Below are 57,671 nucleotides of genomic sequence, written 5' to 3'. Positions count from 1 at the left end.
CCCCAATAGCCCAAGCCCCATTCCCATCTCCACGGCTGTGGTCTGCGGCGTGCTTGCCCTCGCCACAGCCTATCCATTGCTCCGCCTGCTCCTCGGAGGTTTTTTCGTCCCGGGAGAAGGGCTTACGCTTGGGCCACTCATGGAGGTAGCCAAAAACCCTTCCACCTGGATGGTGCTCAAAAACACCTTCGTCGTATCGCTGGCCGCTACTGCAATTTCTATCGTCATCGGCACATCGGGAGCACTCCTTGTGGTCAAAAGCGACATCCCTTTTAAAGGCGCCATCACAGCGGCGACGCTCCTTTTCCTCCTTCTCCCGCCCTACGTGCAGGCCCTCGGGTGGTTGCAGCTTTGGGGTCCGGTGGGGTGGTTCAACCGCTTGGCGAGCCTAATAGCCGGCAAAAGGGTAGTGGTTTGGAACGCCTACGGCTTAGACGGCACGATCGCCCTCCTCGGGATTCTGCACTATCCGGTCGTATATCTTTCTACGATGGCGGCGCTGCGAAATATACCGCCAGAGGTCGAGGAGGTCGCTGCGACCTTCGGCTTTAAGCGGTGGAGGATACTTTCGCGGATCACCATCCCTCTGGCGGCGCCCGGTATAGCAGCAGGCGGAGTGTTGGCTTTTGTGGGCTCGCTTGGAAACTTCGGCGTGCCGGCGCTCGTGGCTCTGCCCAGCGGTTTAATTGTCCTTTCAACGTATATATTCCAGCAGGTTGTGGGGTTTACGGAGGTATCCTTCGCCAAGGTGACAATTTTGGCTTCCTTAGGGGCAATCGTCGCAGTGGGGGGGTTATATTTCCAACATCGCTTGATAAGAAAAGCCCATTACCGCACGCCCTCTTCCGCAAAGGAGCCGTATCGATTTGCCATAGGGAGGACGAGGTTCATCTTGTCCGCAACGGTACTTATATTTTTGGGATGCGCAGCCCTCGGCCCGATCGCGGCGCTGATCCTCACGTCGCTTTTGCCGGCCTATGGGGTGAAACTTTCGTTATCGACGGCAACGCTCAAGAACTACGCCTTCGTCCTCTTCGGCTTGAACGAGACATGGAGGGCCACATTCAACAGCCTCGTCCTCGCAGCGGGGGCTGCGGCCGCAACGATCGCCTTGGGGTTTGTCGTGGCTCGGGGCGTGGCACGCAGAAAGGGGATTTTCCTCTGGATTGACAGGGTCGGTTCGATCCCTTATGCCATCCCCGGCACGGTATTCGCCCTGGCGATGATACTCTCTTGGGTGGATCCTTGGCTTCCCTTGCACATCTACGGCACGAGATGGGTTATGCTTCTTGCCTATGTAGCGCGATTCTTTACCATTGCCACGAGGACCCTCGCTGCCGGATTCCTTCAACTCGACCCATCTTACGAGGAGGCGGCGCAAGTTGTGGGCCTTAAGCCTATAAGGAAATTCGTCAGGATAACGCTTCCGCTTCTGCGCTCGCACTGGCAGGCTGCAGTCCTTCTCGTGTTCGTAACCGCGTTGACGGAGCTCACCGTCTCCGGATTGTTGTGGACTTCTGGGAACGAAACGATAGGTGTCACCGTATATAACCTGGAGGCTGCAGGGTATACTACCTACAGCACAGCCTTCAGCGTGCTTGTCACGTTGCTCTTCGGATTTGCATTGTTCCTCTTACGCAGATACGGCACGTCACTTTTCGGGAGGTAAACATGTCCAAACTCGTCATAGAAGGGTTATGCAAGCGCTTCGGAGACGCTATAGCCCTCGAGGAAGTAACGCTTTCCGTGCAGGCAGGAGAGTTCTTCTGTTTTCTGGGTCCGAGCGGCTCAGGGAAAACGACATTCTTGCGTATAATGGCCGGCCTGGAGAGGGCTGACGCCGGCGTCATCGCCCTGGACGGGCGAGTCATAACGAGGGGAACTAAGCACGTGCCGCCAGAGGAGCGCCGAGTGGGATTGGTCTTTCAAACTGGCGCAGTGTGGCCGCACATGACGGTGGAGGAAAACGTCACGCTCCCGCTGGAGCTGCAACAGATGAGCCAAGACGACAGAAAAAGGAAAGCCCGCGAAGCATTGGAGGCAGTGGAGCTCAGAGGCCTGGAAGATAGGAAGCCGAGCCAGCTGTCGGGTGGGCAACTCCAGCGCGTCGCCTTGGCAAGGGCGCTCGTCACAAACCCTGCCGTCATGCTGTTCGACGAACCGCTATCGAGCCTCGATGCGCGCCTCAGAGAAGAGCTGCGCGCAAAACTCAAGCGCTGGCATAGAGATCTCGGTCTCACATCTATATACGTCACCCACGACCAGGCTGAGGCCATGGCGATTGCCTCACGCGTGGCGATACTCAGCGAAGGAACGCTGAAACAGGCGGGGTCACCGGAGGAGGTATATTTAAAGCCGGCGGATACCTTTGTGGCGCGTTTTCTCGGGCAGGCTAACTTCGTAAGCGGCATAGTGGCATCGGGCTCTCGCAACCACGCCACCGTCAAATCCTTCTTCGGCAGCCTGACAGCGCGATGCGAGGGGAGGATCTCTTGCGGTTCCAGCGTCACCGCTGTAGTGAGGCCAGAGGACGTAAAGATTCGCGCTTCTGACGCAAGCGGGGGTTGGAGGATTGCAGATGTGGAGTTCGGCGGCACAATCACGCACTATATTTTGAAGCACGAGCCGACAGGCGAAACGTGGTGCGCCACTGAACTCGGCAGGCCGACATGCTCGTCGGGCTGCGCAGTATCTGTCGATGCGAAAGACGCCTGGATCCTCCCTTCGACTGCGGATGAGGCCATAGAAGAGCGCCTATGGAGCGAGGGCGCAAGCGTCGGTTAAAACTTGAAAACCGCCCTCGCCTCAAAAACCTCAAGCCGAGCGCAAGGCTCGCCCCAACATCTGGGCCTCTTGAACCAAAGACGGCCGCTTCGCCGCCTCGCCCAGCTCATTGAGTCCCGAGGCTACCAGCGTCTTTACCTCGTCAAAACCGACTACGCGGAGCGATTCCTTCATCTGGGCTATATGAGCACTGTATTCTTGCGCATCCTCGTATCCCTGCGAGACCACCAAAGCCGCCCTTTTACCCTTGGGAAGGCTGCTTTTAAAATCGGGCGCTGATCCCAAAAACGCGAAGAGGCGATCCAGCACGACCTTAAACTGTGAGGCCACACCATACATGTAGATAGGGGTGCCGAAAACTACGATATCGGCCTCTTCGATCTCTCGATATAACTCCTGCATGTCGTCTTCCACAACGCAGCGGCCTTTCTCCTTGCAGGCGTAACATCCCTGGCATCCCCTGATCTTCATTTCGTTGGGACGAAGCACCTTCGCTGCGCCATCTACAACGGCGTTCAACACCTCGCGGACCAAGACCTCAGAGTTGCCGTTCCTCCGCGGACTGCAGACGATGCCGATTGCTTTCATATCGCACTGCCTCCTTCAAAATAATCTCTTAAGTGCATAGACTTTATCCAGTGAGGACGAACCGATTTCGCGCTATCGCCGCCCGACCAAAAGCTTCATGCTGCGACAGAGCGTATTTTCGTCGCCGAAAGCCCCCGCCTTCGTTATAACCGGCATGCCGTGGTACGCCCCGCCGAGGAGCGTCGTAAGCGGTATGCCGGGTTCGATCTCGCGCAAAAGCGCCGCCCCCTTGGCGCCCAACCTCCCGAAGACGTGCACGGCTATATCCCCTCCGGTGACGAAAAGCCCGCTCGCGCGCGATTTGCTCAAAACGGAAGAAGCAAGGTCTGCCAGAAACGCCGCTATGCGTTCGCTCACCTCTTCCATCGATATCGCAAGGCTTGCGGCCGCCTCGCGAGAGGCTTCCCACTGCCGCTCTTCCAAGGAGGAGGCTATCGCTACAGATTTGCCCCCTTCAAGCTTTTTCACCGCCTGCGCACACGCTCGCTCGAGTTCCCTTTCTCTCTGAAGGAGCGCCTGCGCTGTGTCCACCGCTACAACCGTAACTAGCCCTTCAGAAGCCGCTTTCCGGAGTTGGCTTCTGCTTGTGGCACTCGCGCTGCCGACGACGGCCAAAGCTGGCCCACCACACCCGCACCGACCGATCGACGAGTGCGCAGCCAGCGCTTCGGCCAATCCCGCAGACCCTACCCACAGCACACGCTCGACATCTACCGCCGATGCGACTCCGTTTATAATGGCAGTGAAGTCGTCGTCTTCTTCCACGTCGAAAGAAAGGCAAAGCCCCCCTCCGGCTGCCGCAAGCACCGCAGGTATTGACCCTTCTCTTACCACCTTTAAGGAGAGGTGGCGCGAAGAGAAACCCCCTGAAGCGAGGAGCTCGCTAAGATCGGACGTGGTTACAGGTTTTCTCGGATCCTTGGCGAGTTCCGTCTGATCCACCGGGACGCCGTGAAGGTAGTGGATGCCGTCTCTGGTTGTGCGGCCGTTTTTTGGGTAAGCCGGAGCGAAGACTATACAAGAGGGATTTAAAAGCTCCTGCAGAGCGGATAGCTCTGATGCGATATTTCCCCGCAAGGTGGAATCCACCTTTTTGTAAAATATGGCCTCGCCCCAGAGGGGAAGAAGTTCAAAGACGGCTTTTTTCACCAACTTGCGCGCTTCATCCGGACTTACGTTGCGCGACTCCGTGTCTACGACCACCACATCATATTCGGCCTCTTCGCGCAACGCCGAAGGATCGAGCAGCGTGGCCGCCGTAAACCCGAGCTTCACGAATTGGATGCCCGTGTCGTTCGCGCCGGTGAGGTCATCCGCTATGACCACAAACCTGCTATCCAAGATTTCTCCTCCTTCACAGGCTCCCTTTTGCAAGGCCTTTTCAAAAATCTATTTTAGCGCCCGTGGGCCAACGCCGTATAGTTTTGTCTCAAAACTGATCATAATCAAAGGCGTACTTCCAAAGGACGAATATGAATAAAATAGCATATTTCGGTTCTGTACGAGAACGAAAATGTGCTAAAATCGTTCTATCATAGAACGGATCGAGGGGATTACAATGATTATAGAAGAACTGCTACAAAAGCTGCAAGTGATTCAAAGCCGCCTCATCCTGAGCCTGCCTCAAACATTGCGCCCGCATTTTGATAAGATAGACCTATCGTCCAGAGGTTTGCTCGTCTTAGGTCCGAGAGGCGTAGGTAAGACCACGCTCGCTTTATCTAAGGCGAGCGGGTCATTATATATCCCTGCCGATCATCCCCTGGTGGTGCCGGTCCCATTGTGGGATTTGGGCGAGGCAGCCTTCGCGGCGGGGTATGATGGCATTATAGTAGATGAGGTTCACTGTATCCGCGAGTGGCCTCGGCATCTGAAGGCCATTTACGACGCCTTCCCTGGCAAGAAAATCTGGGCCACTGATAGCAGTAGCGCAGCACTGGAAGCCAGCGTTTCAGACCTCTCTCGCAGGTTTATCCAGGTGCGGATTCCGCTCCTATCTTTCCGTGAATTCATCGCCTTAAGGTTTGGGCGCACCTTTCTCACTTTAAACCCCTTCAATCCCGATCTCTCTATTCTCCGCGAAGTTGTAAATTCAATAAACCTTCTCGCCGCCTTTGAGGAGTACCTAAACCAAGGTTTGAGGCCCTTTTTCTTAGAGGGACATTACGCTGAAAGGTTGAGAGGCCTCCTTGAGAAGATGCTTTTCGCTGACGTCCCTTATTGGACGCCTCAGGTAACGGAAAATCACCTGCGGCTCATGCAGGCAGTTGTCGGATATCTTGCCACCTCACCCATTCCTGTACTCAATATAGAATCGCTGACGCGCGAATGGGGAGTAGGCAAAGCAAAACTCTACGACCTAATCGAGGTCATGGCACGCATCTGTCTGATTCGAGTAGTGAAGAGGAAGGGCATGGAGACGAAGACACATCTTAAGGGAGCCAAGCTCTTTCTCTACGACCCATCTACCTATCATGCTTTAAACGGAAACGTGGCCAACGTAAGGGAGGCCTTTGCAGCCTGCGCCCTGGAGGAGGCTGGAAGGAAAATATTTGCCTCCGACGACGAGCGGGCCTACGATTTTTGGGTTGATGGCGTTACCATAGAAGTCGGAGGTAGGGGCAAAAGCCGCAAAAAAGCCGACATAGTCGTAAGAGATGGCCTGGATGTCCCTCTGCCTGGAGTAATTCCTTTATGGCTTTTGGGCATGGCCTACTGAACTCACGGTTCTACTATGGTCGCAACGCCGTCGGGCACGACGGTGATCTTAGCCTTCCTGTCCCCCAAAAGCCCTTCCGCCATCGCTAACGCCTCTTCGAGCGAAGGCGCCCACATCATGTTGAGCGCTTCCACCATATCCTTAGGGGCGCTCGTCACCATTATGACAGGATGATGCATGAGAACGCGCGCAAAGATCTGAATCTGCCACTGGTCCGGCTGCGTCTCGTCTCTTCCTCTAAGAAGGATCTCCTCCATGAGGTCGCCGGGGGTGTGCACTCTTTCGAAGGCACGATAAAAGGCCTCGCCACCGTGGCCGTCCCTGCACTCAGCAGCTATGATGATTACGCCGCCCTCTCTGCACGTGGCCTCGGCAGCCGTCATGCCCTTAACTGCCTGGTATATGTTCTGATCCAAAGGATAGCCGCCGTTGCTCGTTATGACGATATCAGCGAAAGATGCCTTCACGCACGACCGATCTCTTACGAAGGCACAGCCCGCCAAGTGCGCCTCGTTCCAGTGGCCGGCGAAGGCATCGCATATCTTCTTCTGCGAATCCAAGGCTACGTTCAAAATGAAGGCCAGGCGTGACGCCTCGGCTGCGTAAAGCATGTCCTCGTGAATCGGGTTCCCCTCGAGGATGCCTGTGCGAGCCTTCGGGTGGGCTATGAATTCGGCACAGTGGTTTGCAAGCACCGACTCATATCCGGCTATGCCTGGCAGGACGCTCTTTCTGCCACCCGAAAAGCCGGCAAAGAAGTGCGGCTCGATGAACCCCTCGGCCACCAAGAGCTCGGCTTCTACGGCAAGCCTGTTTATGGAAAAATCGCCGCCCGACGGAAGGCGCCCCATATAAACCAACGATGCTCCATTGTGGCTATCGTGGACAACTATGTGCTCGCTATCGGCAATTTGGGAGCCGAACTTCGTTCGCATCTCCTCAGTCGTGGGAGCCCTGTGACCCCCTGTGGCTATGAGTATCGTTATTTCCGCACCGGGGCTGCCGCGCCTTATCTCCTCCAAGAGCAGAGGCAGGGTTACGTGGCTCGGAAGAGACCTTGTATGGTCGCTCGTTATCACGACGATGCGGCGCTTGCCTCTAACGAGCTCCCTTAAGAGCGGTGAACCGATCGGGTTTTCAAGGGCATCGAGCACGATTTCCTTCTCGTCGCCGACCGTTCTCTCCGCCGCCGGAGCCAGAACGCCGACCACCCTCTCATCGGGCAGATCGCAAACCAAGTGCGAATCCCCATAGGGAATGCGTATCTCCATAAAATATCCCTCCGCATATTGGCATTAAACGCTTTCCTGCCACGACTTTATTTTAACCCAACCATAATCCGGAAATGCACAATTCTTCAGGACAACCGGAGATGCTGCCAAAAACGATCAAAAATTAGATATATTTCTAACTTAGCTATAAATTAAATAGCGGTCTTGATACAAGAAACGAGTTGGCACAACTTTGATTTTGGCTTAGAATTTTTATAAAAAGTCGACCCAGCACGAGGATGTACCAAAGGTTTTTCAATTTTACATACAAACAAGCTTTCATGAGGGGTGGTAACTAAGATGACTGAATCAAGGACTCGTAGCGGTCTTTCTTTGACGTTTCAGGTGCTGTTGGCCGCGGGGTTGGTGACGGTAGGCATAATAGTCGCCGCGTTTTTGGGAAGTTACATCTCCGCCAAGGACCAATTGGTGGCAGGCGAGGTAGAGCAGGCGGACGGATATGCCGAAAGCTTAAAAAGCGCCCTCGCGGCCCAACTCTCGCTCTTAGAGCGCGCGAACGAGGCGAGCCTTTCTGTCGCCTCGAGCCAGATAGAAAACGGCAGGCTCATGCCGTCTTCTACCAACATGGTTGAAGTGGGCAACTTTAACCTGCCAGTAATATATTTATATCTTTCCGGTGGAGGGCTCACCCAGCTCACCGGCGACAACAGCCTCGTAGACACATGGTCAAAACAGTTTGGAGGGCAGTTCACTGTGTTCCAACTGCACCAAGAAGGGGAAACACGCCACCTGGTGAGGGTTTCAACCACGATAACCGATGCCTCTGGAAACCGCATAGTCGGTACGGCGCTCGAAAAAGAAAGCCCGGCATACAAGGCCCTCCTCGAAGGAGAAGGACATTATGGAGGCATTGTAGACATAGGAGGTATGCCTCACTTCGGGGCCTATAAACTCATCAAGACCGACGAAGCATCAATCGTAGTCTCTTCTAACGTATCCTTAGCTCCTCTCATAGACTACGTCAAGAACACCGAGTTCGGAGAGGAAAGCTCCTCCTTCGTCTTCGACGAAGACGGCACCGTCATAGGACACCCCACGCTCGAATCCGGAAGCTCTCTTTCCTCTGTCATGCCCGCCTTCTGGGAGGCCTTCCAGAAGGAGAAGGCGAACCTGACCGGAGGCAGTATAGTGAACCTCTTTTACGGCTCCGGAAAAGGTCGTGCCATGGCCGCCGTATTCCCCGTGAAGGGGTTAAACTCCTACGTGGCATTGTCCCTCCCAGAGAGTCAGATCGTGGCACCGCTCCTTTCCATGAGGACCAAGATGATGCTATGGGGCCTTCCCTCCCTTGTCATAGGCCTCGCCCTCGTCGCCTTCTTCGTATCGAGGCTGCTTAAGCCGCTGAAGGGTCTGGTTGAAATTGCAAGCCGCATCGCAGCCGGAGACTTAACCGTGAGCGTAAAAGGCGACATGGAAAGCCGCAACGAGATAAAGGCGGTCTTGGGGGCTTTTGAAAAGATCGCAGATTCCTTCAAAGGCCTGGTGAGCAAGTGTAAGGAGCTGGACGACGCACTGGAGGAGCGCTCTCAGGCCATGGAGCAGATAAGCTCTCAGGTAGGGGAGGCCATGGAGGCGAGCCTGCGTGCTGCAAAGGAGATAGTCTCCATGGTAGCCTCCATATCCTCAGCCGCCGAGGAGACGAACGCAGGCGTAGAGGAGGTGTCCTCCGGAGCTCAGAACACCGCCCAGATAACCACGTCTTTGAGCGAAAACGCCAGCGCCGTCACGCAAAGCGTCATAGACGGAGGCAAGGCAGTGGAAGAGACCGTAAACATCATAAACAGGGTAGGGGAGGCAGGGCGCCGCATACGAGAGGCCGTCAAAGCTTTGGAGTCCTCCGTATCGGGGATAAGCGAGTTCGTCACGACCATAGCTGGCATAGCTGACCAGACGAACCTGCTCGCCTTGAACGCCGCTATAGAGGCAGCCAGGGCAGGGGAGGCAGGCAGGGGCTTCGCCGTCGTCGCCGATGAGGTGAGGAAACTCGCAGAGCAGTCGAATCAGGCAGCCTCCAGGGTGAGCCAGGTCATAAGCGAGATATCCGAACGCACGCGCGCAGCCGCTGTCGACACGGAAGAGACAGTGAGGGAGATAGAAAACGCCGTAGCGGCATCTCAGGCCACGAACGCCCAGATACAGAACATCATGGAACAGGTGAAGAAGATAAGCGACGGCATCCAATCCATAGCTGCGGTTGCCGAAGAACAATCGGCAGGGAGCGAAGAGATGGCAGCCTCCATGGACAACATCGTCCGCATGGTAGGTCAGGGACAGGAAGCTGCAGAAGCTGTGGAAAGGTCGGCCAAGGAGGTCGCCTCCCAGTTGGAGGAGTTAGAACGTATACGAGAGGCACAGCTGCGAGTTCTGCGGGAGCTCGACAAGGCCTTGGCCTCCTATAGGATAGTCGCACAGGAGCAAAGAGGGTTGGTGCCGAAGGATTGACTTGACGATAAATCTCGAAGACAAAACGACAGAGTGCACGCCTCACTTAAAAGGCGTGTACTCTGTTTGCCTGCAACGTTGAAATTAAGCCTTTGGCAAAATTATAAATCTTAGGCGGAGTTTACATGCTGGCGCCGCCATCAATGGTTATTATGCTGCCCGTCATAAAGGCCGCCTCGTCGCACGCGGCAAAGAGTATTGCATGCGCTATCTCTTCTTCCTTGCCCAACCGCCCCATCGGTTGTCTCTTGACAAATTCGGCCAAGGCGGCTTCGGGGTCAGGAGACGCTTTTATCCTCTCGGCGAGTCCCTCGGTGAAAGTAGTGCCAGGGCAAACGCAATTTACCCTGATATTGTCTTTTATATAGTCTGCAGCCATAGCCTTTGTGAGGGAAACGAGAGCGCCCTTAGAAGCCGAATAGGCAGCCCTGTCGGGTATGCCCTTTATTGCGGCTACAGAGGCAACGTTGACGATCACGCCGCCTCCTCTTTTCTTCATCTCTTGAACGGCATATTTCGAAACCAAAAACGTCCCTTTTACGTTGACTCTCAGAGTTCTATCCAAGTCTTCCTCCGATGTGTTGTCAACCCTGCCTCCTATGACGATGCCAGCGTTATTGACCAAGATGTCCAACTTGCCGAAAGCTGTGATCGTCTTTCCCACAACCTCTCTCGCCGTCTCAGCAATCGATATATCGCCCGGGACATAACAAGCCTCAGCACCTGTATCCTTTATCAACTCCATAACTTCGTTCCCTTTTTGCAAGGAAACATTATTTATCGCTACTCTGGCCCCGCTTTTAGCGAACAACAGGGCGGTTGCGCGCCCTATCCCCGACCCCGCTCCAGTTATCAATACAGATTTACCGGCAAAAGGCATTCGACATCCCTCCTGACGCGTCGTTTTAATGTCCGTAACGCCTTAATTATCTCCGTCAAACAGACTATTTGCCGCCGAACAACAAGTTAGGCACAAACAGGAAAACATCGGGCAATAAAACAAGGAGCGCTATCACAACCAAAGCAGCCAAGAAAAATGGAAGGGACCCCTTTACAAAATCCTGAATGCTGCAGTCCAAAATCGTACACACCGCATACATCGCCGCACCTACAGGTGGAGTAATGTTACCTATTGTAATCGTTATCACGAAAAACAGGCCAAAATGCACAGGGTCTAAACCTACATGCGTTGCTATTGGAAGAAAAATGCAAGTTAACATTAGGATAAGCACCGTTGCATCTACAAACATGCCAGCAATTATCAGAAAGACCATGATAATAAAGAGAAGTATGGTTGAATTATCGCTAATGCTGAGGAGATAATTTGCTATTAGCTCCGGTATTCTTTCCCATACAATGCCATAGCTAAATATACCAGATATAGCAATCAAAAACATAACTGCGCCTATATCTATTATGCTGTCTCTCAAGACGATCTTAAAACTTTCCCACGACAGCTCCTTATAGGCTACCAAACCCACGAACAGGGCATAAAATACGGCAAAAGACCCGACCTCTGACGGGGTGAACAAGCCGAAGCGCAGGCCCACGAGCAAAATCACGGGGAATATCAAGGCCAACAGGTTCTTCCACACAGACGTGGCAACCTCTCTCAGGGGAGCACGCGATGACCTTTCTGGCAGGTATCCCTTTTTCCTCGCATAGATCGACACCGCTACCATATAGCACATCATCATCAAAAGTCCGGGCACTATTCCGCCTGCAAACAACCTACCTATAGAAACTTGGCCGATGCTTCCGTATAGTATCAGACCAATGCTCGGAGGGATTGTAGGGACAATTAGCGATGTCCATGTTATCGCTGCGGCAGCGAACCCCTTCTGATACCCCCTACGGATCATATCTGGCCCCAACATACGCGCCTCCATGGCCGCATCGGCTATGCACGACCCCGAAACGCCGCCCATTAACACTGAAAGAACTACCGATACCTGCACCAAACCCGCGCGCATGTGGCCGGTGAGGACTTCCGCCAAATCCAACAACCTTCTCGTTATGCCCGCCCCGTTCATGAGATTTCCTGCGAGCACGAACATTGGTATCGCCAGCAAAGGAAAATTTTGCGTCTGCGTTATTGCAAGCTGTATAGGTATAGTGATGGGCAACTCCGGATGCTGCAAGAAGAATAGAACGCCTCCGATACCTATTGCGAACGCCACTGGCATCCCCATTAACAGAAAGACCAGAAAGGCGCATACGACTAATAGCATATGCGAATTCCCCCTCGACAGCGAAGCTTCCTAAAGGGCCATTTTAAAGCACAACTTACAACTCTCGCCTGCCCTTGAGAATTGTAGTGATCAACAAACAAAGTGATCCTACAGGCACACTGAGGGTAACCCAAGTGTAGCTAAACCCCGGGATGCCCTGAAACGTCCTTGCACGAGTGGTATAGGAAAGCACAAAGCCGAAGACGATAAGGAAGATGAGAAAGGCCGATATGACAAAGTAGTTTATCAATTTTATGCGCTTGCGAAGTTTATCGGGGAAAAGGTTTACGAGGACATCCACAGACATCAACTTGTCATTCCTCCAGGCGACATCGGCACTCAAAAAGCACGACCACGCAAAAAGAAATGTGCTCATGTCCACCGCCCAGTTGATGGGGTTTCTAAGTAATCTCGCAATTCCCGCCGAGAATACGAGCACTACCATCGCCACGAGGGTGACCTTAGCCACCAAGGCTTCTATTGTGCAGATATACTCATAAACCCTCCTCATGCTGCTACGGCCTCCTCCGTGAAGATGCAAGGCTGGACAATTTCGTGATAAGGCAAAACATCGGATAAGTCCTCGACATATCTACATTGCCCCACCTTTTTAAACCCCGTCCCTCTCAAAGAGGGACGGGGTTTAAAAAATCTCTACCAGTCTTTGGTTTTGCCGAGCTGCTTATAAATCTCGTCTCTTACTTCGGTGAGCTTCAAAACCTCATAGGCCTTTTCTCCGGCTTTCTTGAACGCCTGCAGATCGACGTCTTCAACTATGGTCATGCCATTTTCGATAAGCGTTTGTTTCGCCTTAGCCTCCAATTCGCCCATTATTCTCTTCGAAGTCTCTATGCCGGCCCTTTCGCACTCCTCTACAAGGATTTGCTGATATTCGGCAGGTAGGCTGTTAAAGAACTTCGTGCTTATCACTTCGAAATTGACGAGTAAAATGTGCCTCGTTTCACTCACGTATTTGAGCACTTCGTAAAACCTGCCGGCGGGTATGTTGTTATATACGAGCTCGGTGCCGTCTATGACCCTTTGTTGCAAAGCAGGGTACATATCTCCGAAAGCCAAAGCCACAGGCGTTGCGCCGAGAGCGCGGACGGACTCCTGCCAGATCGGAGCAGGAGGAGTTCTCACTCGGAGGCCCTTCAAGTCGTCCGGCGTCTTAATGGGTTTGTTGGTAACAAAATGCCTGAATCCCTGCACCCAACTGAAAGACACCACTTTTAAACCGTATTCATTGGCGAGCTTCTCCTCCCAGTCCTTAATGATGGGAAGGTCTTTGAGTTTGATCACTTCTTCGAGGCTATCGACGAAATATGGAGCATTTATTACGGCTATACCTGGAATGTAATTGCCTAACCTCGCTGAATCTGTGTTTTGACCGATATTTGCTCCCTGGCGGATCTGTTCTATTATGTCTTCTTCGACACCAAGCTGCGCACTGTGGTAAACTTCGATCTTGAAATCACCATTCGTCCTTTCTTCGACCCTTTTGGCCCATTCAAGGAACCCAGGATGATAAGGCTCTGCAGGAGCTAAGACATGATTGAATTTCAAAACATACTTCGGAGCAGCCATAGATGACGGCACAGCTGCAAATAGGAGTGCGACGCACAATATGCCTATAAACACCAACCACTTACCCTTCCTCATAAGCCTTTTCACCTCCATTTAAGTTTAAAAATAGCAAAGGCAACTTCACCAACTTGCTCAAGCATCTAAAAAATGAATTTTTACATGGCGCTCTGCGGTTTTATTCCACTATATGAAATATGATTCTAATCACAAGCTTTAATCATATTGTAATCAACATTTTTAACCATGTCAACTCACCGGTTTCTGGCCTCAAGCACGTTGAAAGTAATGTTGTTCGAGGAGGCGCGTTCAGGATGTAACGATGCTCGCTAAAAGATCTACATCGGAGGTCGGGTCTCCTTTGACCTCTATGACTAGGAAGTCTGGCTTGTAGGGAAGGATGGCCTCGAGGCACTTCTTTACGTCCACTTTGCCCTCGCGCAGGTGACGGTGGTCGTCAGAAAACCTCATCCCTTCAGTGGAGTTATTGCTCAGGTGCGCCGCCGTAACCTTCCCCGTATCTAAGACGGAGGAAAGGGCGGCGTAGAAATCGAAGCCGTGGGCACAGCTTGAAATCCACAGGTGCCCGATGTCGAGGCAGAACGATATGTCGTCGACGCTATCAGATAAAAACCTCATATCGCGAGGGGATTGGCACAGATAGAGGTATCGAGGGTTCAGGTTCTCGAAGGCCATAGCAATTCCCCGCCTTTTTGCCATATCGATGGCAAGGCGCGCCTTTTCGGCCAAATGCGCCATATACAACTTATACTCCGACGACAGCGGGTATTCCGCGCTCGTAGTGACACTTGCCTCATCCAGGATATGGCATGTGGTCTCCCCAGATATCTCTTTTAAGAAGGCGTCGCGATTTTTTGGATCTGAGGGAAGGAGCGAATCTGTAGCGTAGCCGGGATGCAAAACCGCCACCGAAGCCTTGCACACAGCAGCGGCGTCCAAGCTTCTATTTATGATTTCGAGGCTCGTCTCGAGGGCTTGCGGGTCGAAACTTGCCATGTTGGGCATGAGTCTCTCAAGGGGACATGGTATATGGAGGGAGGAGGCGGGAATTCTTTTTCGCGCTATCGCCTCCACCTCTTCCTCCCCAAGGTCTACGCCCAATTCCAGGTATATCCCTGGGTGCTGCTCGAAGAAATCGAAGATTTCGTCTAAGCTCTCGAAGGCCATGCTGCTTACGGCTATTTTCACGGCTTTACCTCGATCTCTTCCAAGTCGTTCGGGATTGCGACGAGGCCGCTGTAGCACTTCTCCGCCTCTTTCAGCGCCAAACTCTCCCTCGTCAAGAGTCCTCTCCCCAGGTGCACAAGGAATAGCTTCTTGATGCCTGCGGCTTCGGCTACGCGAGCAGCCCCTTCTGCGGCGCTGTGGCCTCGGTGTCTTTCTCCTAAGGCGACGCAGTCGTTGCACTCGTGGATGAGGAGGTCAGCGGCCCTGGCATGGTCCACGACGACCTCACAAGGTTCTGTATCGCACGAGTAGACGGCCATCGCCCCAGTGGCGCCTTCTTTTATGGCCACACCCACGTTGGGCTGGTCATGGTCCACGGGGAATGTCACAACCTCAAGCGACCCACCCAGGGAGAGCGAAAATTCTGCCAGCGGCACTGGGACGATTTCCAAGGGAAAGATGTCGCGCTTATCGGGAAGGCCGAAGACCTGCATCATCCTGTAAATCATTCCCACATAAGGTTCCGTGACGTAAAGCCTCAGAGGCTCGCGCCTCCCCAGCAGCCACGATGCGTGCACGAAGGACGGCAGGCCATAGATGTGGTCCACGTGGCCGTGGGTGATGAGTAACGCCTTCACCTCAAGCGGGTCCCATCCCGCCTTCAGGAACTTTGAGACGGCGCTTCCCGGGCAATCAACCATAAAAACCTCGCGACCTGCGCTGAAAGCGAGAGCAGTATTGTCCCTCTCTTTGGACGGGAGCGCTCCTGCAGTGCCCAAAAAGAGCACCTTCATCTGCCCTTCCTCCTCAGAATTGGGGAGAGCAGGGCGACCGCCGTAAGCACGAAAAGCGCAAGCGATATGGGTCTTGCGAAAAACTGCGTCCAATCTCCCTGAAATAAGACCATGGATCTCCTGAACTGCGGCTCCGCTATGGGACCCAAGATGAGCCCTAAAAGCAGCGGCGCCTTGGGGAAGCCGCCCTTTTCCATGACGTATCCTCCTACGCCGAAGACCAGGGCTAACAGCACATCTGATATCCTCTCTTGGAGGGCAAAGCAACCCAAGGTGCTGAAGACCACCACCAGTGGCATCAGAAGTTGAGGCGGAATGGCAAGGGCTTTCACGAAGAACCTTATCCCGATGAGCTGGAATACCACCATGGCTATGTTAGCCAGAAGCAATGAAATGAATATCACGTGGACTACCTGGATGTGATCCCTGAAGAGCAAGGGACCGGGTTGAACGCCCATGACGATGAGGGCGCTCAGTATCACGGCAGTGGAGGAATCACCGGGTATACCAAGGGCGAGCGTGGGAATGAGGGCTCCCCCCGTGACGGCGTTGTTTGCGCTCTCCGGGGCCATCACGCCCGTCAATACACCGCTTCCCAGCTCTGGCCTCCTTCGCTTAGCTCGAAAATAAGCGAGGAAGACAGCGATGCTCGCACCGGTCCCAGGAAAGGCGCCTATGCCCGTGCCGATCAAGGCCGACTCAAAAATCGTCCTCAGGTTGGAAGCGATCTCCCTGGGGGAAAGGAGGATCTCCCTGAATTTGACCCCCTTTAACCCGAAGAGATGAATCCGTTTGAAGACGTCCAAGGATTCCACATCGGAAAAGACTTGAGCAAAGGCATAAAGCCCGATGAGGGCGGGGACGAGGGAAATACCGTCCATAAGGTAGATGCTCCCGAAGGTGAAACGAGGAACCCCAGTCATGCTGTCCAAACCCACGAGGGAAAGCGCAAACCCTAAAACCGCCACCGCAAGGCCCTTGAGCAGCTCCTTTCCCGAAACTGCAGCTATTATCGTGAGGCCGAATACAGCCAAGGCAAAGTATTCCGGTGGGCCGAAGAGCAGGGCGAACCGCGCTACCTGAGGGGATAAGAGTACGAGGAAGGAGAGGGAGATCATCCCTCCTAAGAACGAAGCCACCGTGGCCCCTCCCAAGGCCTTTCCAGCAAGGCCCTTTTTGGCCATCGCAAAGCCGTCGTAGACGGTGGCGATAGCGTTAGGATTCCCCGGGATGCCGATCAGAATGGCCGGTATGGAAGCCCCTATGACAGCCCCCAAATAGACGCCCAAAAGCAGCGGCATAGCTTTCTCCACAGGAAGATAATAGGCGAAGGGCATAGCAAGCGCCAGGCCCATAGTAGCGGAGAGGCCGGGCAGCGCCCCCAAGATTATACCGAAGGCCGTGCCTCCACAGAGTAACATGAGGGATATAGGTTCAAAGAGCATCTCGAGAGCGGCTAAGGGTCCTTCCATGCCCATACCTCCTCGATCGGAGCGTCGATCCAACGGAGATAGGATAACACAAAAATACGATGAAATCCCTACCGCAAGGCCCTGGCGGCGTTAAAGATAGTTATCAAGGCCACGCCCACATCGGCGAAGACCGCTTCCCACATCGTGGCCACCCCGAGAACACCAAGGAGCAGGAAAAAAGCTTTCATTCCCAAGGCGAAAGTTACGTTCTCGCGCACTATTCGACCAGTGCGCGCGGCGATCTCTACCGCCACGGCAAGCTTTGAGGGTTTGTCCTCCATGAGCACCACATCGGCGAGTTCGATGGCTGCTTCACTCCCCAATCCACCCATTGCCACGCCCACATCGGCCCTGGCAATGACAGGTGCATCGTTAATCCCATCGCCCACGAAAGCAAGTTTTTGCCTTCGACCCAAAGAAGACGCTAACTCTTCCACCTTGGCCACCTTGTCCTCCGGCAGCAGTTCGGCGAAGTAGGCGTCTAAACCCAGATTTTGTGCCACACGTCGAGCCTCAGGCTCGCCGTCCCCCGTGAGCATGACGACCTTCTTTACGCCGAGCTCCCTCAAGCGCGCTACGGCTTCCTCGGCATCAGGCTTAATTTCGTCAGATATGACGATATGGCCGGCCAAAGAACCATTCACAACCACATATACCGCGGTCCCGCCCAAGTCGCAGATATCATGAGGGACCCCTTCTTTGTGAAGAAGACGATCGTTTCCTGCCAACACTCTTTTCTCATCCACCAATGCGCTTACGCCATAACCGGCAATCTCCCGGTAATTACTCACGGCGTCTAACTGGACCTCCTTACCGTAGGTCTCTCGTATAGAGCGGGCGATAGGATGAGAGGAGAATGCCTCAGCATGGGCAGCGAAGAAAAGCAGCTCTTCCTCGGAGAAACCGTCGCGCGCCGCAAGCTGCGTTACGCGGAAGACGCCTTTGGTGAGCGTGCCGGTCTTGTCGAAGACCACCGTGTGTAGATCGGCCAGGGCATCTAAAAACCGCGCCCCTTTGACCAGGATTCCCCGGCGGGAAGCTTTGCCTATGCCGCCGAAATAGCCCAATGGGATGGAAATCACCAAGGCACAGGGACAGGAGATGACCAAAAGCACCAAGGCGCGGTAAACCCACCCGGAAAACGCTTCTCCCGTGATCAACGGAGGTATTACAGCCAAAGCCAATGCGCCGAAGACCACTAGGGGCGTGTAGTAGCGCGAAAATGCCGTGAAAAACTGTTCTATGGGTGCCTTTCGGGCCGCCGCACCCTCCACCAGCTTTAAGATCCTGGCCGCTGAAGACTCACCGTATGGCTTGGCCACCTTAACCGTTAACATTCCATCGGTATTGAGCATACCAGCCAAAACGTTTTCGCCGGCCTCGATCCTACGTGGCACGGGCTCTCCTGTTAGGGCCGAGGTGTCCACGAAAGAAGACCCCTCCAACACTTCCCCGTCCAGCGGCACCCTCTCTCCGGGTTTCACGACGATGATTTGTCCTGCCTTCACCTCCTCCGGGCTGACGCGCCTAATCGCTTCCCCTGTCTTTAGATTGGCATGATCGGTCCGCATATCTAAAAGGGCAGCTATGGAGCGTCTCGAACGGCCTTCTGCCCGCTCCTGCAGGTATTCCCCTAAGGCGTAAAAGATCATCACCGCCGCGGCCTCGGGCAATTGGCCGATGGCGATAGCCCCCATGGAGGCTGCGCTTAAAAGAAAATTCTCGTCGAAGACCCGCCCGTGAAAGAGGTTGAGCAGGGCGGTATGGATGACGGATATGCCGACCAAAAGGTAGGCGCAAAAGAAAATGGCGTATTCAACCCACGCAAACGGCGTGCGGCTTACCCGTTCGCCCCAGATGAGACCCGCCAAGAAGAGCGCACCTGCTGCTGCGATTTGCCGGAGGTTTCCCCTTTTTTCGTCTTCTTCTACGTGCAACGGCCCCTCACTCTCCTGATCGAGGGGCCGAGGATCCGGTTCAACCCGAGCGATGCACCCGCAGGCTCCTTCTTTCGGTCCTCGAGGCGGTTTTTGCGCCTCTTCTCTTACGTGGTTTGAACTCATCTTTCAACCATCCCCATCGCGCAATTTGCGCACAGTTTAACCTTGCCGAACCCGACACAATCCAACCCAACTAAAAAGCAATACGTCTATCTCTGCTCCGCGAAGTGAGCCTGAGCCTCTCGGATCAGGCTCAGGACATGCTCGTCGTCCAAAGAGTAATAGACCATCTTCCCATCGCGGCGATACCTCACCAGGCGCAGCATCTTGAGGAGTCTCAGATGATGAGATATGGCGGGCAGACTCATACCCAAGACCGAAGCCAGGTCACAGACGCAAAGCTCCCGGTGAGCCAATAAATATAAGATCTTCGTCCTGGTTTCGTCCCCGAGCGCTTTAAAGATTTCCGACAACCCCGCCACTTCCAAAATCTTCTCCCTGAGGTAGCCGAGATTGCAGGAAGGGCAAAACTCCTCGCACAAGTCTTCTTTTCCCTCTCGCGTTTGCCGAGGCAAAAGCATCACCACCAACTATTAAGCAACTTTTTAAGTATAGCTTAACAAAATCTCCCCCTTTTGTCAAGCTAAGGCTTCGATGACAATTGCCATTTTTAGGCGCAGGCCAAATTAGAGCGACAAGCCCTTAAAAACACGGTCAGCGCAGGAGGCATAGAATGCTACTTGAGTGGTTCGCTTCTATTGTGATGATGCGCCACTCGCTACACGAGTGGCGCATCATCACAAATGGGCAAAAGGAGCGAGAGGCGGCCGTAAAATGGCTCCTCCCGCATTCTGGCTTTTACTTCGCCAAACCTAATTCCTTCATAAGGTTGCCCATTACCTCGTCGTCTTTCTCTAAAAATTCAACCGCCTCGGCGCTTGGTATCCAGATGATACCGTAACCCACCTGGTCCATGAAATTCACAAAGCGCTCGCTTTCGACAGCTCTCTTCAACGCCGGTTCCAAAACACCGACGACGTCATCGGGAAGCCCTTTAGGGCCAGCTATGCCGCGCCAACAGCCGAGGCTCCAATCGACGCCGAGTTCTTTCAGCGTCGGTATCTCGGGGAAGGCTTTGATGCGCTCATCCGCCATGACTGCGAGCCCCCTGATTTTGCCGGCCGAATAAAGGCTCATGCCCTCGGGCAAGCTGCACGGCGCAAAGTCCACGCCACCGCCCACCAACTCGCGCAATCCTTCAGCAGCTCCGGTGGAGGGGACCCAGGTTACGGCATTAGGTGGCAGGCCCATCGCAGCTAACCATCCCGCCATGGATAGATGCCATATGCCACCCGTGCCCGTGCCGGAGGCGCGCAGTTTGCCCGGATTTGCCTTTATCTCATTCACGAGGTCTTCCATCTTGTTCCACTTCGAATCGGCTGCGACCCATATTGCTGCAGGATCGTAGTTCACCATCCCTATAGGCCTAAAGTCCTTGTATGTCACTTCGGCCATGCCCATCCAATGCATCATGTTGAGTTCGATAGTGATGATGGTGAGCGTATATCCGTCGGGCTGAGCCTTAGCGCCTGCCATGTGACCTATAGCTCCACTGCCTCCAGTTCGGTTTACCACGTTAAACGGAACGCCCAAATCTTCCTGCAGGATGGCACCTATCGTCCTGGCAACCTGATCCGTTCCACCGCCCGCACCCCAGGGGCAAATGATCTGGACAGGCCTTTCGGGATAAGCCGCATGGGCTCCTCCTGAGATCACCAGAAGTGCAAATATAGCGACTAGCCCAACCGACATCATACTCCACCTATTTTTACATTTCACTCTCTTTCCCCCCCTATCAAATTTGTGTGCTCATTTACATTGTTATCCTAAGGCATTGAACTACAAGTGTCAATTGTTCAATTTGCTCCAAAATTTATCAGGTTCATTTTGAGACACAGGGCAAGTTGGTTGGAATGGTAACAAACGTCGTATCCGCCAAGCTCAAGTGCAGCTCTCAAGCTTGGGAGCCAGTTCATACTGTCGACGCGACGACCGACACGGGCACCTTTGCGCCGCTTATAGGCCAGCATTTCAGTCATCCGCCCGAGAGAAGGGCATTGAGAGGTCGGCCGAGACCAAACATCATTGTAGATGGTTCTTTTCTCTCTGGCTGTAACTATTTTGAAGCCCTTCAGCAATGTCCTTAGATTCACCCATAATTTCCAGCTATAAACACAGGGGAAACCACCAAAAACCAGTTAAATATCCATAAATTGCATCAAAAAGCTTGCAAACACTCCCATAGTAATAATCAATCACCATTTACACAATTTTTGCAGAGATATATACAATATAAATGATCTAAAGAAATTATCACATGCCCAGATATGCTTTTCTCACTACATCGCTATCGAGCAATTCTTCTCCTTTGCCTTCGATAACCACGCGCCCATTTTGGATGACATAAGCTCTATCTGAAAGCTCGAGCGCGTTATAAACATTCTGCTCCACGAGAAGTATTGTAAGGCTTCGTTCTTCCCTAAGTTGATCAATAACGTCAAACACCTGCATAACCAACTTAGGCATTAGCCCTAAAGACGGTTCATCGAGCATTAGAAGCTTTGGATTGGCCATTAAGCCTCGTGCTATAGCCAACATCTGCTGTTCTCCTCCAGACAGGGTGCCGGCTCTTTGCCCTTTGCGTTCCCGCAATCGCGGGAAAAGCTCATAGGCTTGCTCCAACCTTCTTTGGATCTCTTCAGGTGACGTCTCAAGATGAGCTCCCAAGAGCAAATTGTCGTGGACTGAGAGCTTGCCAAATATGTGCCGGCCCTCTGGAACTAAAGAAATGCCACGCGCCACCCTCTCATAAGAAGGAAGTTTTTCTATCTGTTCATCCAGGAAACGAATCTCCCCATGATCGAGCCGGAGAATGCCGGCGATGGCTCGGATAATGGTCGTTTTACCGGCGCCATTTGACCCTACGATCGTGACGATTTCTCCCTTATCAACCCTAAAACTGACGTCATGAATGGCAGGAATGTGATCATAGCTGACTCTGATGTTTTTTACGTCTAACATATCGTTTCTCCCCTAAATAGGCCTCTATAACCTTTGGATCGTGAGCTATATCTTTAGGGGCACCTTCTGCTATCAAACGCCCCGCGTCCAAAACCACGATCCTGTCAGCTACAGGCATGATGGCTTCCATAACATGTTCGATGATGAGCAAGGTTATCCCCTGGGCGCGAATGTTTCGTATCAAATCGACTGCCTGTTGTATTTCTGTAGGAGTTAGGCCGGCCATCGTTTCGTCGAGCATCAACAATTTGGGCTGAGTGCCCAAAGCCCTTGCTATCTCTAACCGTTTGCGATCGGGTATGGTCAATTCGCTGCCCATACGATCTCTTTTATCCCAGAGGCCTGTAAGTTTGAGCACAGACAGGGCCTCCGAACGGGCATCCTTGGGTCGACGAAATCGACAATACGTGCCAGCCATCACGTTTTCTAAAACAGTCATTTCATATAGGGGCTGAGTGATTTGGAAGGTCCGCACGATACCCCGTTGGCATATTTCATAAGGTTTTAATCCAGTTATATCTTCACCATTAAAAATTACGGAACCAGATGTGGGACGTAAAAACCCGCTGACACAGCTAAAAAGCGTGGTCTTGCCCGCCCCATTTGGACCTATTAACCCGACTATTTCGCCAGGGTGAATGTCAAAACTCACATCGTGGTTTGCCAGAAGCCCGCCGAACTTCATAGTCAAACCTTGAACGCGTAAGAGCGGTTGTGCTTCCAAGTTAACCTCCCTCTCCCTCCAAATGCGGCCTCAAGCTCGGTTCTGAGCCGTTGCGTGATCTGCGCTTAAGCAAACCCATGATCCCTGTAGGTTGTGCAATAGCTATCAACATTATGATAGCCCCATAAATTATGAGATCTATCCCTTGACCAGTGCCACCAACAAGCGCCCTGGCATATTGAGATAAGGGCATTAGGATGACGGCGCCTAAGACGGGGCCCCAGATTGTCCCCGCTCCGCCTACGGCAGCTATCATGACAATCTCCACGCTTAAAATATGTTGTGTAACGCTTTCTGGATCTATATATAAAACATACTGCGCGTAAAAAGTTCCAGCAATGGCTGTAAAAAACGCGCTGATTATAGCGGCTATTACTCTATATCTAACCGTATTAATTCCTAAGGCTTGTGCTACTTCTTCGCTATCTCTGATCGTCTTAAAATAGCATCCTACCCTGGAACCTTCTATGTAATAGCAGATAAGAATAGCCACCCCCATTAACCCAAAAATAATAAAATGATACGGAATTTTGTCCCTAAACTGTAAATACCACCAAGAATCTCCGATCAAAGGAAGGGGTATCCCCACCGCCCCTTCGACAAATTTCCAGTTAGTAACCAGGATTTGAAGGGTTCGGGCAAAGGCAAGCGATGCAATTGTGAAATACGGACCGCGCAATTTGGAGCAGGGATAGGCCACTCCAGCTGAAATAATCGCAGCCAAAAGACCACCGCATATCATGCCCAACCAAGGACTTATATTGGCGCGCGTCAACAACACTGTCGAAGTATATGCACCTATTCCAAAAAAGGCGCTTTGACCGAAAGAATATAAACCCGTATAGCCTCCCATCATGTTCCAAGCAACTCCAAGTAGTCCATATAAGCCTACCATGATTAATACATGCCTATAAAAAGTGCCCTTATACAGATATGGCACAATTGATACTATAACAACATATAAAACCACTTTAGCGATAGATTTATCAATTATTTTTGCCAATTTATAGTATCCTCCGTAGTAATCACAGTTTACCAACCAAACAAACCAGTGCCTGGACGTAATACAATTACTATCATATATACAATAAACACAATGGCGTATTTTACAGCTGGACCTATAAAAAAGCCGCCCAAAGCCTCAATAATACCTATAAGTATTCCAGCAACAAAAGAGCCTTCTATGCTTCCAAAACCGCCCAATGCTACAGTAGCAAAGGCAATCATGGCAAAAAATGAGCCGACATAGGGAAAAATATAATAGAATGTCGCCAAGAGCACTCCAGCTGCACCAACACATGCTACGCCCAAGCCAAAGGTAATCGTATAAACATGCTGAATGTTTATTCCCACTATTTGAGCGCCCTCTGGATCGATGGCGGTGGCCTGAATAGCCCGTCCTGTCTTGGTGAAGTGCGTTATATAATACATAATTGCAAAGATAACGATAGAACCTACCGAGGCGATGATCTCGGGAATACCAACATGGATTCCCAGTAGTTTAACGTTGCCCATGGCGAAGCTTAAATTTCGCTCGACCAGCCGATAGTTTGGACTCCATAATAAGAGGGCAAGGTTAGCTACAAAAACACTCAGTCCAAAAGTCACTAATATTTGACTTATCCGGTTTCCTTTAAGAACGCGCCTGATTATGACCTTATAGACCACAACGCCGATCAAAAACATGACCGGTACCGCTATAACTATCGACACCAATGGATCTAAACCCAACAAGACCGAACACCAATATGCGGCGAACATGCCCAACATCAAAAACTCACCATGAGCAAAATTGACGATGTTCATAACGCCAAAGATCAGCGATAAACCCGACGCTATGAGTGAATAAACAAACCCCATTAACAAACCCGCCACCAGAGCGTGAGTAAAACCTAACAGCAACCACCTTCACCCCCAAATCAGCGATGCTATTGCACCGCTTGGGTGGCAGTTGCCTTCTTAAGTTAAGGCAACTGCCACCTCTAAGTTTTGCACTCCTCAATTACTAAAAACTATCACGTTCACCTTAACGACCTTCCCAGCTAGGAAATGGAAAAACTGACTTACGAGTAGCGAATTCGCTCGGGAATACCGTATAGAACTTCTGGTCTTGGATTTGACAGATAATATATTGGGCATGAACGTTTTGGTGAGTCTCTGGGTCAAACTTAATCCCTTCCCAGGGAGACAAGCAATACTTGCCAGGTATGTCTGTCTCGAGGAGAGCCTTTCGAACGGCCTCAGGTTCAGTGGTGCCAGCTCGGTTAAACGCGTCAGCTAAGGCGAGAGGGGCATGGAAGGAACGCACTGCATCGGCCAGCATTTCTTGACCGAACTTCTCTTTAAATATCTTCATGACATCCGCTATTACCGGTTTGTTGACCGCCTGATCTGCGCAAAAGCCTTGGCGCAGGAACAAATAATTACCGTCAGCTCCCACAGATTGCAAATAAGCCGGTTCACCCGGAGCTGCAGTGTTATGCCACACTTTTGGAGCGAAACCCATCGTCTTAAATGTTTTAGTAAATAAGATTTGGTCTGAAATATAAGCAGCCATCATAACAACATCAGGCTTGGCAGACATCAGTCTGGTCACTTCACTCGTCAAGCTCGTGGCGCCAGTAGTATAAGCGATGTTTTCTACCACTTCAAAGCCGTATTTCTTAGCCGCTTCTTCCTCGGCCCTGGACGCAAAAGTGCCGAATTCGGTATTTTCGTAGACTAAAGCAACGCGCCTTAGGCTAACGCCGAAATCCTTCTCCAGCTGCATAAGATGCTCAAACTGTTGAGCGGCGTACAAACCATCATGTGGGTCAGTGCGGAAAAACCATTTAAACTTTCTCTCGGTCAGCATAGGAGAAGATGAATCTCCATTGACGTAAGGGATCCCATACCGCTCTGCTACCTGGCTCGCGGTCTTCGTAACCGAGCTTTGATAACAGCCGACCAGAGCTACGACTTTTTGAGAAGTGATAAGCCTCTCCGCTTCGCTCATCCCCGTCTTTGGATCGCCCGCGCTGTCGGCGAAAACCACCTCAATCTTAGCACCGCCGAGGGAAGGAATGCCTTCTGTATCTGCAAACAAGAAATCGAATCCATATTTGTTGTTGATGATATCAACCGCCATCAATGTTCCGTCTCTGCACATCTTCGCTGTGCCAGCCATAGGACCGGTGAACGGATAGATAGCTCCTATTTTAATCGTATCCGCTGCCACGGCAGCCCCGCTCAAAACCACAAACAGCGAAAACACACATATTGCCACTACCGTTTTCCTCACTTCATCCGCCCCCTTTTGATATACTACTAAGTCATGTATAATCAGTCCGTATCAACCCACAACAATATAGGTTTAGTTGAATTCCTTAGATATTTTGAATCAAATTATAGCATCTTGGCACGCTAAAACATCTCAAACTCTCACTTTTTATTAAGAATGGTATGCATTAATATTTTTGCTGGATACCATTAAAATCTAAGTGCCTCAGATAAACAATTTTAAGCAAGTAAACGACCATCTCAAATTGCAAGGCTTAAGGTTCTATGAAAGAACAATCAAGAAGCCGACAAATACTGATAAGAGTTCCGAAAACAGAAATGTAACCAAAAACAGGTATTGAATCATTGTTGTCCACCAGGAACTGATTCTTATGTCAAGGAGCTATTATTGCGATTTACAAATGCTTTTAATTATAGACTCTGTAACACTCCATCTCACAACTTCATATTGCTATTTGAGTCTTCTTCGTAATGTCATTGAAATATGTTACCGACAACAAAATATTCGATGATTACTCAACATTCACCATGAAATCGCACAGGAAATATCACAGTTAGCCGAACAAATCATTGTTATTATAATAATACTTAAACTTGAGTCCCTTAGGAAGGTGTCTTGATTGTATACACTTTCATAAAGGCAAAATGGGCCAGGGACCGGTAAGGATTTTAGCTAACTTGTCATTGTTTCAATTCGCGGTTCACGGTTATATCGAGCACTTCGAGTTTAATCTCAACACTCTACGCCGATATAATAGGCGGCGATACAGCTCCTCGGTGACACGATATACTGTCATTTGACCGTGCGCAAATGACCTTCAATTATTAGACTGTACATTGTGCATGAGCGCCGGTATAGAGCTGATAGTTTGATCTCGGCTGAAAATGTGGGCGGCACAGAGGCCCATATGACCACCTGTGCCGCCCACATTTTCGATCTAACTAAACCCTAAAGGCTTATTCGTCCAGCAATACGGCTCCTTTTACGCCGGACGTCGCAAAATGACGATAGCGCCTCAAGAAATGGCTTTTTACTTCTTGTACATAAGGCTTTAGAGAAGCGCGCCTTGCCTTTAATTCCTCCTCGCTTACCAAAAGATCAAGTTTTCTCGCTGGGATGTCTATGGATATTATGTCACCGTCGCGGACTAGCGCTATGGGTCCTCCAGCGGCTGCTTCGGGAGAAACGTGCCCTATCGAGGCGCCCCTTGAAGCACCGCTAAAACGCCCATCTGTTATGAGGGCCACTTCTTTGTCCAAGCCCATGCCTGCAAGGGATGCCGTGGGGCCTAACATCTCTCTCATGCCGGGGCCTCCCTTTGGCCCTTCGTATCGAATGACTACAACATCTTTCGGCTTAATTTGCCCACCCAGTATGGCAGCGGAGGCATCTTCCTCACAGTTAAATACACGGGCTGGGCCTTGATGGCGCAACATTTCAGGTGCCACGGCCGATTGTTTTACTACGGCACCGTCCGGAGCGAGGCTTCCCTTTAAGACTGCTATGCCTCCTTCTTTATGGTATGGATTATTTAACGGTCGTACCACGTCGTCGTTTAAAACCTTGACGCCTTTTAAATTTTCGGCCATGGAGCGTCCTGTGACAGTAATGCAGTCCCCGTTGATTAGGTTGGCCTCGGTTAAGCGTGCCATGACAGCTTGCACTCCGCCAGCGGCGTAGAGATCTTGGACGTGATGAGGGCCGCCAGGGCTCATATTGCAGAGGTGGGGGCATTTGCGGCTTATCTCATCCAAAAGCTCTAATGGGAGGTTGATTCCCGCCATATGGGCTATGGCGGGTAGATGAAGCGTCGTGTTAGTTGAGCCTCCGAGGGCCATGTCCACTGCGATGGCGTTTTTGAAAGTTTCAAGGGTAAGGATGTCTCGAGGCTTTATATTTTTTTCTATCAGCGTCATTATAGCCCTTCCGGTGTCTTTGGCGAGTCGTTCTCTCGCCGAAAGCACCGCTGGGATTGTGCCGTTGCCGGGGAGGGCAAGGCCCAGGGCTTCCATCATGCAATTCATGGTGTTCGCCGTGAACATGCCGGCGCAGGAACCGCAGGTCGGGCAAGCCGTTTCCTCTATGCGATCGAGTTCATCGCGCGAAATCTTGCCTGCGGCGCAGCTTCCCACAGCCTCATATAGGGAAGAGAAGTCTATCTCCTTTCCCTCGTATACGCCTGCGAGCATCGGCCCACCGCTGATCACAATAGAAGGGATGTTCAGGCTCGCCGCCGCCATAGCCATGCCGGGGACGATTTTGTCGCAGTTGGTCACCAAGACCAAGGCATCCAAGGCATGGGCCTCGACCATCACCTCGATGGAATCCATGATGAGCTCTCTGCTCGGCAGTGAAAACTTCATCCCCAAGTGGTTCATGGCTATGCCGTCGCATACGCCTATGACGGGAAATTCCAGAGGCAACCCGCCAGCGGCATATATGCCTGCCTTGGCGGCATCAGCTATGCGCTGTAGATGAATGTGCCCTGGTATGATGGCATTATAAGCGTTTACCACTCCCACCCATGGGCGCTCGAACTCCCATCGGGAGTATCCGGCGGCCAGCATCAATGACCTGTGCGGAGCCCTCTCTATTCCCGCTTTTGCCCTATCGCTTCTCAAAATATACACCTCCTGTAATTGACGCAATGATTTCTTTGCAACGAAGCTGCAGCAATCCTACCACTGGGCACTTATGCCCGCAAGCAGCAGCTTTAATGTGATTGTAACAGGATTTTCATATGCTTGTTATGGATTCCGCCTACAATTTAATGATAACCTAATGCCGTAATGGCAGATGAAGCAACCTTAGGGGGTTCAATGCGCGTAGTATAATAAGAAGCGTTAAAGAGACATCGAAGGAGGGGTGAAGATGAAGGCAATGAAGGTGCTCTTGGCATCATTGCTGCTGGCGATATTTGCTGCTATTGCCCTGCCGGTGACGATTTTTGCGCAAGGCGACGAATACCCAAGCGAACCGCTCAAGATCATTGTCCCCTTTTCGGCCGGCGGCGGCACCGATGTGCTGGCGCGCAAATTTGCCCAGGTGCTCCAAAAGCATTACCCGGCACCCATAGCGATAGACAACGTCCCCGGGGGCGGAAGCGCCGTGGGCCTGACCAAGCTCTACAACTCGAAGCCGAATGGCTATACGGTGGGCATAGCTGGAACCCATCTCCTTACCGCCTGCCTCCAAGGCTTCGCGCAGTTTCCGTGGGATTCCCTCACCCATGTGGCGATTTTAAACACGGAGCCATACGTCATCGCCGTGAGAGGGGACAGCAGGTGGAAAACGATCCAGGACCTGATCGAAGACATCAAGGCCCATCCTCGCACTATAACCATGGGCAACGCCGGAGCAGGCGCCTTGACCGATATAGTGGCCCAGGCAATTAACAGGAAACTGAGCGTGGAGTTCGTGGTGGTTCCCTTCGACGGCGGAGCTAATGAACGGGCTGCCCTGTTAGGAGGGCACGTAGATGCCGGCATATTCTCGGGCTCAGAAGTGGCCCCTCATGCGAGACCGGAAGGGGAGGTGCGAGTGCTCGCTGCCGTGGGAGAGGACAGGTGTCCACTCTTTCCGGATGTGCCATCCCTGGGTGAATTGGGCTACCATGGCATACCGGCCGGCTCAGTCAGAGGGCTAGCCTTCCCGCCAAAGACGCCCAAGGAGATCGTGACGGCCTTTGAAGGATTGGTCATCCAAGCGGTCGATGATATCGAGTGGAAAAATTACATGAGAGATAACGGCTACGTGAACACCTTCTATGTTTGTAAGGAAATGATGGATTATTACAATAAGCTTTACGAGGATCTGAAAGAGACAATGCAAGAGATGGGACTCGTAAAACAGTGAAAAGGCTCTTCGCCTTGGCCATAGACGCGGCGCTGATATCCTTCGGCGCCGCTTATTTTGCCGCATCGCTTAGGATCCCACGAAGGCTCATAGTGGGAGACCCGGGCTCTGCCGCGGTGCCGGCCTGCTTGGGGTTATTTTTGCTATCGATCGGTGTCATCCTGGCCGCGCGGGACTGGAATTCCGCAGGCGAAGGCTTTAAAGGCTTTACGCTTCAAGCCTTCGCCATGGCGGCCATAACGACTTTATATATCATTTTCCTTCCCAAGAGCTACACCATGCTGACAGCGCTCTATATATTCTGTTGTGCCATTTTTTTATCCAAAGAGAGCGGGAAGTTGCCCCTCTGGCTCGTCGCTGCCTTCTCCGTCGCCCTCTCGCTGGCTTCGTATGGGGCTTTTCGAGGGCTCTTAGGCGTGGACCTTCCGGATCCGCTCATAGAGCTGATCTTCTAATGCTGCTAAAATCCTGCAAAAGAGAGAAGCAGTTTTACGGCGAGGCCTGCCACGAGGCCTATAAATGGGTCCGTAGCTGCCGTCACCACCGCCGCCACACCTCCCACGACGGGATTAGCGCCTACGGCGGCCTGGATGTTGGCCGGGAACGCCACCAGCGCCCCCAGTACGAACAAAAAGCCGGCGATGGATTCGCTCGGCACCTTCTTGCCCAAAACCGGTAACAGCCCGGAGGCCAGGATGGCGGCCATAACGGCCATCATCAAAATGGCAGCAGTCATCGGGTGAGGAGCCGCCCCGGTGCCGCTTATGATCGCCTCCACAGGACCTCCTCCGAAGAACGCAGAGGCTGCGTCGGCCAACCCCGAATACAGCGTTACGTGGTCCACATTGACGGAAGCGTTCGCGATCTTCCCCGTGATCCCCGAATACGCTATATTGCCGCCTATCTGCATGCACATCATGGCGAGGGTGCCGCGTATCACCCTTGATGAAAGGACGAGCGGCACCCTCTTTATCCGCTCGTACTCTTTGTGCACCTCCATGGCATGCCCGCCGAAGAGGGCGGGGATCGTGCCGATGACCACGCTCCCTACGATCGTATAGACGAGGTCTTTCGTATAGGCGTAGATAAACAAGGCCACGATTAGCGACGACCAGCCTACGACGGCACGGGAGCGCACCATCTTGATGGCCACGCTCGCCAGTATCACACCCACACCCGCCATCATGCCGTTTTCCACCGCTGGCCCCACAAAAGCTATCGCAGGCTCGAGCAAGCCCAACCCTCCGACGATCGCCATCGCCAAGCCGGTGTAGAAGACGATGCTGCATCGCTCCCTGCGGTTTTGCCCTATTGTGCCGGCCAATACTATGGACTCCGCCTGAAACGATATAGGAGCCACGGAGCTAAAAAATAGGGCCCCCAAAGCCCCTATGGCGAAGCCGATGGCGGTGGGCAGAGCTGCAAAACCAAAGGATAAGGCCAAAAGCCCCTGGGGCAACCCGTTAACCACCACAGCAAGAGCAGCTAATAAGTCCTCCCACGAAAACATACAGAGCCCTCCTCGAGAGATTGACATATTTGTGATGACAGCTACAAATAATACTGTAGGGATTGGGCTTTTGCAAACAAAAGCAAACGTCATAGAGGAGGATGAGAACTTATATGCGCTATCGATATGAAGGGCAGACGCATTATAGGCTTTCCGTCGGCGGGCTGACGAGGGATCTCCCTGTCGTTCAATTGGACGAGGGGTTATGGATCGCCTCGTTCGTGATGTTGGGGGACGCGCAACTGGTAAACGTCTGCGCGGGCGCGCTGGCTGTACAGCTTGCGGGGAAGGACTTCGAGATCATGGTTGGGCCGGAGGCAAAGGTGGTACCTCTGCTCCAAATGCTCGCCACGCTCTTGGGGCACCCGCGCTACGTGGTCTGCAGAAAGAGCGTGAAGGGGTATATGCAAAATCCCTTGAGCGTGGAGGTGAAATCTATAACCACTAAGGGGAGCCAACTCTTGGTGATAGACGGGCCTGACGTAGAGCTCCTGCGAAACCGCAAGGTGGCCATCGTGGACGACGTGGTCTCAACCGGCGGGAGCATCCGCGGCGTGGAGGAGATACTCTCTCATACAGGGGCCATCATAACCACGAGAGCGGCGGTCTTGAAAGAGGGAGACGCCTACGGAGGAGACCTCATCTACCTGGCCGACCTCCCCATATTTACGGCGTAACTGTAACGGACATCTCCGCGGCCGTCAGGGCTGAGGCGACCGCCTGAGCCACCTCCAAGCTGTGGAAGCACGGTATCCCGGTTTCCACAGCAGCCCTCCTCATGGCGTAACCGTCTCTAACGGTGCTCAACCTGCTCCCTGGGACGTTTATGATCATGTCGTAGGAGCGCTTTACAATGGCTTTTACCAAGGCCTCGCCCTTAGGGACCGCCTCGACGGGCAAGCCCCATTTAGAAAGCGCCGCGGCTGTGCCGGATGTCGCAAATAGCTTCCATCCCATGGCGCAAAAAGCCGAGGCTATGGGCGACAAAAAGGGCTTTTGATCGTCTCGCACGCTAAAGAGGATGCGTCCGCACTTGGGGATGCGCCACCCGGCGCCCGAAAGCGCTTCGCAAAGTGCTGACGAAAACGTCCGCCCCACACCCAACGATTCCCCAGTAGACTGCATCTGCGGTCCGAGACGTGAGTCTACGCCGGGCAGCTTGTCAGTGGAAAAGACGGGCACCTTTACGCCCACAGGCCCTTGATGCTCTACAAGCCCCAACCCGAAGCCGGCGCTCCCAAGCCTTTCCCCTAAGGCCACGCCCACGGCCAGATCTACCATGGGGATGCCTGAGAGCTTGCTCGCTATGGGAACGGTGCGGCTGGCCCGCGGGTTTGCCTCTATTACGTAGAGCTTGTCGTCGTGGAGGACGAACTGCACGTTGAGGAGCCCTCGCGCATCCAACGCCTCCGATAGGGCCTTTACGATCTCCACGACCTCCTCCCTCTCTTTTGGCGTCAGCGAGATGTCAGGGAAGAGGGCTATAGAGTCGCCGGAGTGCACCCCAGCAGGGTCAAGATGCTCGAATATCCCAGGGATGAGCACGTCTTCACCGTCACATACGGCGTCAACCTCGAACTCCCTTCCCTGGAGAAAGCGATCCACCAACACCGATTGCAGGGGCGCGTGGGTGAAAGCACGCGCCGTAACTTCCTCCAACTCCTTTTCGTCGTATACTACCTGCATGTCGATCCCCCCTATGACGAAACTGGGGCGCACTATGAGGGGAAAGCCTATCCTTTTTGCCAGCGCGCGAGCTTCTTTGGGGTTTCGCACCGCATTACCTTCAGGATAGGATATCGAAAGCTCCTCGAGGAGTTCACAGAACTGGCTACGGTCTTCGGCGGCCTCTATCGCCGGAATGCCTGTGCCTAAGAGGCATGCGCCTTCTTTTGCGAGACGAATCCCGAGCTTCAGCGAGGTTTGCCCGCCGAAGGAGCAGAAGACCCCTACAGCTTTCTCGCGCTCGAGAGCGGCCGTCACATCCTCGACATGGAGTGGCTCGAAGTAGAGGGCATCCGAGATATCGTAATCGGTACTCACCGTCTCGGGGTTGTTGTTTATCATGACGGCCCGAAGGCCCCGGCGCCTCAAGCTCTCTATGGCCTTTACGCAGCAGTAGTCGAACTCCACGCCTTGGGCGATCCTGATGGGGCCAGAACCCAGCACGGCCACGGCAGGGGTATCCCGCAAAACGGAAGGGTCGCTGCAGGCGCCGTAGACGCCATAGAAGTAGCCGGAGCTGGCCGGCACCTCACCGGCGCAGCCGTCCACCTCCCTGTGGGCGATCTCAAGACTAAGGGAGCGGCGGGATGCCCTAACAACCTCTTCGGATGTGCCGCAAAGGCCGGCTATATCCTCATCCGAAAAGCCGTAAAACTTGGCTCTCTTCAGAGCATCCGGTGAAGGTCCCTCTTTAAGCTGATCCTCGACGGACACGATTTCTTTGAGCTCGCCTACAAAATACGGGTGGATCGCCGTAGCGTGCGAAAGCTCTTCGCACGCAGCGCCGCGGCGCAAAAGCTCCAACATCGCACCCATGCGCCTGTGAGTGGGAAGCGAACACTCTTTCCAGAGCTCTTCGGACGCTGCCTCTTTAAAATAACGGTCTGTCAAAGGTGAAGGGGCATCCAGGGAACGGAAGGCCTTGAGCAGCGCCTGAGGAAATGTAAGCCCTATCGCCATGACCTCGCCCGTGGACTTCATCCGCGTCCCAAGCCGAACATCGGCCCCAGGGAACTTCTCAAAGGACCAGCGGGGGAGCTTGACGACCACGTAGTCGAGGGACGGCTCCGACATAGCGCTTCCTACGCCGGTGGTAGGGTTCGGGATTTCCGTCAAGCGCTTCCCGAGGGCGATCTTGGCTGCCATCCTCGCTATCGGATATCCCGTGGCTTTGCTCGCCAGGGCGCTCGACCTGCTGGCTCGTGGGTTCACCTCTATCACGTAATAAGCCTCCCCGTCCGGTGAGTGCGCAAACTGCACATTGCAAGCTCCCCGCACGTCCAGCGCCTCGACTATCGCGAAAGCGGCGGAGCGAAGGCGCTGCCATTGACGGTCAGATAGCGTCAAGATGGGCGAAACCACGACGCTGTCTCCCGTGTGTATGCCCATGGGGTCCACGTTTTCCATGCCGCAGACGCAGATGGCATTTCCTGCGCCATCCCTCATGGCTTCCAGCTCAAACTCCCTCCATCCAACGAGGTACTCCTCCACCAAGACCTTGTGAACGGGCGATGCGTCTAATCCCTCTTCCACTCGTTTTTTCAGCTCTGTCTCGTTTTGCGCGACGCCGCCGCCAGTCCCGCCCAGCGTGAAATCGGGGCGGATGATGAGGGGGTAGGAGCAGCTGCGAGCGAATTCCAGCGCCTCTTCCACGCATGTCACGGGGGCGCTGGAAGGTACGGGTTGGCCGATCTTCCGCATGAGGTTTCGAAAGGGCTCCCTTCCTTCGGCCGCCTTTATGGCCTCCACTGGGGTACCCAGGACCTCAACGCCCGCATCGCGCCATATCCCTTTTTCTTCGCACTCGACGCACAGGTTCAGGGCCGCCTGCCCTCCTAACGTCGCTATCACCCCTTCTGGACGGTGTTCCTTCACTATCGAAGAAATGGTCTCGGCGTTCATCGGCTTTATGTAAACCACATCAGCCATGGTGACGTCGGTCTGTATAGTAGCGGGATTGCTGTTCAAAAGTATCACGCGGCACCCCTCCTCGCGGAGGGCCTTGCAGGCCTGACTCCCCGAATAATCGAACTCCGCGGCCTGGCCTATCTTTATGGGGCCCGAACCGAGGACTAATACGCTTTTAACGGACATTGTACGCCGCTCCTTTCAAAGAATCGACAAAGCGATCGAACAGAAAATTTACATCCCTGGGACCGGGACAAGCCTCCGGGTGAAACTGAACGCCCCAGGCGGGAAATTCCCTGTGAGAGACCCCTTCCACGCTCCCATCGCTCAGGTGGCGATAAGTCACAACCAGACCTGTGTTATGAAGGCTTTCCTCCACGATGGCGTAACCGTGGTTTTGGCTCGTCACGAACCCCCTGCCGGATGAGATCTCGCACACCGGATGGTTCGCCCCCCTGTGCCCGTAGGGAAGCTTCTCGGTCCGCGCGCCGCACGCCAGGGCCAAGAGCTGATTCCCCAGGCATATGCCCATGATTGGGACGCTCCCCAAGAGATCCTTTACGACCGAGATTTCGGTGCGCAGCTTAGAGGGGTCGCCGGGACCGTTGCTCAAGATCACGCCAGCCGGGTCGAAGGCCAAGACGCTTTTTGGGTCACAGTTATGGGGCAGGCGCACCACGCGGCATCCTCGCTTGACGAGCTCCCTAATGATGCCCATCTTCGCGCCGTAATCCATTACGGCGACCGTGGGGCCATCTCCCTCCCATACAGCCGCCTCCTTCGCAGAGACCTCAGAAACCAGCGGAGGGAGCTCTGAAGTCCGAGGAGCCTCGCCATCACGCGATATTCGCCCCATGGCAGTACCGCGCTCTCTCAGGTGTCGGACGAGAGAGCGCGTATCGACTTCCGTTATCAGGGGCGTATTGTGCTCCTCAAGCCACCGAGATAGGCTTAAGCCTTCCGGTGCCTCCCGAAGCGTCCCCACCACCACAGCCCGCGGCTGCGGGCGCTCGCTCTCAAGTGGGTGATCCACGCCGTAAATCCCCACGGGGGGAAAGGCGAACACCAGGATCTGGCCGACATAAGAAGGGTCCGTAATGGACTGAGGGTAACCGCTCATGGCTGTGGTAAAAACCGCTTCACCCTCTACATCTTTTCCGTATAATTGTCCAAGCCCCCTCCATTGGGCACCGTCGCTCAAGGAAAGGCATACCTCTTCCAATACAAATCGCCTCCTTTAAGACAGAGAAATTGGCATAAAAAAAGACCCCGGGCTCCCGCTCGTTCGTCGTGGGAGCACCAGGGTCTTATGGCAAACTTTGATTTCGTAAGCCCATTAAAAATCACCTATGGTTTAGCTTTCGCTCCATTATACGCGCTCATCCGCGCTTGTCAACTGCGCGGTTTTCCTCGTTGTGTTTATCAGTTGGGGGCTCACTCAGCAGCTGTGCTGTCTCGACCAGAACACAAGCCAGCTGCTTTTGTTATAGCACCACACCCGTAGTTTGTACCCCCTCAGCAGTCCAGCTCTGCCCATGCTCTTGAACCCCCTGTCGATGACGGTGTCGACGTCTCTCTATAGCTCCTTCGCAACGTTTTAATCTAAAAGTTGCCATCGCTAAGTATTGATTGGTTTTGCTTTGGATAGGCAAATCTCTTCTTCGTTAAGATATGGCTCCCGCTCCCATTTATTTCTCTGGTCAACCACCGCGGCACCTTTCTTTGTTTTCTCTGTCGACCAAAGCCAATCTCCTCTCCCTTTGCCACAGAGCTAAAAAGAACAAACCTCGGCTAACTTTTCTGCCTGCCCTCCAATACACTTCCTTCAACATAGGTCTTTCCTCAAAACTCGAACACACCCATCCTACACTGATAGTCACTATTTTTTAAAGGCTTTCCAACTACTGAATGGGCAAAATCAGTCAAAAATTTAGATCACGGTGCAAAAGTTAGGTTAGAGTCATGGATCTTTAAAATACAGCGATGATTTTTCGTCATCTCTTTTAATTTAAAACAAAAGCCATCTATAGGTCTTTAAGTTCTTAAAATATGGCGTAATCTGAATCCTTAGGATTACAGACGAACATATGGCCAGGCGCATGGGTTATCGCAAAGGGAGGTTTGCTTGCCATCAAAGCTGCTTGTGGAGTGACGCCACAAGCCCAAAATACCGGCATTTCCCCCTGGTTTATTGGTACGGAATCGCCAAAATCCGGTTTGCTGATGTCCTTTATACCGATAATAGTAGGATCGCCTATGTGCACAGGTGAACCGTGAACTGCTGGGAAACGCCCTGTCGTTAAAACCGCCTTTGGCACTTGGTGTGCTGGGATAGGCCTCATACTCACTACCATAGGGCCAGAGAGCCTTCCGGCAGGGAGGCATTGAATATTCGTTATATACATAGGAACATTGCAACCACATTCGATATGACGAACTGGAATACCAGCGTCTAACAAAGCCGACTCAAAGGTGAAAGAACATCCGAGCAAGAAAGCCACAAGGTCCTGGCGCCAGTAAGATAGTATATCAGTGGGTTCGTCAACGAGCTCGCCATTCCTCCATATTCTGTATTTGGGCAAATCAGTCCGCAAGTCCGCCCCTTTTGCCACCAGTTTTGGCTCAGGATCTCCTGGTTCAGTTATGTCTAACACGGGGCATGGTCTAGGATTACGCTGCGCGAAAACAAGAAAATCATAAGCTAAATCCTTTGGCAATATGGCCAAATTTGCCTGCACATGCCCCTTAGCCATTCCTGCCGTGGGACCTATCCACTCTTTTTTTCTTATGGCTAAGCGAACCTCTTGGGGCGTATTCATAGCATAGTCTATTGCCTTCATGCCTTAATTACCTCGGATATCGGTCTAATCGCTATTCCTGCTGCTTCTAAGCCCTTTCTTACCTCACTAGCCATTTGAACTGCTTTAGGGGAGTCTCCATGCAAACATATGGAATGCGGTTTGAGGTCGATGAGTTTGCCATCTATGGTCTCGATCTTGCCTTCCTTGACCATACGGATCATCCTCGCCACGGCTAGGTTAACGTCATGTATCATGGAACCAGGGACTTTACGCGGTACCAATGTTCCGTCCGCTTGGTAAGCCCTATCGGCAAAGGCTTCAGCGGCATAGGGTACCCCTACCTCGGCAGCGGCTTTATCGAATTCCGAGTTGGCAAGGCCAAGCAAAATGAGACCGTTGCCAGCGTCTTTAACGGCTCGCGCAATGGCAACTGCTAAAGCGTGATTTTTAGCTGCCTGATTGTATAATGCTCCATGAGCCTTGATATGTTGCAGCTTGCAACCAAGAGCATTGCATACCGCTTGCAAAGCGCCAATTTGATATAAGGTATATGCGTACGCCTCATCCGGGGTTACATCTATATTCCTTCGACCAAAACCGATTAGATCTGGATAGCCTGGATGTGCCCCTACGGCAACGCCCTTTTCTTTGGCAGCTCTCACAGTGGCAAGCATGACCATGGGGTCGCCTGCATGGAAACCGCAGGCTACATTGGCTGAACTGACAAACTGCAAAACGGCCTCGTCGCTACCCATCTTCCAAGCACCAAAGCTTTCACCTAAGTCACTGTTTAAATCTATCACATACATCGAAAACGCACCTCCCAATAAGTTAACTGAGATCTTCCACAACTACATCGTAGGATTTATCCCTCACTTTTAGCGTCCAATGAAAGGTCTTGTTAAGCTTCTTTGTTTGCGAAGGACTCCTACGAGATCTACAAGAAGCCCGCAATTCAAGTAGCTCTTCTATTTGCTCTCTCTCTTTTCGCGCAGCGGCAATTGACTCAGCTAAAGATACGGCTTTAAAGTGCACTGCTTGCCCTGGCATCCGCTGAGCTAAGGTTGCTATATCAGGAGTGCATAACACAGCTATCTTTGTATAGCCTCCAGTAGTTTGCCTGTCAGCTAACATGCATATCGGTTTGCCATGCCCAGGCACTTGGATTGTGCCCAAAGGTATAGCATCCGAAATGATATCTGGTCCGGTTTTATGTTCTATTACTGGGCCCTCAAGCCTGTAACCCATCCTATCCGCTTCGTTTGTTATCGTGTACTCGGATTCCAAGAAGGTCTTTATGCCGTTTTCTGTAAAGGCCTCATCTTGCGGCCCTAAGACTACTCGCAAAGGCAATCCTAAGTCCCTTTTCGGTCTTAACTGATCAGGGCAAGTAAAATCGGCAGAAAGCCAAGTCAAAGGTTTTAAAGGCCCAGTGGCAATCCGATCGCCAGCTTTAAGAGCTCTACCTTCTAATCCTCCTATTTTGGCCCTTAAATATGTCGACTTGCTGCCCATTATTACAGGAACGTCGATGCTGCCAGAGACGCATAGATATGCCCTACAACCATGACCTTTTAAGGTTGATAGAGTAATAGTATCTCCAGCTTGCACCCTTATGGATTGCCATAAAGGTGCTTCAACTTTGTTTATAGTGAAATCTATTTCCGCTCCAGTTACGGCGATGAGGCCTTCGCCTTCTGTTACGCTCAGTGTCGGCCCCATCGCCGTAATCTCAAAGGCTGCATCTTTTGGCTCATTACCTACTAAAATATTGCCTATTTTTAGAGCCTGTGAATCCATGGCTCCCGCTACTGGCATGCCTTTACCTTGGTAACCCCAACGGCCTAAGTCTTGCACGGTCGTAAGAAGCCCAGGTGACGATACTTCAAAGATCACTTTGCATCACCGCTTTTCGTTAAAATTTCTGGTTTGTATTTTTTGGCAGCAACTTTGGCTGCTATTTCCTCATACTCTTTTGGGTCTATACTGCGAAAGCGAACCCGCATTCCCGCATCGATCAAAAATGGTGGCTCACCTTCGGGATCGAAAAGCTTTAAAGGAGTTCTCCCTATCAACTGCCATCCACCTGGACTATCTATGGGGTATATGCCGGTTTGTTTTCCCGCTATCCCCACACTTCCTGCTGGGATAACTTTTCTCGGTTCCTTTAGCCTTGGCGTAGCGAGGCTTTCATCCATACCGCCCAAATAGGCAAAGCCAGGCGTAAAACCTAACATGTAGCAGTAGTAATCTACCGCAGTATGGCGTTTTACTATCTCGGCTTCGGTGAGGCCTGTATGCTCAACGACGTTTTGCATATCTGGGCCAAACTCACCTCCATAGCATGCAGGTATTACGATGACAAGGCCTCCTTCTGGGATCTCTCCTTTAGTATTTTGGGCCATTTTTTTGAGCTTTTCAAAAAATAGCCCTACATCCTCAACCACTACAGGGTCAAAATAAACTGCTAAAGAGCGGTATGTGGGGACTAATTCCACGATGCCGTTAAACTGCCCTCGCTCAATGTGCTGGCGGAGCTGCTGCACCCTCGCGTTAATCTTCATATCTATGCTATCGCCAAACTCTACTATTACAGCACTATCGCCAGCGCTGAGGATCTTAGGTTCAAGATATTCAGTCAATTAAATACACCTCTCGCTTTACTAAAAATGAGGGCAAAGAACTCTCAATTCGTTTTAAGCTCTTTGCCCTGAAAATCTATTTAAACATAGTAAATATTTTCCCAAGTGAGACGATTCCCATCCATAAAGTTATGGCTACCACAACATAACCGATTATCGTGAGCCAAATGGGGTGTTTGTAGTCTCCGACAACTTCTTTTTTATGTGCGGCTAACAAAATGGACAAAAGTGCCAGGGGCAGGATCAGCCCATTAACTGAACCAGCAAAGATCAACAGAGTAACTGGCTGCCCCACCGTTATTAAAATGGCAGTGGATATTACAATGAACCCGATGATCCACCAGCGGTTATTTTTCTGGATACTCTTAAACAAAGTCTGCAAGAAAGATATGGACGTGAAAGAGGCACCTACGACAGATGTTATCCCGGCTGCCCATAATATGACGCCGAATATCCTGTAGCCAATTTCTCCTGCGCCGAGTCTAAATGCAGAAGCAGGAGGATTGGATGGATCTAAAGTATGACCTGCCCAGACAACCCCAAGTATCGCTAAGAAAAGGAGTATGCGCATGACCGCTGTTATTAAGACCCCATTGGTTGCCCCACGGGTCGCGTCTCCAACACGTTCAACGCCGTAAATCCCTGCGTCTAATAGTCTATGTGCGCCGGAGAAGGTAATATAACCTCCGACTGTGCCACCGATCAGTGTAATAATGACCATCCAGTCGATTTGAGAAGGCATGAAAGCCTCTTTTATGGCGATCCCAACGGGAGGTTTGGTGACAAATACAGTATATATGACCAGCGCTATCATGATAAAACCTAATATCTTGGTAAATTGATCCATGGCTCGCCCCATTTCTTTATAAAGGAATAGCATTATCCCGATGCATGCACTAATAATTGCCGCCCATACAATGGGTATTCCTACAACCACCCTTAGCCCCATAGCGGCACCTGCGACATTGCCTATATTGAACACTAATCCGCCCAGGGCAACCAAAAAGGCGATGAAATACCCAAGCCCTGGAAATACTTTGTTAGCTACGTCTTGAGCGTGCATCTTAGAAACGGCCAGTATCCGCCAAACATTTAACTGAACGATCAAACTTATAATAATTGAAAGCAAAATCGCAAAGGCAAAAGAAGCCTTTAGTCGCGCTGTAAAAACGGCTGTCTGCGTCAAAAAGCCTGGTCCTATAGAAGACGTTGCCATTAAAAACGCCGCTCCTAATAAAACGCTCAACATCTCTCTCCTACTTTTTTGCTCCTCACTGCCGACGTTCATTTGTGACTGCTGTTGGGACATATGATCCACCTCCTATAAGCTTTTTGAGCTTTTTGAGCTTTTTGAAGCTGCCTGTTTACCTATTTCAGTAAATACCTGACAAACCTCACTGCCGTATAAGCAAATAACAATTTCTTTCGCAAGTGCATGTGTTATAAGTATAAGTAAAATGGATTAAATGTCAAGAATTATGAATCCGTTCGAAAAAATCCCTATGTTTCTATGCTTTCAATCTGGTTATAGTGATGAGGAGGAATGCTATGAGGTCACGTCTTATACTTCCTGTAAAAAGTGGTGGCCTTAAGTAAAGTAGATTTATTGCAAAACCCAATAGAGAGTAGACCACCAAGGGAAAAGTACCAGCAAGTCAAAGGATACGCAAGGAGTTTCAAGAGGCAATAAGCGGAGGGAAGATGTCGAAATTCCCGCTAAGTGGAGTTAAGTAAACTTGGGCAACTTCAGATAGCTGCCTCGAGCATCATTTTCGTGAACTTTTCCCCAGCGAAAGCAAAGATAGCCCAATCTCGTGGTCAAACACCGCGGTACCTTTCCTTTGTTTTCGCCCTTGGATAGGACCACCGCTCCTTGCCACAGAGCTAAAAAGAACAAACCTCGGCTAACTTCTCTGCCTGCCCTCAACCACGGCGGCAGCTTGTTGACTTGCGTAACATTATACCCAGACATATAATTTTCTTAAAAGCGTGCCTTCCCGACATCTTGTTAACTGTAAGATCTTAGTGGTTTTTTGCAACTAAATCTTTGAAACCAAAAAGCAAGGAGGTGGTTTTTAGAGTTAGCATAACGCTACCACTTCAAAAGATAAGACGGAGGTGAGTTTTATGGCTGAGCATAGTGGGAATGAGATTATAGTTGAGTATCTTATCAAAGAAAAAATCCCTTATATCCTCGGCTATGCGGGACATGGAGCAATAGGTTTTTGGACGGCGTTTACGACAGGACGGATAAGATTCAGGTCATTTGGCCACGCATAGAGCAAGCAGCGGGGTTTATGGCGGATGCATATTTTCGCCTCACAGGCGTTCCACTTCTCGTATACACCTCAACTGGCCCGGGTCCTATGAATCTAATGATAGCTTTAGCCAATGCTTTCTACGACTCGTCAGCTTTTCTTGCCATTACAGGGCAGGTTACTACAGACCAGTTCGATACAGGCGCCCTTCAGGAGGAATATCGCTACTTCCCTGCTGATTTTCCTTCTGTTGCGAAGCCCGTCGTCAAACATTCTTGGCAGGTTCATAAGGTTGAAGACTTGGTTAGATATCTTCCAAAAGCTTTTAAGCTAATGCGCACAGGGAGACCCGGGCCTTGTCACTTGGACATACCTTATGATTTATACATAAAGAAGGCAGACGTAGAGATCCCAGAACCAGAAGAATGGTCTATGCCCATTAATTGGCGCACACAAGCCTCCCCAGAGGCCATAGAGAAGGCTCTCGACATGCTCGTCAAGTCACCCAGACCGCTCATCTTGGCCGGGGGCGGGGTGGTCGTTTCCGGTGCTACAGAAGAGCTAAAGGCTCTGGCAGCTTATCTGGGTATCCCTGTATATAGCACATTGATGGGCAAAGGGGTTATGTCCGAAAGCGAGGAGCTTTACCTGGGCGTAGCAGGCTGCTGGGGACACTATCCAGCAGCGGAGGCAGCGAGAAACGCCGATGTCATATTGGCAATAGGAGCCCGCTTTGCCGATCTCCATGCAGCATCGTGGCTTCCTGGCTATGCCTACAACATACCCCCGACAAAACTCATCCATGTCGATATCGACCCCAGCGAAATTGGGCGTAACTACCCAGTGGCACTCGGTATCGTGGCGGATGCTAAGTGCTTCATAAGGCAGATGCTTGAGGTGGCAAAGGCTAAAGGGGTTAAGTGCAACTCCAAAGCATGGCTCGATGAGGTCTATAGCTATAAAACGGAATGGCGAAACTTTGTGACCCCTTACGAGAAGAACGAAGAGGTTCCCCTTGATCCAAGGCGCGTGCTCTTGGACATGCGCAAATGCGCACCGGATGACACAATCTTGGTGGCCGATGTGGGGAACAATCAAGCATGGGCGGAGCAATACTGGGATACACCTCGACCGAAGACCCATCTTTCTGCGGGCGGCTTCGCAGCTATGGGTTTCGGCGTGTGCGGTGTGCTTGGAGCAAAACTCGCGAGACCTGAGTCACCGTGCGTCTGTCTCTGCAGCGATGGAGGTTTTATTATGATGCCTCACGTTGTAGCTACAGCCGTGGAATATGACTTGCCAGCCGTGTGGGTTATTCTTAACAATTACACTATAGGTTGCATCAGAGACCTGCAGCGTTTTTACTTAGATGGAAGAGAGATAGGGACCAGCTTCAAGAAGGCAAAGACTGGAGAGCTGTGGAACCCGGATTTCGCCAAGATGGCCGAGTCCATGGGAGGGCGTGGCGTACGTATAGAAAAGCCCCAGGATTTTGCCAGCGCTTTTGAAGAGGCGATTAAGTCGGGCGTACCTACAGTGCTGGATGTGATAATAAATCGTGACACACCTGTTCCCATCACCACAACATGGCAGATGCCGCCCATTCCTCCAGCGGAGCCGACGTTTGGTAAACGGAAAGTGCGCAAGCCGTAAAAAGAGAAAGGGGACGTAGCGGATACTTTAGAGGTATCCGCTACGTCTAAAAAGAGCATAACTGAGGACAAAGCATGTTTTAAGTCTATTTTTCATGATGGAAGAAGATGATGTCACGATGGATGATTATCTCTTCCCTTTTTCCGCGATTGTAGACCAAAGGCACATGAAAATGGCCTTGGTCCTAAATGCCATAAACCCCAACATAGGTGGAGTCCTCATAAAGGGTACGAGCGGCACGGCTAAGTCCACAGCTGCAAGGGGAATGGCTGTCCTCTTGCCGCCCATAGAGGTCGTATCAGATTGTCATTTTAACTGTTACCCTACTGATGAAATGGCCCAGTGTGACAGATGCAGAGAAAGAGTATTGAAGGGTGAAAAATTACCTGTTACGATAAAGCCTCGCAGTTTTGTCGACCTTCCCCTCAACGCGACCGAAGACAGGGTGGCAGGCACCATAGATGTAACTCGGGCACTCAAGGATGGTATCAAAGCCTTGGAGCCGGGTCTTTTAGCCAAGGCAAATCGTGGTATTTTATATATTGATGAAATAAACCTCCTCGACGATCACATCACCGACATACTGCTCGACGCAGCTGCTTTAGGCGTAAATGTGGTCGAAAGAGAGGGAATTTCAATAAGCCACCCGGCTCGCTTCATCCTTATAGGCACAATGAACCCAGAAGAGGGGGAATTGCGCCCTCAGATAGCCGATAGAATAGGCCTCCAGGTAGAAAACCAAGCGCTTAAAGACCAAAGACTCCGCGCAGAAGTTATGAAGCGGCGGGAAGCTTTCCTGAGAAACCCAAAGCGTTTCATTTCCCAGTATCAGGGAGAACAACATCGCCTAAGAAGCTCCATCGAGCAAGCTACAAGGTTGCTTCCGAGCGTATCCGTAGCCGAGCGGTTATATGAGGCGGTCGCAAGCCTTGTCCTCAAGATGGGGGTAGAAAGTCACAGGGCTGACATAACTATCCTCGAGTGCGCCAAAGCTATGGCCGCTTTCAATGGACGCACCTATGTGAATGCATCAGACATGTTGGAGGCCGCCACGCTTGCCTTGGGACATCGCCTCCCCCATGATCCCTTCACTCCCGTGGAGCTCGACACCAGGGAGCTACAGCGACATCTCGAGGAGATATTGGGCGAGCCTGTTCCCATTTCTACTAACGGAGAGCCTAAGGAGGAGGGAAACGCGAAGGGGGCAGCCGTGACCTTTATCGAGCAACCTGAGATTGAAGAGATGTCGCTTGAAAATGAAGGTACGGCGGCGAGGCATTTGCGAAGAGCCCAATCTGCTCTCGGAAAGAGAGACATGGAGGTTATCGGCGAGGGAAAGGGCAAGTATATTCGCCCAAAGTTCTTCGAGGGAAATGTTTCAAATATAGCTATGGATGCCACATTGAGAGCTGCAGTTTGTCGAACCGCAGTTCATGGAAGCCTTTTTGAGGTGACATTGCAGGATTTGCGGGAGAAAACAAAGAGACATCGCTCTCACTACGTCATCGCTTTTGTGGTGGATAACAGCTGGTCAGTCCACGTGGGGGTCACGCTCGAAAAAGCAAAGGGCGTGGCGTTTGATCTCTTATGCGACGCCAGGCTTTATAAGGACAAGGTTGGCCTGATAGCGTTTAAACAAGGGAGGCCTGCGGAGGCCTTTGTATGTCTTCCCTTCACAAACAACTATGTCGCTGCTGCCAAGAGATTGAAGGAGATCCCAGTGTGCGGTTCTACCCCGCTTCCTGACGGCCTGCGGAAGGCTTTGGATATGCTGCGCCTGTATGGAATTAAGTACCATGATGCGATATCAACCATTGTGGTCATAAGCGACGGCAAGCCCAATGTGCCCATCTTGCTGTCCGAAGATCCTTACGAGGAGATGTTTGAGCTCTGCCATGTCTTGCGACGTCGTGGCATGCTCTCGTTTTTCATTGACGTGACAACCGGCCACAAAGACCAAGAAAATCTCTGCCGCAAAATGGCCGACCTAAGTGGCGGGGTTTATGTGCCTGCAACCATTGGATAAGGCACACCCTTATGGCGTCACCTTCGGCGCATATGAGCCCAAGCGCCAAGAGGAGTAGTGCCACCGCTAAACGCGTAGAAGGGCCTAAAACACAAAAAGTAAAGAGCTGACCCCAAGGTTAGTGATACAATTAAATAAATTCAGTTTAAGAGGGGGAAGGCGCATTGGAGGACATACTCCGCTCTGTTGGAGAGTCAATGGCACGTATAGAAAGCGCGGAGAAAGTCACAGGAAGGGCACGCTACGTCAATGACATTTATTTTCCGGGGCTGCTTCATGCCGCTTTAGTCACGAGCCCTCACGCTCATGCCAGGATCGTTTCGATAGACACGTCAAAGGCACGCAATGCAGACGGCGTTTTGGCCGTAGTAACAGGGGAAGACTTTCCATGGAACTTGGGCATCTATCTGGGAGACAAACCCCCGCTTGCAAGAGGGGTCGTCCGCCATTTTTACGAACCCGTAGCCGCCGTAGTGGCAGAAAACGAAGCCGCGGCCGCGACGGGAGCCGCTTTGGTGGATGTTAAATACGAGCCGATGCGGCCAGTGCTTTCGCCCAAGGACGCCCTAAAGCCGGACGCTCCCATCCTTCACGAGGACATGGCTTCTTACCGACACATACCGGCAATAATGCCAGAGCCGGGAACAAACGTGGCAAACAGGACGAAGATCAGAAAAGGCGATGTGGAGCGGGCCTTCAGGGAAGCGGACACAGTAGTGGAGGTTGACGTCTCTTTTCCGCCGGGAGACCACGGCGCCATGGAACCACGCGGCTCGATAGCCGAAATCCGCCCCGACGGGTCCGTCGTAATCATATCTTCAACACAAGCCCCTTTCGTTGTGCGGTCACTCCTTGCTATCGGTTTCGGCATCCCCATAGGAAAGATAGCCGTGATAGCCCCATATCTGGGCGGCGGTTTTGGAGGCAAAGCCGGGATCCAGCTCGAGGGGTTGGCATATCTTCTTTCAAAAAGCGCGGGCGGCCGCCCAGTTAAGCTTGTCAACGGCCGCGAGGAGGATATGACCTCCTCGCCCGGCCATATAGGCCTTGACGCAACCATAAAGATAGCTGCAACGAAGGACGGGCAGATACTCGGCATGGATCTGTTGTTTTTGTTCGACAGCGGGGGGTATGCCGACTACGCCGTAAACATCAGCAGGGCCGCGGCCATATCCTGCACGGGCCCGTACAAGGTCGATAACGTGCGCTGCGACTCTCTCTGTGTTTATACAAACCACCCCTTCGCCACAGCTTACAGGGGCTTTGGGCACATAGAGCTCGCCACCGCCGTAGAAAGAGCGCTCGACGTCCTGGCCGAAAAACTTGCCATGGACCCTGTGGAGCTTCGCCTCAAAAACGCCATAAAAGCCGGCGATACGACACCTACAGGGAGCGTCCTCGACTTGAACACGGGGGACTTGCGCAGGTGCATAAGCAAAACCGCCGAAATGATCAAATGGAGCGAAGGGGACAGGATAAAAACAGGCAACGGAAAGGTGCGCGCCAAGGGCATAGCCTGCCTTTGGAAGTCGCCGGCCATGCCCACGAGTGCCGATGCAGGGGCTATTGTAACCTTTAACGAAGACGGAAGCGCAAACGTGATTACTGGCGCCGTGGAAATAGGTTCCGGCGCTATGACGGCCATAGCACAGATCGCCGCCGAAAGGCTGAAGCTTGGCCTCGATAAAATCCACGTGGTAACGGAACTCGACACCAGGCGGCACCCTCACGACTGGGCCACCGCGGCGAGCAGGACCACTTTCATGGTAGGAAAGGCCGTCATCGAGGCCTGCGATGACGCCATAAACCAGATGAAACAAACTGCCGCCCAGGTCTTACACTGTCTGCCAGAGGAGCTTGAGGTTTCGGGAGGGCGCGTGTTTTTGCCAGATGAACCCGAAATTGGCCTTGAGCTGTCCAAGGTAGCGCTCGGCTACGTTTACGAAAACGGGCACGCCGTAGGAGGACAGGTTATAGGAAGGGGGCGCTACATCGCCAGGCGCCTCACCGAGATCGATCCTGAGACGGGCCAAGGGCACCCCGCTTTGGAATGGACATTCGGCGCCCAAGCCGTTGAGGTCGAATTGGACCTTCGCGACGGCAGCTTCGAGGTGATATCCGCAGCTTCTGTGCTCGACGTAGGTAAACTGATAAACCCCGCAATCGCAAGAGGCCAACTCGCAGGGGCAATACAAATGGCTTTGGGCTTCGCCACGAGCGAGGGCTTTTTCTTTAACGACCGCGGCCAGGTCGTAAATGGATCGCTTCGCACTTACAAGCTACCGCGCATCGGGAGCGACCCGAAATATTACATCGACTTCGTAGAAACGCCACAAAAAGACGGCCCTTACGGCATGAGAGGGATGGGAGAGCAGGGAGTGATAGGGATTCCTGCTGCCCTCGCAAACGCCGTTTCAAGAGCCATAGGAAGACCCATAAACAAGCTTCCCGTAACGGCAGAAAGAACATGGCGCGTCATGAGGGGGGAAGAAGCATGATTCCTTTCGACTTCGATTACTGCAAGGCTGAAACAATAGAAGAGGCCGTAAAGGCCTATGCTGAGCTTAAAGAAAGCAAAAGGGCGCCCCTTTACTACGGCGGGGGGACGGAAATCGTCACGCTTTGCCGAAAGGGGCAGATTTATCCTGGTGCGCTCATAGACATAAAATCGATACCAGAATGCAGGGTTTTAGGCATAAAAGGGGAAAGGGCAGTATTTGGAAGCGCGCTTGTGCTTTCTGAAATCGCCGATTCGAAGGTCTTTCCGCTTCTTGCTCGCACCTGCCGCGGCATTGCCGACAGGACCGTAAGAAACCGCCTGACGCTCGGCGGAAACGTCTGCGGCCGCTTACCTTATAGAGAGGCGATCCTCCCTTTTTTGCTTTGCGAAGGAGAGGCTTTAATTGCGGAAGAAAAATCTACGCACTGGGTGCCTTTAAGGGCCATATTCGACAAGAGGCTGAAACTCGCGCCGGGTGAGCTCCTGGTGCAAATGGCGGTGCCAAAGGAGGCGCTTGAACTTCCCTATAGCGTTGTGCGCAAAACAAAGGGAGGGCGCATCGCTTATCCCATCGTAACTGCAGCTGGAGTTAAGGCAAAAGGCGCGATCCGCATCGCGTTAAGTGGAGCTTTCGGTTACCCCGTTTTGCTCGACTCAACCGGTGGCTTTAAAGAAGACGCCAGCGCCGCGGGTCCTTTTGCCGAGCTAATCGAACCCTTTGCCAGGTCGTTTATATCCGACGTATGGGCCTCGTCGGATTACCGCCGTTTGCTTACGGAACTTTCGGTGGCTCAAATTTTTGAGGAGCTGGGGGTGCGAAAGTAATGAAGATATACAGCGGGCTTAACGAGGTAACGCTTTCTGTAAACGGCAAAAAGCGGCGGGTCGCCCTGCGTCCGGCGGACACACTCCTTAGGGTTTTGCGAGAGCGCTTAGGTATGACGGGCGCCAAAGCGGGGTGCGAAAACGGTGATTGCGGCGCCTGCACTGTCCTTTTAGACGACATCCCGGTGAAGTCTTGTATGATGCTTGCAGTTGAAGCCGTAGGGCATGAGGTTACTACGATAGAGGGCCTAAACGACCCTGAACTCCAAAAGGCTTTCGCCGATTACGGTGGATTTCAGTGCGGCTTCTGCACGAGCGGCTTTCTGCTCAACGCTCACGCGCTTTTGAGTAAATACCCAAATCCCGATGACGAAACGGTTGAAGAGTGGCTATCGTCCAACATATGTCGCTGCACAGGATACGAGGGCATAAGAGATGCCGTAAGCTCTTGCCGCAGGAGCAACGACTAAAAATGAAAGTAAAAAGCAAAAGCTCAGGCGCCGTCATATTTTTCGTAGAAGGCAATAAAATCCTGTATCTACTACTTCGAGCTTACAGAAACTGGGACTTCCCCAAAGGGGGAATTGAGCAATCCGAAGATCCGCTTGAGGCAGCGAAGCGTGAGGTCGCTGAAGAGACGGGTTTAACCGGCCTTCGGTTTTACGACGACTTCATAGAAACCCCTCCATACGGTCGCGGCAAGGTCGCGAGGTTCTACATAGCGGAGTCAAAGGCGAAAGAAGTTACACTTCCCGTTTCTACAGAGCTTGGGCGACCGGAGCACAACGAATACAGATGGGTCCCATACGAAGAGGCACAGGTTCTCTTAAACGACAGATTGAAGGCCGTGCTCGACTGGGCGCACGAAAAGATCCGCAGTCTCCGCAGATTTTAAGTTAACGCTGCTTGCATATAATGCCGCTCCGGCGCAGCTACGATGAAGGGGGCAACCAGAGCCATCCCCAGGGTTGCGTATTATTGCCTATCTTAGGGCTTCGTAAAATGCCGAGGCGCAACTTAATAACCGAGAATAAAATCGAACCAAGTTAGAAATTAGAGACAAAGTACAGGAGGCGATAGGCATGAAACGTTCGACAATAGCCGTTTTGGCATTGGTAGCGCTCGTTGCGGCGGCTGGCTCCGCTTTAGCGTATGGCGGTTATGGATTCGAACCGCACCACATGTGGGGCGGAGGTTATGGCCCCAGAGGCATGATGGGAGGCTGGAGGTCAGGTTACGGAGGATGCGGTTACGGGCTGGGTGCGATGAACTGGGGATACGGCCCACAGGGGGGCGATTTTGACTCGAGGTCGCGATTGAACAATGCCCCTTACGGCACAGAAATTCCGCCCAAGATCGCCGAAAATATGCGCCAGCTCGAAAGAACTCGTTTAGAGCTTCAGTCTATGGTGTATGAAGGCCGCATAGATAGGGCTAAGGCATCCCAACTTCATGAAAGGATGCTTTCTCTCCAAAACGAGATAGCGCGATGGCGGTTCGAACAGCGGCTCAACTTCTCTGAAAATCGACAATAATAGGCGAAATCGCCTAATACTCATAGATAAGAAACCACTCACTGCGAGGGGGCAAAATGCCCCCTCGCAGTGTATTGTATTGAGACGAAAATGACCTGTCCGCCCGCCGACCAGTTTTATGCGGCCGTCAGGTCGTCTTATAACGACACATAACCTAATCCACCTTTTAGCGGCCTTGCCCTGTAAGCTAAGGAAAATGTCATGAATCCAAGCAGCCTTCTTACGAGGGCTTGACAGAGAAACCAATTATGGTATTATGATACCTAAATATTAAAACCTAAGGAGAGATCAGTAACCCTAAGGCCCGAAAGGGCAGGTTGAGGAGGCGTTTAAAATGGCGGTCGAGATCTCCAAAGGAGTTTACTGGGTAGGTGCCGTGGATTGGGGCATCCGCAAATTCCACGGCTACGAGCTTTCCACGCATAGAGGGTCATCCTACAATGCCTATCTCATTGTGGACGAAAAGGTGGCTCTTATAGACACCGTGTGGGAACCTTTTAGCGACAGGCTCTTGGATAATATCCGCGAGATCATAGATCCCTCCAAGATCGACTACGTCGTCACAAACCACGCAGAGATGGACCACTCCGGCGCATTGCCCGAGGTTATGAGAATCGCCACAAACGCGACCCTTATAACCTCAAAGCGCGGATTGGAAAGCATACCCGGGCACTACCATCAGAATTGGAATATTCGCACGGTGTCAAACGGGGAGCGCCTTTCCCTCGGCTCCTCGGAGCTTCTCTTTATAGACGCCCCGATGTTGCATTGGCCTGACAGTATGTTCACTTACATATCGGGTCGAAACATCCTTATGCCCAACGACGCCTTCGGCCAGCACTATGCTACGGCCTTTCGCTTTAACGATGAAGTGGATCAAGAAGAGCTTTACGAGGAAGCGCTCAAATATTACGCAAACATCCTCACCCCCTTCAGCGACCTTGTGCTCAAGAAGATCGACGAACTTCTTTCTTTGCAGCTTCCCGTAGATATTATCGCCCCCAGCCACGGCGTAATTTGGCGCAAAGATCCGCTTCAGATTGTGAAGAATTACCAAGAGTGGGCGCGCCAAATCCCCCAAAAAGGGGCCGTCATCCTCTACGACACGATGTGGAAAGCCACATTGAGGATGGCAGAGGCCATAAGCGGTGGCCTTACAGTCAAAGGAATACCCAACAAACTCATCCACCTGGCCGCATCGGATAGAAACGACGTGATCGTAGAGATCTTCAAGGCAAAGGCCGTGATCATCGGCTCTCCGACGCTAAACAACGGTATCCTCCCCACGGTTGCGCCCGTGTTGGAGGACCTTCGAGGGCTTAAATTCAAAAACAAAGTGGGCGCCGCCTTCGGTTCCTACGGATGGAGCGGCGAGGCAGTAGGCAAAATCGAAGAAGCTCTTTCTGATGCCGGGATAAAAGTCGCCGCAAAAAGCATTAAGGCCAAGTGGCAACCAGACAGGGCAGCCCTCGATCGTTGCCGCCAATTGGGAGAGGAGCTGGCCGAGGAGGTGGCCAGATGATTTACACAAAGCGCGTTTACGACCCTCCCTCTCCATCGGACGGCAAGCGCTTCCTGGTGGACCGCCTGTGGCCAAGAGGGGTAAAGAAAGACGACTTGAAGCTCGACGGATGGCTTAAAGATGCAGCGCCCAGCGAAGTCCTTCGCCGTGAGTTCGCCCACGAACTCGCTAAATGGGAAGAGTTCGCGCGCGATTATGCGCTCGAACTCGACGGAAAACCTGACGTCTTAAAAGCCATACTTGAGGCTGCAATAAATGGCGACGTTACGCTCCTATTCGCAGCTAAGGATAGGGAGCACAATAACGCAGTAGTCCTGAAGCGCTATCTCGAAAGGCAGCTGAACGGTTTCTGTACAAGCGGCGATACGTGGGAGGATCTGTAGGAAAGGTTATAGCTCGTACCGTTTTTTGCGGCCCTTGCCCTGCGCATTCAAAAGGAAGAGACAGAATTCTATCCCACGGCGGACGAGTCAGAAAAAGCTTTTAATACCACAGCTTCAACGACAAGGAGGTAATTTATGCGCTTTAAAAGACTAAGGCGCAACCGAAGGGATGGTAAAAGATGTGAGTTTCTAAAACAAGACCCGAAAGGAGAGTTGAAATGTATTCCTTGACGAGTAAAGCGGTTGAATTTGCGGTTGTCATCGGGATTATCGGGATAATTGCTCTGATGATATGGCCCAATAAAGCCCTAGCCCACTGCGACACGCTCGACGGCCCCGTGGTAACGGAAGCGCGGTTGGCCTTGGAGACGGGCAACATCGCGCCGGTATTGAAATGGGTAAACAAGGAGAGCGAAGAAGAGATACGCATTGCCTTCGACAAAGCGACCAACGTGCGGTCAAAAGGGCCAGAAGCCAGAGAGTTGGCAGACATATACTTCTTTGAAACCCTCGTTAGGCTCCACCGTGCTGGCGAGGGCGCACCATACACCGGGCTCAAACCAGCCGGTTACGTGGAACCGCCTGTAGCCGCCGCTGACAAGGCCATCGCCGACGGCGACGTAGAAGCTCTTGCCGGGGAAATCGCTGAGGCTGCCGAGAGAGGTATTAAAGCGCGTTTTGAAAAGTTGATCGAGGCGAAAAAACATAAAGACGAGTCGGTTGAGGCCGGGCGTGAATACGTTGAAGCCTACGTAGCGTTCGTTCATTATGTGGAAGAACTTCACAATATGATTTCAGGCGATGGAGGTCATCACTAAAAACCGGAGTGCATGTTTCTTAGCGAAAGGGAGCAACTGAAAAGCAGTTTTTAAAAGCCGCAGCGAGGGCGCCAAATTTCTTTCAATACCACCCGGCGCCCTCGCTTTTTAAGCAAACTAACCTGCGTGGGTTGCGTTATTTGCGTCTGATTTTATATAATACCTCCGTTCCCTATTTTCGGACATAAAAACTTTTCAAAACCACAAGGGGGTTAATACATGAGGGAACAGGTCTGGGAACTGGTAGAAGAAGTAAAAGACTACGCCGTCCGCGCACGGCATCATATTCATCAGCATCCTGAATTGGGGTTTCAGGAACGGGAAACGACAGCTTTTGTCAAAAAAGAGCTCGGCGAAGCTGGGATCGAAGTGGTGCCTATCAATATGGAAACGGGCGTCCTCGCCATAATAAGAGGAACTGCAGAATGGAGGGGGCAAGGCGCGCCGCCTGTAATTGGCCTTAGGGCCGATATGGACGCTCTTCCCATCCAAGAAGCCACAGGGGTTCCTTATTCATCACAAAACCCTGGCGTTATGCACGCCTGTGGCCACGACGGCCATACCGCTATTCTTCTCGCTACGGCAAAGGTTCTGCAAAAGATCCGCCACAAGCTCGCAGGCACGGTGAAGCTCTTTTTCCAGCCCGCCGAAGAAACGCTTTACGGCGCAGCGAAAATGATCGAATGCGGCGTCCTTGACAACCCAAAAGTAGAGTCCATTGTCGCACTTCACGGGGGGGTAGAAGTTCCGCTCGGTTCTATAGGCGTATACCCGGGTCCCTTTATGGCATCAGGCGACACATTTAAAGTGAATATGGTGGGCAAGGGAACGCACGGGGCCTATCCACACAGAGGCACCGACGCCCTCTCGGCTGCAGCCCAAGCGGTAATAAGCCTCCAAATGATCCTCGCGAGAGAGATAGATGCCAACGAGAGAGCCGTTATCTCGGTTTGCCAAATCCACAGCGGCAGCGCTTTCAACGTCGTTCCAGGAGAAGCGGAAATAGCGGGCACGGTCAGATGTTTCTCTCCTGAAATCAGAAAATATATACGCGAACGTATCGAATCTATCTGTAATGATATCGCCTCGTCCTATCAATGCAAGGCAATATGCGACTACACCTTTGGCATCCCCCCAGTGGTTAATCACGAAGGCGAAACCGAGCGACTCGCTACTGCCGCAACAGACGTGCTTGGAGAAGAAAAAGTCGTTCGGCTGACCAAACCTCTGATGGGTTCAGAAGACTTCGCCTATTTCTTACAAAAAGTCAATCGGGGGGTCATCTTTCGCCTTGGCGTGGCGGGAGAGGAAATCATTCCGCTACACAATCCCAAATTCAATTTTCCGGATGAGGCTCTGCCAGTAGGCATAGCTGTTTTTGTCCGTTACGTATTGGACGCACTAAATCCACAAAACAACACTAAAGCGTAAAGGAGAGATTTTTATGTCTGATAGGGTTAAGAAAAGTAAAATACCGCATGTTTTTGCCCTTATGTTTATCATCACCATCTTAATGGCCGTCCTTACGTGGATTGTCCCCGCCGGGCAATACGAACGGGTAAAAGAAGGAACAATCACTAAGGTTGTGGCTGACTCGTTCAGAATTGTGGATCCAAATCCCCAGGGTTTTTGGGATGTTTTTAATGCTGTAGTAAAAGGATGGATCCAGTCTGCCTCTATGATTTTTATGGTCTTTTTCGTCGGAGGGGCGATCAAAATATTAGAAGAGACGGGAACTATCCGCGTGGGTATGAACCACATAATTCACAAACTTAAGGGCAAAGAGATATGGGCTGTAGCCATCATCATGTTTCTCATGTCCATCGGAGGTGCCACTGGTGTTTTCGCCAACCCGGTGGTAGCTTTGATCCCTCTTGGGATAGTGCTCGCTAAAGGTCTTGGTTACGATAACGTGGTAGGATTTGCCATGATATACCTCGGTTCTTACATCGGCTTCAACGTCGGGTGGGGCAACGTGTTCACCGTTGGTATCGCCCACACCATAGCTGAGCTTCCAATGTTTTCTGGGTTTGGCGTGAGGGTGTTCTTCCACGTAGTAAATTACATACTCGTCTTCGGTTTTGTTTACCTGTATATCAAAAAAATAAAGGCTGATCCGACCAATAGCCTAACCTACTCTATTGAAGAGCCTTCGGCCCAAAACAACATCTTCGAAGAAAAAGAGGCCATGACGACAAGACACATGATATGCACCGCGATCGTGGTTGTAGCGTTTGGAGCCATCATTTACGGATCGCTGCGGCTTCAATGGGGAATAGACCATTATTCGGTGGTATTCCTCATGGTTGCGGTCTTTTGCGGCCTACTCGGAGGACTGGGCATCAACGGAACATCGATAGCTTTCGTTAAGGGATGCAGCTCAATGGCCTACGCAGCTTTGGTTATAGGCATGGCAAGGGGGATTTCCGTCGTCATGACTGACGGAAAGATCATCGACACCGTTGTGTATTACCTTTCCCTTCCTATTGCAATGTTCGGACCTGTGGTGGGAGCAGTGTTTATGTTTTTCGCAAACATCGTCATCAACTTTTTCATTCCTTCAGGTTCTGGGCAGGCCGTTACCGTAATGCCCATCATGGTACCTTTGGCAGACCTCACGGGAATCACTCGCCAGGTGGCTGTGCAAGCGTTCCAATTCGGTGACGGCTTTACAAACTGCATCATCCCTACGGCAAGCGTGCTCATGGGATGCTTGGGATTATCTGGTATTCCCTACGAGAAGTATGTAAAGTGGGCCGCGCCTCTCATAGCCATCCAGCTCGTGCTTGCTGCGATAGCGCTTGTGGTGTTACAGCTTTTGCACTGGGGGCCAGCTTAAAGAAATCTTAAAAACTCATATACATATAAAAGAGGGGTGAGCCATGCGCCCCTCTTTTATATGTCAAACAACTCACGATTGCTGTGCCAACATAATAAAAATGTTTAGCATAAAGCTACAATTCATTCTCGTTATGTCCTCACGCACGCGTAGCGGGTCGCTTTAAGAGGTCCTCCATGGAAGAAAAGACCTTATCGAGCTCCCTGCCGCTCCTGCCGTAATCGATCAAGGCTATGCCTTTGGCTTTTGCCTTCCCTATTACCTCGGTCATGCTCTCACCTGATTCGTTCAGTTTAAAACCGAGCCTCGTCCCAGAAGATAGCAGACTAAATCCAGAACTGAATATAACAACCCTTTTGGCCTCATCGACGTATTCTACCCTAAAACGCAAATTGGATACACTTTTAAGAAGCGCCTCCCAAGCCTCAGACAAAGGCGCATCGAAGATTTTTATTTGCTTTGCGCTGTTGAGCCCCAGTGTATATGCCTCCTTTGCCTTAATATGCCTTTCTTTGCTTCGCAACTCAAGTTTGGTTCGCTTGAAATTATGACACGGACGGTTGTTTCGGTCAAAGACAAAACCCTAACTTTTTCGTTAGGTCTTGCGCAAATTTAATTTATCTTCTCCTGGCAGCGAAGGCGCGCTCGTATATCAAGATCAAAACAGTCGTAACCAAGGCAAGCACTATGGCCAAAGCGTCTGCCCTGCCGATATCTACCGACACTTCAGAGACGTGCGTGTATATTACGAG

Annotated in this window: 48 protein-coding genes and 1 pseudogene (2 of these 49 only partly in view); 21 read left to right on the top strand and 28 right to left on the bottom strand. The window is 51.9% G+C overall.

The window, feature by feature from the left end; genetic code table 11:
- Nucleotides 1-9, top strand: the final stretch of a protein-coding gene (locus tag EZM41_RS09095; protein WP_198470791.1) for an ABC transporter substrate-binding protein. Its footprint begins 1,011 nt before the window's first position; 9 of the gene's 1,020 nt are visible here — the last part of the coding sequence; its start codon lies off the left edge, out of view; its stop codon occupies nt 7-9.
- Nucleotides 1-1,669, top strand: the 3' portion of a protein-coding gene (locus EZM41_RS09090) for an ABC transporter permease (protein ID WP_198470790.1). The gene continues 20 nt to the left of window position 1, outside the view; only the last 1,669 of its 1,689 coding nucleotides appear in the window; the start codon falls outside the window, past its left edge; its stop codon occupies nt 1,667-1,669. Before EZM41_RS09095 ends, EZM41_RS09090 begins: the two co-directional genes overlap by 29 nt.
- Nucleotides 1,670-1,671: 2 nt before the next feature.
- Nucleotides 1,672-2,784: an ABC transporter ATP-binding protein gene (locus EZM41_RS09085; protein ID WP_198470789.1), complete on the top strand. Its 1,113-nt coding sequence runs from the start codon at nt 1,672-1,674 to the stop codon at nt 2,782-2,784.
- Nucleotides 2,785-2,814: 30 nt separating this feature from the next.
- Here the strand turns inward: EZM41_RS09085 and EZM41_RS09080 are convergent, their stop codons facing one another.
- Together EZM41_RS09080 and EZM41_RS09075 are read right to left on the bottom strand one after the other, a co-directional pair.
- Nucleotides 2,815-3,372, bottom strand: a complete 558-nt coding sequence (locus EZM41_RS09080; protein ID WP_198470788.1) for a flavodoxin family protein — start codon at nt 3,370-3,372, stop codon at nt 2,815-2,817.
- Between the two features lie 72 nt (nt 3,373-3,444).
- Nucleotides 3,445-4,713, bottom strand: coding sequence for a four-carbon acid sugar kinase family protein (locus EZM41_RS09075; protein ID WP_198470787.1), 1,269 nt, complete (start codon nt 4,711-4,713; stop codon nt 3,445-3,447).
- A gap of 217 nt (nt 4,714-4,930) precedes the next feature.
- On the opposite strand from EZM41_RS09075, the gene EZM41_RS09070 reads away from it, so the two are divergent.
- A complete protein-coding gene (locus EZM41_RS09070) occupies nt 4,931-6,091 on the top strand; it encodes an ATP-binding protein (protein WP_198470786.1) in 1,161 nt (386 codons plus the stop codon).
- A 2-nt stretch (nt 6,092-6,093) separates the two neighbouring features.
- Here the strand turns inward: EZM41_RS09070 and larA are convergent, their stop codons facing one another.
- Nucleotides 6,094-7,362, bottom strand: coding sequence for a nickel-dependent lactate racemase (gene larA / locus EZM41_RS09065; RefSeq protein ID WP_198470785.1), 1,269 nt, complete (start codon nt 7,360-7,362; stop codon nt 6,094-6,096).
- Between the two features lie 300 nt (nt 7,363-7,662).
- On the opposite strand from larA, the gene EZM41_RS09060 reads away from it, so the two are divergent.
- Nucleotides 7,663-9,825, top strand: a complete 2,163-nt coding sequence (locus EZM41_RS09060) for a methyl-accepting chemotaxis protein (protein WP_198470784.1) — start codon at nt 7,663-7,665, stop codon at nt 9,823-9,825.
- A gap of 121 nt (nt 9,826-9,946) precedes the next feature.
- Here the strand turns inward: EZM41_RS09060 and EZM41_RS09055 are convergent, their stop codons facing one another.
- The 16 genes from EZM41_RS09055 to ilvD form a co-directional block, all read right to left on the bottom strand.
- Entirely contained in the window at nt 9,947-10,705 is a 759-nt protein-coding gene (locus EZM41_RS09055; RefSeq protein ID WP_198470783.1) for an SDR family NAD(P)-dependent oxidoreductase, read from the bottom strand.
- Nucleotides 10,706-10,769: 64 nt separating this feature from the next.
- Nucleotides 10,770-12,056: a TRAP transporter large permease gene (locus EZM41_RS09050; RefSeq protein WP_198470782.1), complete on the bottom strand. Its 1,287-nt coding sequence runs from the start codon at nt 12,054-12,056 to the stop codon at nt 10,770-10,772.
- A 55-nt stretch (nt 12,057-12,111) separates the two neighbouring features.
- A complete protein-coding gene (locus tag EZM41_RS09045) occupies nt 12,112-12,567 on the bottom strand; it encodes a TRAP transporter small permease (protein WP_198470781.1) in 456 nt (151 codons plus the stop codon).
- Between the two features lie 143 nt (nt 12,568-12,710).
- Entirely contained in the window at nt 12,711-13,718 is a 1,008-nt protein-coding gene (locus EZM41_RS09040; RefSeq protein ID WP_198470780.1) for a C4-dicarboxylate TRAP transporter substrate-binding protein, read from the bottom strand.
- 231 nt (nt 13,719-13,949) lie between these two features.
- Nucleotides 13,950-14,849 (bottom strand): TIM barrel protein, encoded by a 900-nt coding sequence (locus tag EZM41_RS09035; protein ID WP_198470779.1) that lies wholly within the window; start codon nt 14,847-14,849, stop codon nt 13,950-13,952.
- Nucleotides 14,846-15,622 carry an MBL fold metallo-hydrolase gene (locus EZM41_RS09030; protein ID WP_198470778.1) on the bottom strand — a complete coding sequence of 259 codons (777 nt, stop codon included), beginning with the start codon at nt 15,620-15,622 and terminating at the stop codon, nt 14,846-14,848. Before EZM41_RS09030 ends, EZM41_RS09035 begins: the two co-directional genes overlap by 4 nt.
- A complete protein-coding gene (locus tag EZM41_RS09025; protein WP_198470777.1) occupies nt 15,619-17,094 on the bottom strand; it encodes a tripartite tricarboxylate transporter permease in 1,476 nt (491 codons plus the stop codon). The genes EZM41_RS09030 and EZM41_RS09025 overlap by 4 nt, the downstream gene beginning before the upstream one ends.
- Nucleotides 17,095-17,162: 68 nt before the next feature.
- Nucleotides 17,163-19,157: a heavy metal translocating P-type ATPase gene (locus EZM41_RS09020; RefSeq protein ID WP_198470776.1), complete on the bottom strand. Its 1,995-nt coding sequence runs from the start codon at nt 19,155-19,157 to the stop codon at nt 17,163-17,165.
- An 86-nt stretch (nt 19,158-19,243) separates the two neighbouring features.
- Nucleotides 19,244-19,609: an ArsR/SmtB family transcription factor gene (locus tag EZM41_RS09015; protein ID WP_232619250.1), complete on the bottom strand. Its 366-nt coding sequence runs from the start codon at nt 19,607-19,609 to the stop codon at nt 19,244-19,246.
- Between the two features lie 283 nt (nt 19,610-19,892).
- On the bottom strand, nt 19,893-20,873 hold the full coding sequence (locus EZM41_RS09010; protein ID WP_198470775.1) for a tripartite tricarboxylate transporter substrate-binding protein: 981 nt from the start codon (nt 20,871-20,873) through the stop codon (nt 19,893-19,895).
- 534 nt (nt 20,874-21,407) lie between these two features.
- Complete coding sequence (locus EZM41_RS09005; protein ID WP_198470774.1) at nt 21,408-22,115, bottom strand: ABC transporter ATP-binding protein; 708 nt, start codon at nt 22,113-22,115, stop codon at nt 21,408-21,410.
- A complete protein-coding gene (locus EZM41_RS09000) occupies nt 22,081-22,839 on the bottom strand; it encodes an ABC transporter ATP-binding protein (protein WP_232619249.1) in 759 nt (252 codons plus the stop codon). The genes EZM41_RS09005 and EZM41_RS09000 overlap by 35 nt, the downstream gene beginning before the upstream one ends.
- Nucleotide 22,840: 1 nt before the next feature.
- Nucleotides 22,841-23,842 carry a branched-chain amino acid ABC transporter permease gene (locus tag EZM41_RS08995; RefSeq protein WP_198470773.1) on the bottom strand — a complete coding sequence of 334 codons (1,002 nt, stop codon included), beginning with the start codon at nt 23,840-23,842 and terminating at the stop codon, nt 22,841-22,843.
- A 29-nt stretch (nt 23,843-23,871) separates the two neighbouring features.
- Nucleotides 23,872-24,741, bottom strand: coding sequence for a branched-chain amino acid ABC transporter permease (locus EZM41_RS08990; protein ID WP_198470772.1), 870 nt, complete (start codon nt 24,739-24,741; stop codon nt 23,872-23,874).
- A 124-nt stretch (nt 24,742-24,865) separates the two neighbouring features.
- On the bottom strand, nt 24,866-26,119 hold the full coding sequence (locus EZM41_RS08985) for an ABC transporter substrate-binding protein (RefSeq protein ID WP_198470771.1): 1,254 nt from the start codon (nt 26,117-26,119) through the stop codon (nt 24,866-24,868).
- A gap of 956 nt (nt 26,120-27,075) precedes the next feature.
- Nucleotides 27,076-28,740 (bottom strand): dihydroxy-acid dehydratase, encoded by a 1,665-nt coding sequence (gene ilvD / locus EZM41_RS08980; RefSeq protein WP_198470770.1) that lies wholly within the window; start codon nt 28,738-28,740, stop codon nt 27,076-27,078.
- Nucleotides 28,741-28,990: 250 nt separating this feature from the next.
- Here ilvD and EZM41_RS08975 point away from each other — a divergent pair, with 250 nt between their 5' ends.
- Both EZM41_RS08975 and EZM41_RS08970 read left to right on the top strand, forming a co-directional pair.
- On the top strand, nt 28,991-29,974 hold the full coding sequence (locus EZM41_RS08975; protein WP_198470769.1) for a Bug family tripartite tricarboxylate transporter substrate binding protein: 984 nt from the start codon (nt 28,991-28,993) through the stop codon (nt 29,972-29,974).
- A complete protein-coding gene (locus tag EZM41_RS08970; protein ID WP_198470768.1) occupies nt 29,971-30,429 on the top strand; it encodes a tripartite tricarboxylate transporter TctB family protein in 459 nt (152 codons plus the stop codon). Before EZM41_RS08975 ends, EZM41_RS08970 begins: the two co-directional genes overlap by 4 nt.
- Before the next feature lie 5 nt (nt 30,430-30,434).
- Here the strand turns inward: EZM41_RS08970 and EZM41_RS08965 are convergent, their stop codons facing one another.
- Entirely contained in the window at nt 30,435-31,484 is a 1,050-nt protein-coding gene (locus EZM41_RS08965) for an NCS2 family permease (RefSeq protein WP_198470767.1), read from the bottom strand.
- A gap of 113 nt (nt 31,485-31,597) precedes the next feature.
- On the opposite strand from EZM41_RS08965, the gene EZM41_RS08960 reads away from it, so the two are divergent.
- The gene (locus tag EZM41_RS08960; RefSeq protein WP_198470766.1) at nt 31,598-32,161 is read left to right on the top strand and encodes a phosphoribosyltransferase family protein; all 564 of its coding nucleotides are present in this window, start codon (nt 31,598-31,600) and stop codon (nt 32,159-32,161) included.
- Here the strand turns inward: EZM41_RS08960 and carB are convergent.
- The 7 genes from carB to EZM41_RS08925 all read right to left on the bottom strand — a co-directional run bounded on the left by carB (nt 32,151) and on the right by EZM41_RS08925 (nt 41,869).
- Entirely contained in the window at nt 32,151-35,303 is a 3,153-nt protein-coding gene (gene carB, locus EZM41_RS08955) for a carbamoyl-phosphate synthase large subunit (protein ID WP_198470765.1), read from the bottom strand. The two genes, EZM41_RS08960 and carB, sit on opposite strands and share 11 nt — an antisense overlap.
- The gene (locus tag EZM41_RS08950; protein WP_198470764.1) at nt 35,293-36,339 is read right to left on the bottom strand and encodes a carbamoyl phosphate synthase small subunit; all 1,047 of its coding nucleotides are present in this window, start codon (nt 36,337-36,339) and stop codon (nt 35,293-35,295) included. The genes carB and EZM41_RS08950 overlap by 11 nt, the downstream gene beginning before the upstream one ends.
- 820 nt (nt 36,340-37,159) lie before the next feature.
- Nucleotides 37,160-37,957, bottom strand: a complete 798-nt coding sequence (locus EZM41_RS08945; RefSeq protein WP_198470763.1) for a putative hydro-lyase — start codon at nt 37,955-37,957, stop codon at nt 37,160-37,162.
- The gene (locus EZM41_RS08940; protein ID WP_198470762.1) at nt 37,954-38,727 is read right to left on the bottom strand and encodes a LamB/YcsF family protein; all 774 of its coding nucleotides are present in this window, start codon (nt 38,725-38,727) and stop codon (nt 37,954-37,956) included. Before EZM41_RS08940 ends, EZM41_RS08945 begins: the two co-directional genes overlap by 4 nt.
- A 22-nt stretch (nt 38,728-38,749) precedes the next feature.
- Nucleotides 38,750-39,814, bottom strand: a complete 1,065-nt coding sequence (locus tag EZM41_RS08935) for a 5-oxoprolinase/urea amidolyase family protein (RefSeq protein ID WP_198470761.1) — start codon at nt 39,812-39,814, stop codon at nt 38,750-38,752.
- Nucleotides 39,811-40,560: a 5-oxoprolinase subunit PxpB gene (gene pxpB, locus EZM41_RS08930; protein WP_198470760.1), complete on the bottom strand. Its 750-nt coding sequence runs from the start codon at nt 40,558-40,560 to the stop codon at nt 39,811-39,813. The genes EZM41_RS08935 and pxpB overlap by 4 nt, the downstream gene beginning before the upstream one ends.
- A 76-nt stretch (nt 40,561-40,636) precedes the next feature.
- The gene (locus EZM41_RS08925; protein WP_198470759.1) at nt 40,637-41,869 is read right to left on the bottom strand and encodes an NRAMP family divalent metal transporter; all 1,233 of its coding nucleotides are present in this window, start codon (nt 41,867-41,869) and stop codon (nt 40,637-40,639) included.
- Nucleotides 41,870-42,773: 904 nt separating this feature from the next.
- On the opposite strand from EZM41_RS08925, the pseudogene EZM41_RS14375 reads away from it, so the two are divergent.
- The 13 genes and pseudogenes from EZM41_RS14375 to EZM41_RS08865 form a co-directional block, all read left to right on the top strand.
- Nucleotides 42,774-43,025: pseudogene (locus EZM41_RS14375) on the top strand (thiamine pyrophosphate-binding protein); the annotation flags it as partial.
- A gap of 126 nt (nt 43,026-43,151) precedes the next feature.
- Nucleotides 43,152-44,471 carry a thiamine pyrophosphate-binding protein gene (locus EZM41_RS08920; RefSeq protein ID WP_342449281.1) on the top strand — a complete coding sequence of 440 codons (1,320 nt, stop codon included), beginning with the start codon at nt 43,152-43,154 and terminating at the stop codon, nt 44,469-44,471.
- A 118-nt stretch (nt 44,472-44,589) separates the two neighbouring features.
- Nucleotides 44,590-46,497, top strand: a complete 1,908-nt coding sequence (locus EZM41_RS08915; RefSeq protein ID WP_198470757.1) for an ATP-binding protein — start codon at nt 44,590-44,592, stop codon at nt 46,495-46,497.
- 164 nt (nt 46,498-46,661) lie between these two features.
- The gene (locus EZM41_RS08910) at nt 46,662-48,995 is read left to right on the top strand and encodes a xanthine dehydrogenase family protein molybdopterin-binding subunit (protein WP_198470756.1); all 2,334 of its coding nucleotides are present in this window, start codon (nt 46,662-46,664) and stop codon (nt 48,993-48,995) included.
- Complete coding sequence (locus EZM41_RS08905; protein WP_198470755.1) at nt 48,992-49,822, top strand: FAD binding domain-containing protein; 831 nt, start codon at nt 48,992-48,994, stop codon at nt 49,820-49,822. The genes EZM41_RS08910 and EZM41_RS08905 overlap by 4 nt, the downstream gene beginning before the upstream one ends.
- Nucleotides 49,822-50,292: a (2Fe-2S)-binding protein gene (locus EZM41_RS08900; RefSeq protein WP_198470754.1), complete on the top strand. Its 471-nt coding sequence runs from the start codon at nt 49,822-49,824 to the stop codon at nt 50,290-50,292. The genes EZM41_RS08905 and EZM41_RS08900 overlap by 1 nt, the downstream gene beginning before the upstream one ends.
- A gap of 2 nt (nt 50,293-50,294) precedes the next feature.
- Nucleotides 50,295-50,717, top strand: coding sequence for a bis(5'-nucleosyl)-tetraphosphatase (locus EZM41_RS08895; protein WP_198470753.1), 423 nt, complete (start codon nt 50,295-50,297; stop codon nt 50,715-50,717).
- A 187-nt stretch (nt 50,718-50,904) separates the two neighbouring features.
- A complete protein-coding gene (locus tag EZM41_RS08890; protein ID WP_198470752.1) occupies nt 50,905-51,357 on the top strand; it encodes a hypothetical protein in 453 nt (150 codons plus the stop codon).
- Between the two features lie 334 nt (nt 51,358-51,691).
- A complete protein-coding gene (locus tag EZM41_RS08885; RefSeq protein ID WP_198470751.1) occupies nt 51,692-52,879 on the top strand; it encodes a flavodoxin domain-containing protein in 1,188 nt (395 codons plus the stop codon).
- Nucleotides 52,876-53,262, top strand: a complete 387-nt coding sequence (locus EZM41_RS08880; RefSeq protein ID WP_198470750.1) for a DUF488 domain-containing protein — start codon at nt 52,876-52,878, stop codon at nt 53,260-53,262. The genes EZM41_RS08885 and EZM41_RS08880 overlap by 4 nt, the downstream gene beginning before the upstream one ends.
- A gap of 218 nt (nt 53,263-53,480) precedes the next feature.
- Nucleotides 53,481-54,080: a DUF6448 family protein gene (locus tag EZM41_RS08875; protein ID WP_198470749.1), complete on the top strand. Its 600-nt coding sequence runs from the start codon at nt 53,481-53,483 to the stop codon at nt 54,078-54,080.
- 219 nt (nt 54,081-54,299) lie between these two features.
- Nucleotides 54,300-55,511, top strand: coding sequence for a M20 metallopeptidase family protein (locus EZM41_RS08870; protein ID WP_198470748.1), 1,212 nt, complete (start codon nt 54,300-54,302; stop codon nt 55,509-55,511).
- Nucleotides 55,512-55,524: 13 nt separating this feature from the next.
- Nucleotides 55,525-56,919, top strand: coding sequence for a YfcC family protein (locus EZM41_RS08865; RefSeq protein ID WP_198470747.1), 1,395 nt, complete (start codon nt 55,525-55,527; stop codon nt 56,917-56,919).
- Nucleotides 56,920-57,058: 139 nt separating this feature from the next.
- Here EZM41_RS08865 and EZM41_RS08860 read toward each other — a convergent pair whose 3' ends face one another.
- The gene (locus tag EZM41_RS08860) at nt 57,059-57,352 is read right to left on the bottom strand and encodes a hypothetical protein (protein ID WP_198470746.1); all 294 of its coding nucleotides are present in this window, start codon (nt 57,350-57,352) and stop codon (nt 57,059-57,061) included.
- Nucleotides 57,353-57,671: the final 319 nt, after the last annotated feature.

Source organism: Acetomicrobium sp. S15 = DSM 107314, from assembly GCF_016125955.1.
GTDB lineage: Bacteria > Synergistota > Synergistia > Synergistales > Thermosynergistaceae > Thermosynergistes > Thermosynergistes pyruvativorans.
This window is presented reverse-complemented; position numbering and strand designations above follow the sequence as displayed.

Coding starts and splice junctions, on each gene's coding strand:
- EZM41_RS09050 (WP_198470782.1), bottom strand. CDS start 12,056: ATGCTATTAGTCGTATGCGCCTTTCTGGTCTTTCTGTTAATGGGGATG.
- EZM41_RS09080 (WP_198470788.1), bottom strand. CDS start 3,372: ATGAAAGCAATCGGCATCGTCTGCAGTCCGCGGAGGAACGGCAACTCT.
- EZM41_RS08920 (WP_342449281.1), top strand. CDS start 43,152: ATGCGCACAGGGAGACCCGGGCCTTGTCACTTGGACATACCTTATGAT.
- carB (WP_198470765.1), bottom strand. CDS start 35,303: ATGTCCGTTAAAAGCGTATTAGTCCTCGGTTCGGGCCCCATAAAGATA.
- EZM41_RS08865 (WP_198470747.1), top strand. CDS start 55,525: ATGTCTGATAGGGTTAAGAAAAGTAAAATACCGCATGTTTTTGCCCTT.
- EZM41_RS09060 (WP_198470784.1), top strand. CDS start 7,663: ATGACTGAATCAAGGACTCGTAGCGGTCTTTCTTTGACGTTTCAGGTG.
- EZM41_RS08975 (WP_198470769.1), top strand. CDS start 28,991: ATGAAGGCAATGAAGGTGCTCTTGGCATCATTGCTGCTGGCGATATTT.
- EZM41_RS09025 (WP_198470777.1), bottom strand. CDS start 17,094: ATGGAAGGACCCTTAGCCGCTCTCGAGATGCTCTTTGAACCTATATCC.
- EZM41_RS08940 (WP_198470762.1), bottom strand. CDS start 38,727: ATGTATGTGATAGATTTAAACAGTGACTTAGGTGAAAGCTTTGGTGCT.
- EZM41_RS09020 (WP_198470776.1), bottom strand. CDS start 19,157: ATGAGTTCAAACCACGTAAGAGAAGAGGCGCAAAAACCGCCTCGAGGA.
- EZM41_RS08890 (WP_198470752.1), top strand. CDS start 50,905: ATGAAACGTTCGACAATAGCCGTTTTGGCATTGGTAGCGCTCGTTGCG.
- EZM41_RS08905 (WP_198470755.1), top strand. CDS start 48,992: ATGATTCCTTTCGACTTCGATTACTGCAAGGCTGAAACAATAGAAGAG.
- EZM41_RS08945 (WP_198470763.1), bottom strand. CDS start 37,957: ATGAAGGCAATAGACTATGCTATGAATACGCCCCAAGAGGTTCGCTTA.
- EZM41_RS09045 (WP_198470781.1), bottom strand. CDS start 12,567: ATGAGGAGGGTTTATGAGTATATCTGCACAATAGAAGCCTTGGTGGCT.
- EZM41_RS08900 (WP_198470754.1), top strand. CDS start 49,822: ATGAAGATATACAGCGGGCTTAACGAGGTAACGCTTTCTGTAAACGGC.
- EZM41_RS09070 (WP_198470786.1), top strand. CDS start 4,931: ATGATTATAGAAGAACTGCTACAAAAGCTGCAAGTGATTCAAAGCCGC.
- EZM41_RS08870 (WP_198470748.1), top strand. CDS start 54,300: ATGAGGGAACAGGTCTGGGAACTGGTAGAAGAAGTAAAAGACTACGCC.
- EZM41_RS08875 (WP_198470749.1), top strand. CDS start 53,481: ATGTATTCCTTGACGAGTAAAGCGGTTGAATTTGCGGTTGTCATCGGG.
- EZM41_RS09005 (WP_198470774.1), bottom strand. CDS start 22,115: ATGTTAGACGTAAAAAACATCAGAGTCAGCTATGATCACATTCCTGCC.
- EZM41_RS08960 (WP_198470766.1), top strand. CDS start 31,598: ATGCGCTATCGATATGAAGGGCAGACGCATTATAGGCTTTCCGTCGGC.
- EZM41_RS08925 (WP_198470759.1), bottom strand. CDS start 41,869: ATGTCCCAACAGCAGTCACAAATGAACGTCGGCAGTGAGGAGCAAAAA.
- EZM41_RS09030 (WP_198470778.1), bottom strand. CDS start 15,622: ATGAAGGTGCTCTTTTTGGGCACTGCAGGAGCGCTCCCGTCCAAAGAG.
- EZM41_RS08895 (WP_198470753.1), top strand. CDS start 50,295: ATGAAAGTAAAAAGCAAAAGCTCAGGCGCCGTCATATTTTTCGTAGAA.
- EZM41_RS08885 (WP_198470751.1), top strand. CDS start 51,692: ATGGCGGTCGAGATCTCCAAAGGAGTTTACTGGGTAGGTGCCGTGGAT.
- EZM41_RS08880 (WP_198470750.1), top strand. CDS start 52,876: ATGATTTACACAAAGCGCGTTTACGACCCTCCCTCTCCATCGGACGGC.
- EZM41_RS09040 (WP_198470780.1), bottom strand. CDS start 13,718: ATGAGGAAGGGTAAGTGGTTGGTGTTTATAGGCATATTGTGCGTCGCA.
- larA (WP_198470785.1), bottom strand. CDS start 7,362: ATGGAGATACGCATTCCCTATGGGGATTCGCACTTGGTTTGCGATCTG.
- EZM41_RS09055 (WP_198470783.1), bottom strand. CDS start 10,705: ATGCCTTTTGCCGGTAAATCTGTATTGATAACTGGAGCGGGGTCGGGG.
- EZM41_RS09085 (WP_198470789.1), top strand. CDS start 1,672: ATGTCCAAACTCGTCATAGAAGGGTTATGCAAGCGCTTCGGAGACGCT.
- EZM41_RS08915 (WP_198470757.1), top strand. CDS start 44,590: ATGGATGATTATCTCTTCCCTTTTTCCGCGATTGTAGACCAAAGGCAC.
- EZM41_RS08965 (WP_198470767.1), bottom strand. CDS start 31,484: ATGTTTTCGTGGGAGGACTTATTAGCTGCTCTTGCTGTGGTGGTTAAC.